Source organism: Legionella sp. W10-070 (assembly GCF_900640175.1).
Taxonomy (GTDB): Bacteria; Pseudomonadota; Gammaproteobacteria; order Legionellales; family Legionellaceae; genus Tatlockia.
Window position 1 is genome coordinate 1 of sequence record NZ_CAAAJC010000004.1, and the last position, 57,671, is coordinate 57,671.

Sequence of the window (57,671 nt, forward strand, 5' to 3'; positions counted from 1 at the left end):
CTCATCCCGAAAAAACGTTTCTGTTGTTCCTGTACCAAGCACTTCTTACTCCATTAAAATAAAAAAGCTCTTAAACAGCATTATAAGAGCTTTGTCAATAAAAACTTAGGGCCAATTGGAAGAACAAGTCGCGGCACGTAGACCGTGGGAGTGAATTATAAGCACACCTTATTATTCACAAAAATTAAATAATTTTTCATAGCCCATTGTTTCAATAAATTTCTTTGCTATAATGGCCGCCTATGCCGGGGTGGCGGAATTGGTAGACGCGCCGGATTCAAAATCCGGTGGTGGTGACACCGTGTGGGTTCGAGTCCCACCCTCGGTACCATTGAGAGATTTTATATCAGTTCTCAATGGTTCGGATAAGCATGCAACGCTTTGATTATCAGGGTATTTTTTTACAAACCTCAAAATTTGTCATCAGTTGCTGGTAACCAATTCAACGCTTTTCAGAATTCTAGACACTTAGAGTGGAATCAAAAAGAGGGTTATGGCTAACTGTAGTCTTTAACTTTCGATTAAAAAAGGAGAAGATATTATAGGATTTAACAGCAGATTTTGAGGAGCTTTCTTCGTAAAGTGGATTATTATGGACACTGGTAACGCTCTTCTCGGGAAATATTAAAGAAGAATATTGAGCCTTTAACCGCCTACTATCCCTTTCCTTTTTTGCACTGGCAAGAATTTCTTGCATATGGCAACCTTTATAAGATAAATATAAATTGTTTGAATTGCCTTGCATACTTTCGCGTTTTTTCATAGCAACATCGTATTCATTTAACCATTTCTCCCTAAATTCAGGTAAGTTTTCCAATAGTTTCTCATTTTGATCAGCTGTTTGGTAATCATTATTTTCTTTTGCAATAGGAATAGAATTTTTTAAAATAGAGGTCAACGTTTTTATTTTAAAAGTAATATTCTTATATTGAACAACCTCCTCATCCTTGGTGCTTTCTATCATCAATTTGAGAATATTGTTATAAAGCGTTGATTGAGAGTAACGTAAAACCTGTGGTGATGGAAAAAAAAGATGGTTCATTTGAATCTGCGGCTCATCTCTAAAGAATAGATAGTACTTACAAAAGAAAACTTGTTTAACTGCTCTGCTTCTTTTTTGAATAGCTCTTTAAAATATAATATCCCTAACACCCCACATGAGTCAGGGTCAACCTGTGGTTGGATTCTTTTTATTGGATCCTCAGCACCCCCAAGACATTGAGTAAACTCAAAGCTAATGAACGATGATAAATCTGTAGTAAACATACGATCAAGATCATTAGCCTCAAAAATGTTGCTTTCGTTTAAAAACCAATGAACTGGTTTTATAATTTGATCGCGGTATATAAGCAATACTTCAAAGTGTGCGGAACTTTTACTTCTGTTATTGGTGAAAAAATAAACGACTCTTTCATTTCCATGCAAGTTATTCTGAATAGACTTTATTTCAGTTAAAGCCTGCTGTTTACTTAAACATAACTTATTCCTACGCTCAGACAATTCTTCAATTTTTTCCTTCCGGTATTTTTCCAGTTTCTTACGACACTTTAATTGCTTAATTACAGAGTTTAATTTAGATACATCATCTTTGCTCAGTTCTTTTAGCTGATTATTTTCATCTAGAAAGTCACTCTTAATTGCAGCATATAATTTGGGATAATGTTTCTGAAAGTCAGAATTTTTTGTGTTTTTTTGATTTAATTGAAATCTTCCCGGCAGCGAGACACCAGGGGGAGCCCAATTAAGTATAACTTGCTTGGCATAAACAAAATTTTCATCGTTATATTCAGAGATTTCTTTTTCCAAAAGTAACTTGTTTTTAGCTATTATTGCACGCCCTACTTCAGTTGAGCCGTTAATTACACAGGTAGTGTCTATGTTGTATTTTTTTGCAAAATAAGACAGAGCATCGTGATAATCTTCTACGTTCAAACGGTAAGGGATATGTTTTTTACGCTTAATGTAGTTTTTCTTTGTTAATACCATGGACTTACAAATCTTATATATTTTAGTCTCGCTTAAAGAAAGACATTGTAAAATCCCTTTGACAGAACACCTTGACGAAAAGCAGAACAACAATAATGGATAATAATTACACTTTAATTACATAAAAAATTCAAAATAACTGTTCGATTCCAGTTCTTAAGGCAACCGTTTTTAGTACGATTACCGCCTGCATATAGACTTAATATTAAGAAATTATTAGTATGGCCTTCAGATAAGTAATATTTCACAGGGAGATTGTGTTTTGTATCTAATTAATGATTTTCAACTGCAAACGATTAATTCCGCCTCTTATATCTTCAATGACAGTAAAGCCGCTAAAATTCCAAATGATACACTTTATCAAATACTTGAAACCCTGAAACAGCAAAAACAACTTGAAATCAATGAAACAAGCCTGGAAGCGATAGCAACCAGGCATCGTGTTCCATTAGAGCAATTAAAACATGTATTGATTACCCAACTGGATATTTTACGCCCACTGGCTTTCAGAAAATTTCACAACCTATACCTAAACGTTGATGATCCTCAAATATGCGGGCTTTTGTCTGAAACATTTCAGGCACAATACACTATCCATGTTGTCAAACAGGAATTTAGGGATTATAAACCCTCCTCGCTTGTCATCTACTATCGAAATAATTACTCCAATCCCGATTTCAAGCGGATTTATCATGACCTGCCAAATGACGTTTATTTAATTACAGCAGGGCTTCTTCATAAAATCTTAGTCATCGATAACCTCTATTTTAACGATAGTGGTTTACCCACACACCTCTCTAACCTTCACCAGCTTATGGCCTTTCTAAATAGCGATATGCCTGCAACGAAAGATAACTGGTTACTGTTTTACCGGAGTATGGTAAAAAATAATGTTGACGTGTTTCCGGAGCCGGTTGTCAATGCATGCCAAAAAGGATTTATTGCTTATTCGCTGTTCCAGTTTGCCAGTCAGTACACCCAGTTCTGGAAAGCACCAATGCCTTTAGATAAAATCAACTGGTTCTGGCATGTAGACTTAACCAGTTTCAGCGTTCATCAAGAAGTTGCCATTCACTCAGCATTTTCTGAATACGACATGAAACTTGACGTAAATCATCTGACTCAAACGGAACCAGCCTGATCATGGAAGAACAAACCTCAAAAACTTTTATTAACTCAATATTAGATAGCCATATCGATAGTGATGTCCATCAGGATATTTTAAAAAATCATGCGAAAGAGAGCATCACTCTACTTAATTTTGGCAATATCAATATTAGTAACGTCAACTCTAAAATTATTCAACAGGTTGAATTCAGTGAAACTGAAATTTCACCTTTCCATAAAAACGACATTGATTGTACAGCAGCCGTTGATTCTGTTTGCAGAAAGCCATCCACATATACCTTTAACCAGCAAAAAATATCATTTCCAGATCTGCAAGCCTTGCTTATTAGAAGCTTTTCCCCAGGAGAAAATGGCCGACGCCATTACCCTTCAGCTGGCGGCCTTTACCCGGTTGAGCCATTGGTATTTTTATTTCCCGAACGTATTGAAGGTTTTTCTCACAAGCCAGGTTGCTATCATTTTCGACCACTTAAAAAAAAATTACAGTTGCTAAAAACAATGTCCGGTTCTTTTTTCTTTGACAATATACTTCACGGCCTTATAGACAAAAAGCATCATCCTTGCTTCAGTATTTTGTATTTAGCCAATGTCGGCAAAGCCATCTTTAAATATCGCTACCGCGGCTATCGTCATGCGCTAATGGAGGCTGGTTCAATGTATCAGCAAGCCACAAGAATATCCGATGAGGCAGGATTAAGGACTACGGTTTGGTCAAGCTTTAGTGACCAGCAGCTAAATCATGCTCTTGAACTCGACCATAGTACTTACTTGCCATTAACACTGCAATTTTTTGGATACGGGGATTAAAATGATTGTGAAACCCAGACTATTAAACACCTCTGTTGCCAAAATTAAACATGCCTCACTACAACATGCCCAATCTTTTCGCATCTGCCGAGATGGCCTGTTATCAGCACCTCGCTCCCTTATGCTTGATGGTATTATCAGCTACGGCGGCGGCACGGGAAAAAGCATAGAATTGGTACGCAAAGGCTTTGGTGAGTATTATGAACGTAATCATTTTTTTACAGCAGTCCCCTTAACCTCTAAAAAGAAATTAAGCGATATTAATCCTGTTAGCCACCAAAAAAAATTGGCAAGCCTATGCCAAAATATTGAGCAACAACATTCAAATCATCATTTCGCCTTAACTCAGGTTCATAACCTGTATACCCAAGAGCCTTATGATTATTTCTATAATGCCATTAGCTTACGCACAATGAAAAATGATAATCCTTTTTTGAGTGTCAGTGACAGTTGCGCCTGCGCCTCCCATACCCATAAAGACAAAGCCTTATACCATTCATTGATAGAGTTTCTCGAACGGCAAGCTTTACTCGGCAGCTGGATGTCTAAAACCATCCGTTACAGTATAAATCCCCAAGTGCTCCATCAGATATCACCTTACACCCATCTTGTAGAGACATTGCTCGACAATGGTGACATTTATATTTTTGAAAATGGTAACCAATTACCTGGCTACAATGTCATTATGTTTTATTTTGCCCAGAGTCCTGAGGATGCAGTACAATATTCTGTTGGCTGCAAAACCGCAGGCTCCTTGTCGGATGCAATCTGTTCAGCATTTGAAGAGTTGTATCAATGCTATACCTTTTTATATGGCTCTGTTTTTAAAGAAACCAATCTTGAGAATAAGGCAGGTACAGGGTACCACATGGCATTTGTTCAATATAATCATCAGGAAACAAAATCCAGAATCCCATATTTTAATAAAGCCAGTACCCATCTTATCCATACCAAAGAAGATATTGACTGCCTGCCTCAATTTTCTTACAACAGGATGCTGGAAGAATTAAAGCACATTTCTACAGATATTTATTACTATCATTATTTTGAGCAGGGGTTGGGATTACATTTCACTAAAATCCTCAGCCCGGATTTTTTTGCTCACATGTCGTTAAATAAGCCATTAAATTTACAATGCCGGTATGCCAGGGTATTAAATATAGATCCAGGCCAGGCATATCTTGAAATGCTCCCTTTTCCATAAATAGCCGGATTCAATTTAAGATTGCATCTGTTGTTGATGCCATGTTGATACAATTAAGGATAACCAGAGAATGAAAATTATTAGCAACCTCAGTGAAATAGCACTTTCGCCATTCCAGATAATCGTTGATATTTGCTCCCACTTTAAAACCAGTTACGCCAATGAAATAAAAGAAATAGAATCGCACCTTTTCAAACCTGTTTATCCTTTGGATACGCCTACTGATTGGGTAAATCTTGATGATTCACTCGGTGATTTAGCAGCGATACGTGCTTTTGAACTGAATAATTTACTGACATCAATTTTAAAAAAAGAGGCCATCAGCCAACTTGAACTGCATATCCTGCTTGGTAATCAGGAATTAACAGAAGACAATATTTATAGTTTAATTTTTCTTTCTGATACCTGCTCTTATTTAGTGATTAATTGCTATACCCAAACAGAACATAACCACAGCAAACTACGTTTTGTTGAAGAGATAGATAATGCGATCATTTATTATCACCAAACTTCCCATTTTTACCAGCAACCTATAAAAGACAGCTCGCTACATCAGTTAAATCAGAATCGTCAGGATATCTTAAACAACAATGGGTTTGTATTTCATCAACAAAGCGAGTTTCCTCCCTTAATTAAGACACCTAATCCAGGTTCTGTTATTGATTACGCCTGGAAAAGTTTAAAAGCAGGGGCTTATCGCTTGTCTTGTCGAGCATTGGAAGCAGCATCCAACCAAACCAATCTGACCGTGGGCTTGAAAGAATCGCTTTTCCATCAACTGCAAGTCATTCGATTTCTCTCGCATCAACACCATTTAGTCGCAGAAACGTCATTTCCTGAGCTTTTTGAAACGATAGATGAACCAACTACAGCGTACTTGTATTTTATCAAGGCATTTTCATCAACCATGGCAGGTAACCTGCCACTGGCGGAAACCTGCTTTGCTAAAGCAAATATAAACATGAATATGCCTATGAGCGATGAAGACTCTATTTATAAGCTCAATCTCTATGCTCTTTTCCTGGTTCTACAAAAAAATACAGACCAAGCCTTTATCGTTGAAAAGCGATTACTCAACTACCTTAATGCTTACTACCCAAACGCAGTCGTCTTAAATCATGTCATCCGCATGAACATAGCCCGCCTCCACAAAAGAAACAAGCAATTTGACTTGTCAGAAAAAGCTTATCAGGAAGCATACGGCCAATTATCCAAAAGTGGGATGACTCTGTTTGATCGTATCAATTTTGAAATGGACATGGCCATATTGTGCGAGGCCAAAGGTGAGAACATCAAAGCATTGCATGCCTGGCTAAAAGTCACTCTCTATTGGCTTGCCTGCCCAAACCCTTATGCTTTAGCAGTTCGGCCAAGACTGGTTTTATGTCAGGAAAAAGTGGTCGATACAACTCGTCCCCTATCTCCTGAAAAAGTCCACCATTTTTTATTAAACAAACTTGAATTACTTTCCCAGGAAACGTCCGTCGAACCAATTGATTCTGTCAGAGTTGAAAAAAATATTAGCGTTGATCCCACGGACCGGTCCAGTTCACCTGATGAAATTTTTAATTTCATTCCAGGAGCAACGTGCCATTCTGGGTCAAAAACCTGTCATTTTATAGATGACATGATCATTTATAGTTATGATGATCAGAAAAGAAACCTTTCCAAAGCCATGAGTCCCAATGAAAAAGAACTTCACAGGCTTACAACAAAACTTATTAAGAAACAAATCAATTTTCCAGCAGACAGCCATTCTGTCGCCGTCGAGACCATGCTTGATCTGCCTTTACCCAAATCAACGGAAGAAGCAATCGCTCTGGCCCAATTGACCAACTGTACCCATTGCCAATTTAAAGGCGAACTTATAAAAATTGACCCAGAGCTTACACTCACACTCTCCAGAGACATTAAAATAAGCCTGCCTCAATTGCTTTGTGGAGTTGAGCATAGCGATGATGGAACCCATTTACATTACCAGCGCCGTTTCCTAAATCAAGTCGTCACTGATCCAGAAATCATTCGATGGGTTATAAGACTTCAGAATAACGAGACTATTAAGGCGGAATCCATAAAAGGCAGCTCTGTCTCGCTACTTTTAAAAGCACTCGCAAAAAAAATAATCATCCTTGAACCTGCTAATGAAAGAACTGTCGAACCACCATTCGGTCACCAAACACAGGCTCATGAGCAATGCATAGCCATTGATTAAACGTGAGGGACTCAATGACCAGCCCAGCCAATCAAATGTTTTATCATTTTTTCTTACGCGTGCTGATGCTGGCTGCTCCAATTGGCTTTTCGAGGATTGTGTACCTGCTATCCAGCTTTATCGCCATAATGATGCTTGGTACGCTAGGAAAGCTGCAGCTTGCCGCTGCAGCCATTGCCATATCGACTTTTTCAGTTGTGCTGGTTTTTAGCAGTTCAATTTTTCAAGCTTTAAGTATTTTGATTAGAAGAACATCCAAAAATCACAGCCCACCTGCTGAAAACGCAGCACTATTTCAAGCCAGCATCAATTTAGCTCTGGGCATAGGATTCATTGCAGCATTGTTTTTATGGCATGCTGATAGATTATTAATCCTCACCAGACAAGACTCTGATATCATCCATACAGCTTGCTTGTATTTTAAATTTTCAGCATTAGCCATTATACCGAGCTTATTTATAAGTGTAATCAATCAATTTACCATTGGCCTTGGACGCGCCCGTTCTTTAATTTATATTGAACTGTTTAGCTTTTTCCCCAAAATAGTGCTCTATTATGGCTTCATTCATGGCTATTTTGGGTTATCTCCCTTGGGTCTGGCTGGTGTTGCCCTGACCGAGCTACTGATTAAGGTGCTTGTTCTCATAATCCTCATTTTTCGGATAACGCAAGGGATTTTTTATAAGCCATATCTACCCTACCTGAATATAAAATTCTGGCAGCTCAACCAAAAATTAATGAAATCGCTACTAAGCATTGGCCTGCCTATCGCCTTACAATCCAGTGGAGAAATTACAGCCATGTCGGCTGCCGGATATCTAATGGGATACTTTGGGCCAACAGCCTTAGCTGCCCTTTCTATCACTAATCAATACATGATCCCAGTCATGATGCTCGCCTACGGACTTTCACAATCTCTAACATTATTAATGAGCGAAACAAATAAATGGGATTATCCACATTCGATTTCTACCAATTACCTTATCTCAGCCCTATGTATCATGGCAATCTATACGACTCCGTTTGTAATATTATTCTTAAAATACCCATTAATATTAAGCGCCCTCATTATTCCCGCCAACTTACAAGACCCTCTTTTGCAAACCTTATGTACCTACTTTTTTAGTATTTGTGCTCTATTTATCGTGATAGATGGAATACGCAACCTTATAATCGGTGCTTTATGGGCCATTTCCGACTCCCATAAACCGGTTATGGCAAGTTTAAGCATGATTTGGTTTATTGCATTACCATTAAGCTATATTTTTGGCTTTACCCTTAATGGAGGAGCAGTTGGACTGCGTCTTGGTTTTTTGGCAGGAATCCTATTAAGCTTACTACTGTTAGGCTATAAATTATTCCATTTATTACCCATGCCGGTAAACAGAGCCTAAGAGCATTGTTAATACAGTTTTATAATCAAGAAGGGAAGTTATTAATTTGGACAGTCATTTTGCGTGTAAAAAACTAAAATAAGCTACATCTATTATGTTTAACAAGCTGCTCTATCTAAGCTGCTAAAAAATGAGCTCCTAAAAGTGGAAAGAAGCTCAATCAAGTTTTTATATCTCAATAACAATATTTAAGCCAATATCAGTTACTGCAGCAGCAACAGCAAGAGGCCAACGAAACATCAGACGGTAAATCTTCATCAAAAAGTAATTCTACCTGCATTAAATCCTGCTCTAAATTCTTCATAAATTTCTCCTTTTAGTTTGAAATAATAACGTCCTATTTTTTATTTATGCAATCAACAACATAGCGATGAGACAAATCAACAGTTTGCTTATGCTTACACCGCTATATCAGATAATTACAATGGAACCGCGTAGTTAATACCCAGATTTACACCAAGATGCCCATTTGTATAGAAGGAATGAGCTGGAATTTGGTAGCTAACATTTCCTCTCAAATTAAGGTTATCAGTTAGCCTATACATTGCTAACGCTTCAACTAACGGATCCAGCCTGACTCTACCAGGGAAAGACACGCCAATTTGAGTACGGGGAGGAACCGGATTCCAGGTGAAAAGTTCTGCTTTGTTGTGTGTTGACAAAACCGCACCGGCACCAACACCTAATCGCAGATCACCGTTTGCATAAAACAGCTTATCCAGAGTAAATGCCAACTTAGTCGGAGCCAGTGTAGCATCTACACGTTGATCTGCGTTGCGGAATGTCTTTCCTTTGCTGCCGAAAAGCTCATACCGTGTATTCCATAAATAGGTATCATATAAAAAGGATACCCCCATATAACCTCCAAAAAAGTTATTAGGATATATTCTGGATGGATTATAAGTGCGCCCAATTGGATCGATTGTGCTAAATGAATTAGCACCTCTTACGCTATCTTTATAAAAAACATGCATGTAGGAAAGGCCGCCTTCAATAAGCAAGTATTTATCGGGAGCAACATATGTGGGCCCCATAGCACCGGCATTTGCAGTAATGGAAGCGAAAGGAATTGAACATGCCGCAATGGCTAAAAATATATTCTTCTTAGATAACACTGAAACTCCTCCTTAAGTCTAAATCAATCAATTAGTAAATTTAGCAGATCACCAGGCTAAGGTATTCATACTAAAGTAAATCTAGATTGTCATCAATCGCATTAAGAGTCAATATCCATGTTTAGCGGAGAGCCTCAACAGGATATCTCTCTCCAGGATCCATGCTTCCCTCAGTAACTTTCGTTTGCTCTTTTATCAGGATTAAAAATGGAATAAAGCCCAAGGCCAGGATAAAAGACAACTGATAAAGGCCAACCCACCCCAACCCCATTTGCAGCATTGCTGCTAATGGACCGGAAAAAATACGCGGTAAAGTTGAGATTGCGACCAATAATGAGAATTGGGTTCCTGTATAGGATTTATTAACCAGACGCATGAATAAAGCCACTAAGGCAGTAGACCCCATACCAGCGGCAAAATTATCACACACGACAGCAATAGCAAATAAAGTTAAATTTTTTCCCGTAATGGCAAGAAGAACGAATAACAGATTAGTTGCTGCCTGTAATAAACCAAAGGCAAGCAATGCATTAAATAATGAGCAGTGCATTAAAATTAAACCTGCACTTAAACCACCCAAAAGAATGGAACTGATGCCTATCATTTTATTTACATAGCCAATTGTATCCAGAGAAAAGCCCACCCCCTGAATGAGAAAAGGGATCACAATACCACTTGTTGTAGCAGTAAATGCCTCTCCCAGCTTATAAAAAACAATAAAAACCAGCAGGGGAAGTATTCCACGGCGAGCGAATAACTCTTTAACAGGAGCAATAAATGACTCGACAAAGCTGCCCTTAGTCTGTAAGGGCGCCTCAGGCTCATTGCTCCATAAAGTAGCAATAACACCTATCAGCATTAAAGTACCCATCAAACGATAGGTAAATACCCATCCCATATGTTTGGCAATAATCAGCGCCAAACCACCTGCAACCAACAATGCCAACCGATAACCAAAAACAGCAAGAGATGCCCCTAAACCGTATTCAGTAGCAGGCAGGTACTCTACCCGGTAGGCGTCAATTGCTACATCTTGCGTTGCTGAAAAACAAGCGAGGAAAAAAGCAATAAGAGCCATTATTTCAGGCGCTGTTTGCGGCGAAAACCAGGCCAGGGCGTTAAACCCTATTAACAATGCCAATTGCATGACCACAATCCAACTTCGCCGTCTTCCTATCGGCAAAAGGGAGTAGCAATCAAGCAAAGGCCCCCAGATGATACGGTAAACATAAGGCAAACTGATAAGGCTTAGCATTCCGGTTGCCAATATTGACATACCGACATCTGCAAACCAGGCTTGTAAAGTACTACTGATTAACGCTAAGGGAAGGCCTGAGGAAAAACCAAGAAGAAAGACAATCAGCAGGCGTTTACTCATGAGATACAGACCCTATCTATGGAAGAAAGAAGAAATGCTCCCGAGGAATCATGGGAGCATTTAACTCGATTAGGCGTCAGATTTATTAACAGAAATTAAATGAATCTTAAAAATCAAAGTTTCATTAGGACCAATAGGACCACCTACACTACGTGGGCCATAAGCCAAATTAGCAGGGACATAGACTTCCCAGGTAGAACCTGTGGGCATTAATTGTAGCGCTTCAGTCCAACCAGGAATAACTTGTGATACTTTAAAAGTCGCTGGTTTTCCAGTTCTCTCAGTGCTATCAAAGATTTGGCCATCGATTAACTTCCCAGTGTACTCTACTGTTACTGTGTCGTCTTTTGAAGGTTTTGCGCCAGAACCCTGTTCAATAATTTTATACTGCAGACCGCTAGGCAGACTGACAACCCCTTCTTTTGCTTTATTCTGATTCAGGAAAGCATCACCTTTTGCCTTGTTTTCCTCAGCTTTTTTAGTGAACTCAGCGTTCCGCTTGGTCATCAAATCACGTTGAAATTTGTTCAAGACATCTTTCATTTGCTGTTCTGTGAGTAATAGCTGGCCACCACCCATGCCATCCTGCAAGCCTTTAGCCATAGCTGAAGGATTGATTTCGATGCCTTGTTTTTTAAAATTCTTACCTAAATCGGCGCCAATACTATAAGACAGTTTATCCATGTCGCTCGGTAATGATGTAGCAGATGCTGCAGGTGCAGGTGTATCAGTCGTTGATGCATCGGTTGCAGCGATTACCGTTGACATTGCCAACCCCATAACAGCTGCAGCGACCAGTCTCATCTTCATAAACAATCCCCTTTTGTCTTTTTTCTTTGGTCTGAATAGATCTTGCAAAAATGCCCAACCATTCTGCCTAAATTTCAAGTAAATTACCAGTCACGCTTTGTGGAAAATAGATTTTTAGCTAATCTTTTAGTATAAGAGATTTTTTTATATTGTTTGTATAAAGATTTCCTTCTACACTTGGCATTATTTAAACCAGTGGGTTTTTAACATGAGTATCAGCTTGTTTGATTTGTTTTCCATAGGCATTGGCCCTTCAAGTTCCCATACAGTAGGCCCTATGCTCGCAGCCAACGCTTTTCTGGATTTATTAATCAAACAAGAGCATTTAAATCCAACAGAACGTGTCAAAATTGAGCTTTATGGATCACTCGCATTAACCGGTAAAGGCCATGGCACGGATAAGGCAATTTTAAATGGCCTGGAAGGAAAATCACCGGAAACAGTAATTCCTGAAAGCATGGTGCCACGTATGGAAGAAATTATTTCCACTAATACGCTTCACCTGGCAGAACAAAAAAACATTCCTTTTAATGAAAACTCTGACTTTTTGTTTTTACAAAAAGAACTTTTGCCCAAACATAGCAATGGTATGCGCCTCACTGCCTATGATAAAGATAATAAGTTATTAGTTACACAGGTTTATTACTCGATAGGCGGTGGATTTATCACTACAGAAGAAGATTTTGATAAACCTTCCGCAACAATCCAGCCCTCTCCCTACCCCTTTGCTACAGCCCGTCAGCTTTTAAAAGCCTGTCGGGAAAACAATATGACTATTGCTGAACTGATGATGGCTAATGAACTTACCTGGCGTAGCAAGGAAACCATTGATGAAGGTATCTTGTCTATTGCCAAAGTAATGGAAGATTGCATTGAAAACGGCTGCAAACATCCTGGAAATTTACCGGGTGGCTTAAATCTTAAACGTCGCGCACCGGATCTTTATAAAAAACTTGTCGAACAAAAAGGGATTCCCAGCATTTTTGAACAATCAGACATTATGAACAAACTCAATCTCTATGCAATGGCTGTCAATGAGGAAAATGCTGCCGGCGGGCGAATTGTAACAGCCCCAACCAATGGAGCAGCAGGAATTATCCCTGCTGTGCTTAGATATTGCCAGGAAGCTCATGACCGCTGGAGTAAGGAAGATATTTATACCTACTTCCTGACTGCCGCCGCCATCGGCATTCTCTATAAAGAAGGTGCCTCTATTTCAGGAGCCGAAGTAGGATGCCAGGGTGAGGTAGGCGTTGCCTCTTCTATGGCCGCAGCAGGACTCACGGCTGTTTTAGGCGGCACTATTGAACAAATTGAAAATGCCGCAGAAATCGCTATGGAACACCATCTTGGGATGACTTGTGATCCAGTAATGGGATTAGTGCAGATACCTTGTATTGAGCGTAATGCAATGGGGGCGGTCAAGGCTGTGAATGCTTCACGTATGGCTTTAATAGGTGATGGCCAACACCAGATTTCACTGGACAAGGTTATCAGAACCATGAAAGATACCGGTAAAGACATGCAAAGTATTTATAAGGAAACCTCCATGGGAGGACTGGCTGTCAATCATCCAGAGTGCTAAATCTACTGCTTACTCCATTAATACTGGTTTTCCAATGAGAACGCCTCTACCTGAATTGGGATATCCCAAAATAGCAACTTTAATAAATTTTCATCAATTTAACCATCGTCTATTCTGCACCACGCAGTGTTTTTGGATGAGATTCCTTTTTCAAAATATGAGTCCATTTTAACATCTCCCAAATCTTATGCAGACACACAGCAATTAGGTTCTGATATGCGAAGAGATGGAGTAGAAGTTTTTCGATACATTTCTGCAAGGGATAAGAATAAGGGTAAAAATATTGCCTTATTTACACCAAACGCTTTTTATAAAAGCAAACCCTCCGAATTAACCACTTGGTTATGTCAAACCAGTATAGAAGAGGTTGGTTTTTTTTCTAAAGAAGATAATATGCGTGTAATGTTTCAACAAAAAGACTTCTGGGTGGATGATTATTTCCCTGCTCCAGCCGTTTAATTATGAATTTTTCACGATAATCATTATCCCAATTGTCCTGTCTCAATGAAAAACGTTACCGAGGAGTAGCAAAAGCAGGAAGTCGTTGCCTCAAAATAGCTATTACTTCAGGTTTATTTATTAAAGAAAAAAAATGTACTTTTCCTATATAAGTTTTCTTAAGGAAACCATAAGATTAATTACCTATACTTAAGCGATACTGTATGTCGTGAGACTTGTTGTGCCAAAGCCATTCACTTTAAAATCCACTAGGAAACCCTACCTCCCTGGTAAGATCGATCCCTCCCATTTGGACCAATACGGATTTCTGGTTCCAACCGAGCAAACTCAAAAGATAAGATCACTGGTTTCTGAAGGAGAAAAGATTAAAGCGGCGCCTGAAATTTTTGCAGCGATGAAACAAGCATTAAGTCAAAGCGAACGGATTGTAGATAACTTAAATGATGAGCTTAATTTAAAACAGACTCACTTAAATGAAATTGACAGCACTGTTACATCAATAGAAAACCTTGAAGAAGATATAAACCAACTCTCTGATGAAAATGATGAGGAAGAACGACAAGAGTTAATCAACACTATCCAAAAACAGGAAAATTACATCATTCTTCTTGAGAAAAAAATTCAATCTCAAGATTATGATATAGAAAATGACGAAACAGAGGAATTAGTAAAAACAGAATTGGCCTCCACTCAAAAAAGGCTTAATAAATTTAAAAATCAACTCAGCCAACTCGCTGATAAACCTCAAAAGTACCTTGAAGAAAAAGAACGGCTCATCAATAGTTACCGTAATAGCCAGATAAGCTTAAAAGAAAAATTAGTAACAATCATCCTCTCAAATGACGAGAATACCAAGGAAAAAACAGCATTATTAGAAAAACCGACTGAAGAAATCGGTGCATTAGCCAAACAGAAACTGGAAGAAAAATTTGCAATCCTTGAAACCAGAATTAGCAAGGAACAACAGACGATAAAAAATCTTAAGGATCAACTGGCACCTACGAATCCAAAATTACGTAAACGATACTTACAATCAAAGGATATTGACAGCCAATTTGACACCCTGGTCGTTGAGCATCAAGGCGAATTTAAGCTGTTGACCGTTTATTTGGGTGAAAAAAAGGGTAAAAGCTTAGGTGCAGGCGCCTTTGGCAAAGTGAAAATCGCCCAGGATGAAGAAGGAAACTTCTGGGCTATTAAATATTTAGCAAAGAATCAACATCCCGGTCTTCAAAAGAAAGAATACCACATGCTTGAGAAATTGCATGAAGCCGGGGGACAATTACAATTCACATCGGAAAAGAACCTGAGGAAATACGGTGCCGGTGTGAATGTGATGATTATGAAACTAGCCTCAGGAATCCCGCTGTCAAAACCACCCCAAGCGACTACCTCTGATTTGGGTACTGTAGAAAAACTGGGGGCCATTAGCGATGCCATTCTCAACTTACACAAAAAAAATATTATTCACTTCGATCTGAAGCCTGAGAATATCCTCTACGATGCTGCCAATAAGAGAGCAACTATTATAGACTATGGCACTGCGGCCATTATTCCAGCGGGGAAAAAAGGCCTGCGCCCCAGCAGCGGAAGCGAAGCAGATTCTGAAGACATTATAAGTTTGCGCGGTTCCCCACTCTATGCCCCTCTAGAGATGAGAAAAGATTTGTATGCGGCAATGTATCATCATGAAAGTGATTATGTAAAAGCTGCCGACTTTATCCATACACCGGCCTTCGACGTCTACACGGCTGGAATCCTCATGGCAGATCACTTGGGTTTAACTGAATCAAAATACCAGCGGGAAGCAGAGAAAATAGAAGAATATTTGCAGATTGTGGATGTCAATAGCGAGCAATTTACCAATAATCAGGCAATTAAAAATCCAACACTTCGTAAAGAAGTACTGACCATGCTTAAAAAAATGACTTCCGATAACCCTGAGGAAAGACCGAGCATGGATGTTGTCAAGCAATTCTTTTCTAATAAGAGAAAAGCTTTCACAGTAAAAGAATCGCTTATTAACACGGCTGTCGTTAATCTCGACGACTATAAGAAATTATCACCCTTAGATAAGAGCACTACCAGAGAAGCGCTGAAACAGTATGAAGAGGTTATCTTAATTTCCCCTCATGAAGCTATAACAATTGATTTAAACGACTCAATCTATATTAAGAAAGAATTTGAGGATCAGGGTATTCTTGTCAGGGAAGAGTTATTTTACGGTTCCAATTCGGTTCCTGATATTGTCTCAGCACTCCCTGCTCGCGACAGTCAGCAATCAGGCCATCCACTCAACAGTTACAGCTTTGTGTCTGTCACTAATCATCAAGTAAAAGAAACCCCCATTAATCTCAACTCATTGACTCAGGAAGTCATTTATCATTTAAAAAATTACCGTAATCAAATGGGTGTTTCACTGGATCATAAGAAAAGCTTGAATCAAGCCATTGGCAAACTCGAAAAAGAAAAATTGAACCTATCTCAAATAAGGGAAACACTTGATGATTTGCAAAAGAAAACTGGCTCAAAATTATCTACGAATTTTAAAAGTCAGTTTTTTATGCCAGAACCATCCGAGCGTCACAATCAAACCAGGAGTTCCTTCAAGCCTAAACCTTAAAATATGAAGCTTTTCCTGTTTCCGATAATTCAGAAATCCATGAAAAGTAAGAAAAGTGAAGCATATAGAATGCTTTTCTGACGCTGACAACGACATTTTGACTGAATGTGCGTATAAAATATTACCAAATTTTACTAAAAAACGTAATGCGACAGCCCTGTTGCCAAATTTACATTATTGGGCATATTAAAATTAAATTGTGTTATAATTAACCCTGTTTTGCAAAAATTGAGACCCTGCTTGCACTTTTAGGGGTCAGGAGTCTAGATTGCCGAACAGTTTGTTCTTTTAAATAACCCTGTAGCAATTGTCACAATTTTTGCTCTAGTTGATATGGATAAAACACCTATGCAAGAATCAATCAGTCTCCTGGATTTACCATTTGCAGTCTTTATTCATCTGGCAAGTCGTTACCTTGATTATCAAACCACAATTAACTTGTTTGAGGTTTTGATTTTGGAAGAGTTCAAAGCCTATAATGCCGAAAATCACGAAGGAACGCCAAACGCCCAAAACCATACCAGATCATATTATGCAGAATGTCGACATTCACTTTATCGTCAATTTTTCCCAGCACAAATTATCGCCACAGAGCAGTCCAGTTTTTACTTCTCTCCACGCTATGGCTGGTATATCTGGGGGACAAACCCCGCTCATCTAGATGAAAAGGACAATTTGATACTAAATCCCAAGCGATTAAGCAGCTGCTCCCAATACAATTTAATAAGTAAACCACAAATCAGAATGATTGCAAGCAGCCCATCAAGAACGTTATTTTTAACAAAGACAGGCCTTTACATAAACGGAGCCAGTTTTAAAAAAGAGGAGACAACTCAAACAACCTGGGAACCGATAAAGGAACTGGCGGGCAAGAAAATCCTTAAAATCACCCTTGGCAAAAACCATGCGCTTGTCCTGATTGAAGGTGGGATTGTTTATAGTTGGGGGGGAAATACTGAGGGGCAGTTAGGTTTGGGTGATTCCATTGACTCTTGTGAATCACCACAAGTCATTGAAGCGCTCAAAGAGGTGGAAATCAAGAATATTTTCGCTGCTGGAAACCACTCCTTTTGCCTTACGCAAGATGGCAACGTTTATGCTTTTGGCGCAAATCAGGCTGGTCAATTAGGCATGGGAAAAACAGAGAAAATATATACACCAGAGTTAATGACCTGTTTTAAAGAACCAATTACCAGCATTAGCTGCGGCGCTAGTCACACATTATTCCTCAATGAGGCAGGTAAGGTTTATAGCTGTGGATCTAATTCCAAAGGGCAATTAGGTTTTTCTAACTATCAAAGACTTAGCCTCCCCACTCCAATTGAAGGACTACAAAAGATAAAAAAAATAGCAACTGGAGAAAGCCACTCGTTATGCCTAACTACTGATGGACAACTCTATGGTTTCGGTTCGAATAGATTGAAGCAATTAGACCTGAATGAAGCGTCTGAATTCGAGGCAACGCCAACACTTATCAAAATATCCGAAGATAAAATCATTGATATTTCAGCAGGCGGCAATCACTCATTATGTTTAGACCAACAGGGTATTTTATACAGCTTTGGCTCGAATCTTGGAGGTGTTTTAGGCCGGGAAGCTGAATCCACCTCGAAAATGGTTAACCTCCAAAGTCAGTGCAAAAAAACTATAGGAAGCGATGCCAAAGCTATGGCAAGATAATTTTCGAAAATACTCACTTCCTGCGCTTTATGCGTAAACCACACGAAACTAAACTATCCTCTTGACAAGGTTTGAGATTAGATTCCGCGCATGAAGCGCGGAACGTAGGCTCTGGTTCCACTTGTCAACAAACCCTAATTGGAATAATAAAAATAAATCGCTATTAATTGAGCATTTGAAAATAATTTGACTATATTACTAAATAGATTCGAGGAATTTTTGGGAGAAATTGTTATGGCTAACCGACAACTCTCTGAGCGCCTTAATAAAGAACTTGATGTTATTGGAGTCCCGTCTCCAAGCGCTGAACGGGTTAAAATCGTTGCAAAGCTGTTTAAATTACCGAAATTCAAGGCTGAAGCCTTGTTAAACGGTTTGCTAACTGATTCAAAAATTGTAGACGACATCGCTGAAGAGTTGGAAATAAATCCACAATGGCTTATTGGCAACAGTCAGCATCGGCAAAAACTTCACTAATGAGGGGGATTTTCCAAATCGATCCCACATTAGCAATAAGGGAGACGAGTCCATGCTTACAAATGAGACTCGTCTGTTAATCCTTTCAAACCCCTTTCTGTTCAAATAACTTCAATCTAACTCTCTTTTACTCTATTAACCGATGAGTTGAAGGAAACCAGATAGTGAACTAACAGTAAAAGAACAACAAAAACCCACATGTCTGTCAGTATCTTCACATAAGCTTCCAATGCATTTCCATTCAGATAACCCATAAAAATAACTGCCAGAGTAGCACTGGACATGTTGATAAAACTCATCATTGCTGAGCCACTGGCTTTATCTGCGATAGCATTTGAAGCGATTAGGGAGCCACCAGCAAACAATAAACCACCAAATAAATAAAAAGCCAGGGTGCTATAAAAAAACCAGGCAGCCGAGGAGAAGCCTTGGTAGCACATGATTGCAAGACTAAGTATTCCCAGAGCACTGCCAAGTAAACCAATTATTATCACTTGTATTGCCCTTATATGATTAAGCAGTACTTTTGCCCATAAACCACCCACTAACATGCCAATCATATTAAGCAGATTCCAATAGCCATAATCTGCAGCTGATAAATGCAGCAATTCATTTGCTATTTGAGGCCCTGCAGCAGAAAAGCAATACCCCATAGCCGAACAGAAACCGACAACCAAAGCAAAAGCAATCAACGTTGCGGATGAAAGCGCTCGCTGATAGCCCCTGGCAATAGTTAACAGGCTAATTGGTTGCGGTTGGATCAATGTCTCCGTAAATACCCGCGTTCCCATAAGCATTATGATCCCATGAATTAACAAGACCAGAAAGCAGCCAGACCACTGCCAATACTCCGTGATGACTCCTCCGAGTGTTACAGCGATGCCAATACCGAAAGTAAATGACAAGATACTATAGGCCATTGCTGTTTTTCGTTGATATTCATGCAACCATTCATTAATTAACATATAAGTGCATGCTAAACCGCTCGCAGCCCCCAGAGCGCTTATTAAACGACCAACAACAAGCAGCCAAAAATTCACCTCAGACAAAGCCCAAAAGCAAATCAGGATCCCTGCCAGGTTCATCGATAAACCCGTACGTAGAGCAAATACTCTCCCCCAGCGATTCGCCAAGGGACCATAGATCAATTGGCCAATTACATAGCCTATTAGAAAAGCCGACACCAACCACTCTGACTCACCACTGGATAAACCAAATTGCAGTTTAATTTCGGGCAATCCTGGAGTAATTATGGCAGCGGAAAATGAAGCAATTGAAATATAGCTAAGCAGCCAGGCAATTTTTAAATTTCCAACCATCTTACCTCTCCTCTATTCTTCTATTGGGTGCGATTAAAACTATGGTTTTTCCTTGAAAGTTGCTCGGATGGAGCGCCAGCGGAATCCGGGGGTATGAGCTTGTTATCAAGCTCCGACCCTGGATCGCTGGCGCTCCACCTGCCGCAGTTTTAATTGCACCCGCCTTTATTGAATAAATTGATTATTTACCATGAATTTTAATTGTTAATTTTATTTTGATAAACAGAGGTAATCGTTAACTAATGTTAACTAGAAGTTAACATTCAAGATTGAGATGATAGAGATTCTCACCCGTCGATTGATAAAACAAATCAGAAATGGCATAACCAACGATGCAGGCTAATTGGTTATTGATGTAAACTAAAGGAATCCTATCGCGTAACCAGGGCGGAATCTGCCATTCCTGAAATAATTTCTTTAGCTGCTTGGTTTGACCATGCCAATAAAACGCCTCCCCCCCACGACGGAAACTTACTTCAATAGAGGCATTGTCAGGAACCGCCAATCCTTCATTACTGGTTTTCACCTGCAAAATACCCAGGTTTTTTATTATTAATGTATCAGGAAACATTGACCACTTAATTAGCGATGCAAGCGGTGCTGGCTTTTCTTTCAGCAGGAATAGAGTCTTTTGATAACGCCTCACACAGACACCATCCCAGCTCACTTGTGGGCTAGTATCTTCCTTAGCCTGGATCATTTCACTAATAAGGCGATAGAAAGTGGCTGTATCCGGCATCCGAACCTGGTTAGATTTAAGCCAGAATCGCAAGACATTCGTAATTCGTGCTTCACTTAATTGAATTAAGTGAGCAATAGGAAGCTGTAAGGATTTTTTTTTAAGATAGGGGCAATCCATCAGGGCTAAGTCATTTAAATTAGCCTGTGCTTGCTGACAATGCAGGCTCGTGCGGGCTAACTTATTTTCCAGCTCAGGCCAACGCGCGCTCAACAACGGCATCACCTGGTGCCTGATATAGTTCCTGGAAAAACCAATGTCCTGATTACTCTCATCATCAATCCACTGCAACTGATGTAAATGAGCGTAGGCCTCCAGCTGAGTACGGGAGATCTGCAAAAGTGGCCTTAACAATTTCCCTTGAGCAAATGCTTTGACTGGAGTCATTGCAGCCAGGCCATCAACCCCGGTACCTCGACAAAGGTGTAAGAGTAACGTTTCAGCCTGATCATTAAGATGATGAGCCAAAACAAGACCGTCATTCTTTTCTATTAATTGAGCGAAAACCTCATACCTGGCCTTTCTCGCTGCTTCTTCGATATTGGCTTCTCGCTTAAAGTCAATTTTTTTTACAATTAAAGGGGTTTTTAGTTGACTGCAGAACAAACGGCAATGGTTCTGCCAGTCATAAGCATTGGGGCTGAGGCCATGATTAATATGGACCGCAATGAGTTTGCTCGCATATTCCGGTATTAATGCAATTGCATGCAGCAAAACAGTAGAGTCCAGGCCGCCGCTGTAACCAACCAACAGGCGTTGGCATCCTTGCAGTTGCTTTAAGTTATCAGCTGTTAAGAGTGACTTAGTCACAAGCCCCCATTGCCATGAATTTCTCATAACGTTGTTGCAAAAGTTCACTAATAGGAACCGTTTTTAGTATACGCAACTCCTCAATCAATGTTTCCTTTAATCGTGAAGTCATCTCTGTGACATTACGATGAGCACCGCCTAAAGGCTCAGGGATAACAGCATCAATCAAACCTGATTCAATAATTCTATCGGCTGTAATTCCCATAGCCCGTGCTGCTTCACTGGCTTTCCCGGCATCCTTCCAAAGGATTGATGCACAACCTTCGGGAGAAATAACAGAATAAATGCCATATTGCAGCATAAGCACCCTGTCCCCTACGCCAATTGCAAGCGCACCTCCAGAACCCGCTTCCCCTGTCACGGTACAAATCACCGGCGTTTTAAGCTTTGCCATTTCCAGTAAATTCCTGGCTATCGCTTCTGATTGATTTCGTTCTTCTGCACCAATCCCCGGGTAAGCACCAGCGGTGTCAATAAAGGTAAACACCGGCAGTTTAAATTTCTCGGCTAACTTCATCAATCGCAGCGCTTTACGGTATTCTTCAGGACGGGCCATGCCGAAATTTCGATAAACTTTCTCTTTAGTTCGCTTACCCTTCTGATGTCCCAACACTACCACTGGTTCCCCTTCCAGGCGAGCCAGCCCGCCAATAATGGCAGGAGCAGAAGAATAATGCCTGTCACCATGCAACTCCTGAAAATCGGTAAAAATATGCTCTATATAATCTGTGGTCTGCGGCCGTAAAGGGTGCCGTGACATTTGCGCTATTTGCCAAGGCTCCAGATTAGAGAAAATATTTTCAGTTAATTCTTCGCACTTCGCTTCAAGGCGTGCAATTTCCTCACTTAGATTGACTTCATTGTCATTGCCTACCATGCGCAGGGCTTGAATTTTTTGATTCAGTTCTTCAATAGGTTGTTCAAAATCCAAAAATTGTCGGCTCATTGGTTACTCATTTGGCGAATTTTATTTCATACGTTATGATACCTTTAACTGCTTTATGACGCTACCATTCCTGTATACTTGGCTGCGATTAAAACGGCGGTTGGTGGAAATTAATGGTAGCGCTCCATCCGCGCTACAAGAAAATCACAGTTTAATCGCACCCCGTATATTTAGAGCAGGCAATTTCTAAACTCATATTGTTTTCAGCAGAGAAATTTGGCATGTCATTTCAATACCTATCACCTGATAACTGTCAGCTACAGCCTAACCGTATTGATATTTGGGAATTTTCTCTTGAAATTTTGCCTTCTGGAGCTAAGTTACTGCTGAGCGAAGATGAACTCAATCGTGCCAGGCGTTTCTATTTTCCTCACCATCAGCGGCGGTTTATTGTTGCCCGGGCAATGCTGCGCGTCATTTTAGCCCGTTATCTTCAACTTGATGCAGCTTCATTAGCATTTACTTACAGCAAGCATGGCAAACCTCGGATTGAAAACCCCGTTGGCCTGGAATTTAATTTGAGTCACTCAGGGGATATAGCATTACTGGCCATTGGTCAGGAGTCTCCACTTGGGGTAGATATTGAATTTTTTTCCTCCAGACCCTATGCAGGTATTGCCAGCCACTCTTTTTCCTCGAATGAAACAGACACCTTTTCAAATTTACCAAAGTATTTAAAACCCCTGGCTTTTTTTCATGTTTGGGCACAGAAAGAAGCGCTCATAAAAGCCTGTGGACTTGGGCTTTCCTACCCTACCCGGCAATTTGACGTGCCCGTGGTACCGCCAACTCATGATCTCGTTGACGATACGCTCCATCGCAAACAATGGCGAATTACATCATTTATGCCCCGAGTTGCCTGCAGTGCAGCCCTTTGCCATACCGATGCCATTCAAAAAATATACTATGTTCCTGTTGATCCCGTGATCTTAATTAAGTAAAACTTCACGAGAGATTTGACGACATAGTGACAAAATTTAACACTACTTTTAATAGATAGTTATGCTACAATTCGTTCTGCTTTGAAACAGCGCTTCTATTTCTTCACAAGTTGTTGTTTAAATTGTTTTTAATTCTATGGTGATTAATGCGCAGTCTTAATGAACTTCTATTAAAACAAATCAAAACGAGTAAAAAGATCAAAAAGGAAAAAGAAACCTTTGGTTATTACCCTGACGTTTTCATTTTCCTTCATGACCAAACACAATATTCTGAAGAATTAAAGCGCCTTAGCAGGGCCAAATACCTTTATACTGATGGTTATGACCTGAAACCTGTGGGTTTTTTAAGCTATGCTTTCCAATCCTTTAAAGGCTGGCTGGGATTTAATAATCATTGCCAGCGACAAAAAGTAGCATTGGGGCTGTATAAATTTGCCTATTATGGCTACCTGAATAATTATCAACGAGATGAACTAGGCAACTTACAACATCATGGATTGACAGAAGAAGATATAACTCTGTTTCAGGGGCCAAAAAATGATAAAACTACCGAAAAAATTCAAGAAAAGCTGATTGGTTTTTATGTAGAACATTCAAAACAGTTTTCAGTGAGTTTAAATCAGGTACAAGTTACCAAGTTCTACATTTTTGGCTCTGCCTGGGAAAGAATAGGGTTTTGGGAAGAAATCCCAAAGCTGGATCCACAAAGGCAACAACTTATTAACGATACAGTAAATCACCTGGAGACTGGTGAAGAGAAAAAACACTATGTTCATTTTGCTGATAGCCAATATGCTCGTGCTGCAGCAGCAAAAATAGTGGATGAAGTAATTAAAGAGGAAGATTCAATCGGTTCACAGGTAAAAAACAAGTGGAATAGAGCGTTGTTAACCAAGAAATCACCGGGATTGCTTGAAAGGGCGATTTCTTTCGCCCCCAGTATTAGTTCAAAAAAACCGGAGCTATTTATCCGCTACTATTTTCAACAGAAAAAATTTAAGCAAGCATGGCCATTAATTGAGTCATTAGTAGATACTAATGTAGATACTAATAAAGAAGCCGCATTGGGTTATTTAACTGATATTCCTAGAGAACACATTGAACAGCTGATAACGAAAGACTCCGAGTTAGCCACTGTCCTGGCATCCCACTATTTCAAAACAAAACCTGATGATATAGAGACAATTCGCTTTGTATCTCAATTTACTACCCTTAATGATCAATTTCCAAGGCAGGCTTTTCGACTATTAGTCGATAAGAAGGACTTTGACAACGCTTATAAGTTGCTTGAACAACAACTCGAGAAGGCCCATAGCAATAGAAAACAGCTTCTCCAATTCAATACAAAGGATCTTGGGCTCTTGGCAAACCATTTTGAACGGCTAGGGAATAGTCACGCTGACGCCGCTGTACGAGAAAAACGCCAAGGCAACTGGGAGCATGCGATTTCCTTTGCTCTGAAGAGCGTGGAAGCAAAAAATAAAGCAATGCAAATAGACCCTAATAGAAAAGAACAGTTCTACACTCAGAAACGCTTCTATGCTGAATTACTAATCGACTCTGATATTAGCCAAAACCCTGATGCACCTAACTGCCAAATTGATATTATTACAAAGGCAATTACATTGCTTGAGCAATGCTCTCCCCTAGCATCACAGGAAAAAAAGAAGCATCAACTTGCCCTGGCGAAAGCCAGAGTGAGGCGGGTAGATTACCTGGCTTATCAGATTTCACCTACTGATATCGTTCACAGATTTCCTCAAGATTTTAGTAAACATAAGAAAGATAATATTAAAAATCTTGCCTCAATTATGGCCTACCTTCAACAAATTGTGGAGCAACTTAACGGGACCTCTGAACCAGAATTGAAACAAATACTAGGTAAAGCCTATTTCTTGTTAGACGACATAGCGATGTTTTTTGGTTTGAACCACAACTATGGCTCTAATTTTAAAAAAGCGATGGAGACTGTTCCTGAAAACCCCTTTTATATTCTTCGTTGCAGTGAATGTTTTGAAAAGGAAAAAGACAAATTACAACATCAAGCTCTACCGAAATTAAATGCATTAGGATTTGACGCTCTTAATTACTATCATTGGGATAAACAAAGATGGTTAAGAGATAAAATTGAAGCTGCGACTCCCATCAAAGATATTCATAATCTCCACAATCCTCAACCAAAGAGCACTTCTTTAGTAAACCGTCTCGCCAGCGTTGTTGGCTTTAACACATAGCCGGGATTTAAGTAAAGCATTATCCAATGGCAGATAAATCAACTAGCACTATTTCCATTTAGTTTTGACAGGTTGTCTTGTGCAAATTGTTCTGTTTCTTGTCATCCCCGCGAAGGCGGGGATCCATGCAGGATATAGCACGGAGCGCCTTAAAAATGGATTCCCGCCTTTGCGGGAATGACAAACAACCTGTCAAAACTAAATGGAAACGGTACTAGATACCCATAGTACAAGTTTGATGATTTTTGCTATGATTGATGGGGGACTAACTAAATAAGGATATTTTATGTCAAACGCCAGAACCCTGGAAACCCAGCCACAGGAATTACGACGTAGCTGGGGTTGGTTACTCGCTCTGGGGATTTTATTTGTTATTCTTGGCAGCATTGGTTTGGGGATGGTGGTTGGTCTGACCCTGGTAAGCATGCTTTTTCTTGGCGTCCTGTTAATTATTGCCGGCGTCTCACAAATTGTCGATGTGGTAAAAAGCAGACACTGGAAAGCGGTGGCCTGGCACGCCTTTACGGCGATGCTCTATATCGTCGGTGGTGTCCTTATCATTTACGATCCTTTTATGGCCTCAATGCTGATTACCGCCATGCTGGCTACGGTATTGATCATCATCGGGATTAGCCGATTATTCATGGCTTTTATAATGAGAAAGTCATCAGGCTGGGTCTGGTTGTTTTTAGCCGGACTTGTCGCTATCGCCCTGGGCACCATGATTCTGATGAAATGGCCTTTGAGCGGCTTATGGGTGATCGGCTTATTTGTCGCAATTGAAATCATAGTCGATGGCTGGAGTTATATTTTCCTTGCCCTGACACTTCGGCGCGCGAAAAAGACACAGTAAATAATCAACATGCCTAAAACCAAGTATTAAATCGTAGCCCGGATGGAGCGCCAGCGAAATCCGGGAGCATGAATTTATTATCAAGCTCCGATCCCGGATTTCGCTGGCGCTCCATCCAGGCTACATTTTTCAAGGAAAAACCGCATTTTGAAGTACATTGGGTATATTCACAATAACTGTTAAAATTACGGTTTCCAATACCCTGCAGTTTCGAATTGTTTTATTACTTATGAATCAACTTAGCCCTTTTCAATTAGCGTTACTTCATCAACTTGCTGATGGACAATGTCACAGCGGCAGTTCCATTGGTGAGTCCCTGGGTGTTTCCCGTACAGCCGTATGGAAGCATGTGAAACAACTCACTGAATTAGGAGTTGTCATTCAACGTATACCTCATCAAGGTTATCAGCTGGAAGCTCCTGTAGTAATGCTTGATGAAATAGCAATTCGCCAACATTTGGCTAACAAACAGTTTAAAAAGGCATTAAATTTTAATTTATTTACTACAATTGACTCCACAAACCGCTATCTTAAAGAATTACCTCATAGTGAATCTTTAGAGATTTGCTGCGCAGAAATGCAAACCCATGGTCGCGGCCGCCTTGGGCGCAGCTGGGTTTCCCCTTTCGGCGAAAATATTTATTTTTCTGGCCGCTGGGAATTAAACTGCTGTCTCTCTAACTTATCCGGTTTAAGTCTGGTAACCGGTTTAGCCATTCTGGCAAGTTTGAAAGAAAGCGGTATCCAACAACAGATAAAATTAAAGTGGCCTAATGATTTGTTATGGGGTGATAAAAAATTATGCGGCATCCTCATTGACGTGCTCGCGGAAACCAATGGCTGTGCTCAAATTATCATCGGTATCGGCTTGAACGTTAATACCAATACCCTGAAGCATCCGTTACCGGATAAACCCTGGTGTTCTTTATATGAAGTCACTGGCAAGCATCATGACCGCAATCAGTTAATAGCCAATTTAATTTATCAATTAGATCAATACCTGGATCGGTTTTTACAGAGCGGCTTTAGCGTATTTATGCCTGAGTGGCGGGAAGTTGATTATTTATATGACAAATTTATTACTGCATCACAACTGACAGGTACTATTAGTGGGAAGGCTTGTGGCATAAACGAATCAGGTCAATTAGCACTTAAAGACAACCGGGGAACAATAACCTTTTTATCTTCAGGGGATACATCATTAATGAGATAAAAAAACAATAGTTTGTCCCGGGATTATCACTCCGTTGACCCGGGACTGGAAGACTGCAATGAATTCTGTTACACAGCTTCTTCAGTATCTGTTGATTCCTTTTCTTGCTGAATACGCAAATAAATTTCTTCACGATGAACAGAAACATCTTTGGGCGCATTAATACCTAAACGCACTTGATTTCCTTTTACGCCTAAGACAGTGATATTGACATCATCGCCAATGATCAATGTTTCACCAATTCGCCGAGTCAAAATTAACATGACTAATTCTCCCTTATAGATGGCAGCCACCATCTATTCCATAGAAGCTTCCATGGTGCTCTCGGTGACTACAATATGATTAAATAATAAACATTTTTATGTGTTCGATTGTAAGTTTACACAAGGTTTCTTAACAAAATATTAAGAATACGCCAATTTGATAAAAGGTTTAAATTTTTTTTCATCTTAACGCCTGTATTTTGCAATCAATTTGGTAAAAAATACTCAACTTTGGCTCTTAAGGTTGATATAAGCTTGCTCAAGGTAAAATATACCCATCCCGCTTGAAGACGCGAACCATGCAAATTACAGACGTTGAAAATTGTCATTAATTCGACACTTAATGACGTCCAAAAAAACATCAAAATTATTGAAGAACCCCAGTCTGGCTTCTGTGAAATCAGAAAATTTTGGGTAATTGCGGTTATAGGTGACATTTTTATGCATAATTTTCCGTAAACGCTCTATTGGATATCTTTTACATAAAGAAAAGTTAGCTGGCGAAGGTGCGCTTTAAGTTCTACTGATTCATGAGCCGTTAAGTAACTTTGACTACCGTCATGTTCTGTTTAACTGTGTTTTTGGAAAAGTAAATCTTGATATGCCGCCGAATCGTTTCATCATCCAGTAAAAAGAATTCGTGCCGTGTAACCGTCATCGTATGCCAATACCGCATTTATACGATCTCGAATACGCCCATCGTGCTCTTTTTTTATGGCGCTTTTGTAAGTCTGCACGCTCTTGTGCTGTCAAGAGTCTTATATGGACTCATCTTTCTTATCGTCAAGTCGAGTGGCCAGAAAAGCTCTGATTATGCGATTAAAACTGTGTTTGGTGGTAATTGTGCCTGGGTGAAGCGCCAGAAAAATCCGGGGCATGAGTTTATTATCAAGCCCAGATCCTGGAATTCGCTGGCGCTCTACCCAAGCTTTCAAGGAAAAACCGCAGTTTTAATCGCACCCATAAAGTAAAATTTAGTTTATTGAAAAGCGTATTAATGGTATTTTATGGAAAAACCAATCATTAATCAGCATGAAGCAACTTACCGAATACAATTCCTGGATTGAATTAGAAAAACATGGACAGTCCCTGCGTTTGGCTACCATTAATGAATTAAGAAGCTCAGAGTCGAGAAATAAATTATTCAACGTTGGGACTCAAGGTATCCACATTGATTTTAGCCATCAGCGGGTCAATGGAACCACCCTGGAGTTGCTTCTGGCATTGGCCGCTGAATGTGGGCTTCAAGAGAAAATTAAAGCCTTGATGCAGGGTGAAATAGTCAATTCCAGCGAAGCAAGACCTGCCCTGCATACCGCCCTGCGAACACTGGACAATAAGCCACTCGTTGTAAATAAACAGGATATAATTCCTGACATTCTGGCCGCCAGAGAAAAAATCAGAGTCATCTCCGAACAAGTGAGAGCCAGCCAATGGCTGGGGTTTTCAGGTGAGCCAATCAAGGATATCGTAAATATAGGTATCGGTGGCTCCGATCTGGGTCCCCGCTTCTGCATCAATGCCTTATCCTCCTCGTCAGCCGATTATCTCAGCTACCATTTCGTTTCAGATGTTGACCCTAATGCCTTCTCAAATGCTGTACATAATCTCAGGCCGGAAACCACACTTTTTATCGTTTCATCAAAATCATTTACTACCAAAGAAACCCTATATAATGCCAAAAAAGCGCTCGATTGGCTTGGCAAGCCTCAACACATTGACAAACATTTCATTGCGATTACTGCAAATGTAAACAAAGCCAAAGAATCCGGCTTCACCAATGTTCTGCCTATATGGGATTGGGTAGGAGGCCGCTACTCTCTTTGCTCGGCAATCAGCTTAATTACCGCAATTGCCATAGGCTTTGAGCAGTTTTCCCAAATACTGGCTGGTGCCAACAGTATGGACAAGCATTTCCAGGAAGCCAGCTTTGAAAGTAATCTGCCAGTGCTGTCAGCACTGATGGGGATTTGGAATAATAATTTCCTCCATATCCATAATTTACTTATTCTTGTATACCTGCAGCAACTCGAGTACTTTGTACCCTACATCCAGCAGCTTGACATGGAAAGCAATGGAAAATCTATCGATAAGAAAGGGCGGGCAGTTAATTATGCGACCGGACCAATAGTCTGGGGAGGCTTAGGAAATCAGGCACAACACAGTTATTATCAACTGCTCTGCCAAGGCACGCATAAGGTTGCCTCCGATTTCATTACCGTAAAATCCTTCAAAAATGAACTAATTCACGAAATGTTTGAAGGAAAAAAACGCATACTAACAGGTGGGGTCAATGAGCTCACAAATCCCAATGGTTACATTCCAGGGAACAACCCTCTAAGTCATATCAGCTTAACTGACTGTTCTCCATTTACCCTTGGTCAATTGATCGCACTTTACGAGCATAAGGTTTATACCCAAAGTGTTATTTGGGATATTAATACCTTTGACCAACCCGGGGTTGAAAGTGCAAAACGCCAGCAAGCCCCTGTATTGGCTAGAAGTTGAACTCCTGGTAACACGATGACAAACGCATTATACCCAAGATACTAAGTTTTAGACGATTCAATTTTTTAATGATGGACAGAAAAAGGGATAATATAAAAATAGCATTTTGAAGATCTTGGGTATAAGAGTAATCATCCGTTTGCTCTGCTTAAGCTTCATGATTAATCATAATTATTTGAACTGGCCGCTATACTCTTTTAATCCATTTTTTAAGCCTACCGAGGGAATAAATCCAAGCAATTCTTTGGCCTTATCTGTAGAATAAACAGTCCTTGACGTCAGAGCATCAATTCTAGGCTCAGTTATTGGAAATGAAGGGATTATCTTCATTGCTTTTGCTATCAATCTTAAGGGTTTCTCCGGCAGGGTACGAACAGATCTGGCGTTTTTCCCCAATGATCCCCTTATCACCTCCACAAACTCGGGAAGAGAAACCTGATCGGAAATAATAAAATCCTGATTGTACGCTACTTCATTATCGATACAACGTACAACCAAATCGGCTACATCATTTACATGAACATAATTCATGGAGATATCAGTTACCTTTCTTCCTACGTAGAAAAAAAGATTCCGCTTGATAATGCTAATCAATTGGGCTAGGGATTGATTTGGCATCCCCATACCAAACACAATCGAGGGGCGGATAATAGTGTAGTGAATATTATTTGCCAGGCAAAATTCTTTAACCAGCAATTCACCTTCCGCTTTGGTCACCTCATACTCCCCTACGGGAGCAAATCCGGTGGTTTCTGAAACCCTCCCATTCTGTCGCTTCCCATAAACACCGACGCTACTTAATTGCAGCCAATGCCTGCCTGCCAATGATTTAAATTTGGAGAGAAGCCCCAGGGTTGCATCCACGTGCAATGTACGCATCAACGTTTCATCCTGAATTTCGCCAGCACAGTTAATCACTGTGCTATAGGGGGAAAGATCCAAATTCTCCCAATCCAGCAAATCCCCTACAATAAACGGAATTTTATCGGTAGTTAATTTTTCAGGATGACGTGTTAGTACTTCAAAGCATCTATGTTTGGATACAAGACTATTTACCACCGCCCGACCTACAAAACCCGTTCCCCCAAGTACAAGAATAGTCATTATCTACCTCTTATATCCATTAGCCTTATTTTTTTCTTGAAAGCCTAATTTTTCCAATAGTTTTTCATACTCATTAACAATCAAGATATCAAATTTCTTACTATCAAACTCTCTAACAACTCTTTCTCTGGCATTTTTTGCCATTTTAAGACGCAACTCATTATCGAGGATTATTGCTTTGAGAGCCTCTGTTAACTGCAATACATCCTTCGGTTCGACCAAAAGGCCTGTTTCACCATCTACAATTGCATCAGTTAGCCCATAAATTCTTGTTCCCACTGTTGGTAACTCCATTGCAGCAGCCTCAATAACAACTGTGCCAAATCCCTCGCGATAACTAGGTAAACATAAAATATCAGCAATCGCCATATAATTTTCAGGTTGAGAAGAAAACCCGGCGAAAACAATCTTTTCATCTCCCAGATGCTTGGCATACGCCCTGATCTCCTGTTCAATACCTTGCTCAAAAGGCCCCACAATTAAAAGTACTATATTATGTTTTTCTTTAAGCAATTGACTGAATGATTCGATAAGTTCAAAAATGCCTTTGTCTTTTGTGATTCTACCTAAAAAAAGTAAAACTAATTCATCATCCTTAATTCCCAGGGAAATCCGAGTATTTTTATTCTCAAGTATGGAAAAATTAGATTTATCAAATCTTGCCAAATCAACTCCTGCAATTGATCCACTCCCAAGAACTGAAATTTTTCTTCGGTCAATGATTTTATGCTGAATAAGAAAATCACTTTGGCTTGGGCTATCCGCATAACAATATGTATTAAGTAAAGCAATCAACTTATCACAAAATTTGACTACCAACCTTTTCATGCCACTCATAGTCACCCAAGGTTGACCGGTAAAGCTATGAAGCCTGATAGGAACACCAGTTAGCTTGGCAGCAATTGCACAAAGTAGCCCAGCCTTGGGTGTATTTGAGTGTACTATATCAAATTGCTCCTTACGAAAGAGCTTAATTAACTTAACTAAAGAGATTAGATCAGAAAAAGGCCTAATCTCACGATCAATATTTAAGGTGAGAAATCGACAATCTTCGATTGACTCCATCGATTCTTGCAGGTCATCAGGGCTTGTAATAATCGTCACATCAGCCCCAGCATCTACTATTGCTTCTACTTGAGTACGAAGTAAAGTAAATATAAAGAGTGGTACCGTAGATACTCTGGCAATACGCGCTTTTTTAATTTTTTTAGCCATGATTAACCTCTTTAAATTGGCTACCAAACCACACTTTTAATCGCACCCCAGCCTTAAATTAACCCTTGCACTTTAATCCCAAAGTACATTGTAGAACACAGAAAGATGAGAAAATCCCATCCAACGGGAACTCTGTATTTACCTATCAACAATCCTGAAAATACAGCAGCTAAAACAGAAAGGTATAACCATCCAGCTAAAAGATAACGATCAGAATAAGCGGCAAACCCAAAAAAGAAAAAGGGCAAAACCAATACCCAATAAATTTTTAATAACTCTTTAAACGTAGTTCTATCTTCTATAGCTAAAAAATATCTTGATAGAAATTTAAACCCAAGTCCCATGAAAATGGTAAATAATGCAAAATCATAACGTACTCCAGTATGATAAATCCCTGAGTTCGCATAATCGGTGATCTTAAGATATAAATTGATACCCGTTAGTTGAGATACCCAGTAAATCAAACGCGTTGTCAATCCAGTAATATATAACAAGGCAGAAATTAGAGTTGTGATAAACACCACCCTGTAATTGCAAAGGATTAACGGCGAAAAAATAATAGTGATAAGGGAAGTTTTATGGAATCCAAGAGCAAGAAAACTTAGAGGAACCAACGCAAATAACGGTTTGCGCGCCGCTAAAACAATACAAAAAACAAATAAGGCTAAAGTCGCGGTACCCTGCCTTATAACATTAACCATAATCGCAAAGAAGAAAGGAGATATTAAAAATAAGATGCTCAATATGAAAAATAACCTATAGGAATCGATTTTTTTATTTACAAAACTTGATAACTTTAACGCTAAAAGAATTACCATTGTCAGATTAACAAAGGCAAGGAACCAAAAAACTATCGCGGGTGGTGCTGAAAAAGTAGAAAAAAATAATAATATTCCCTGGAAAAGATACTCAAACGACGAAAGAATTAAAAAATCTTGACAGATAGAATTATAAAAATAGATATAATTTCTGGTATCAGTACCGACACTCTCGGGCCTAAAAGCAATAACAAAGGCCAAAAAGCACATAATTGGCAATAAAAAGCCGCCTATCTGTATCGCACTGTACTTTATTCTCACAGTCTAACCCTAACCATAATTTTATACTTCTTAAGAGAGATATTTTTTAGCAACACCATATAAACACTTTATCGCAAGAGGAGAAAATCTTAAATGGTAAATAATTTTCTGATAACCAGTAAACTCAGCACTCAGCTCTGTACTTAATTGAATGTATTTTTTAAACTCTTTCTTAAAATTTAACATTAAAGAGCAAAGAGCCAAGCTGAAATAAGCTTTTGATTTTATATGATTAAATTCCTCTTGATAAGCGTTATCCAACTCTTGGGAAAATACATCTAAAGAACGAATATATTTTTCTAAAAAAAATCTTTTTTTCTGAAAATTTATCATACTTGCTGACCAGGAATTTGTTGCATTTCTACGATAAACAGCCATGGGTTCTGGTAAGAACAAACATCCCCCTTTCCGCGCGCCATGCACCTGAATAAAATAATCACCAATAGGTGCTGTTACAAACCACTCAGGAAGATACGAAATAACAGATTTCCTAATCATAATGGAAGGTGTAGCGATAAAATCTCCACCATTTTTAATGACTTCATTAACAGAAATTACTTTCGTTTCGCTACCATGATTGCCTAGTGTTTTATTTTGTTTAATCTGCACACCTTCTTTTATCATGGCAGGATGACAACACATATCAATTTCCTTATGGGATTCAAGCACATCGAATTGCTTTTGAAGCTTGTGATTGTCAATCCAGTAATCATCGCCTTCACATAAAGCAAGATAATTTCCTGCAGCAGCTTGAAAAACTTCAATGATATTACTGTTCATCCCCAAATTCTGAGAACCATCCAGTAGCTTTATCAATGTTGGATATTTTTGCTTGAATTTCAATATTACATCAGCAGTACCATCCGTACTATTATCATCACGGATTACTATTTCAAACTTGAAATCTGTCTGCTGATTAACCAGGCTTTCAAGGCACTCGTTAATATATTGTACCTGCTGGTAAGTGATAACACACACGGAGACTTGCACATTTTCCTGTAATTCATGGGTATTGTTAATTTGCATTTAATAATTCACCCCTACCCAATTTCTTTTTTAATGAGGTTAATACAGAAGGAATAGTTAGGCTTGATAAGCCTAAGGCAACTAAACCAAATGATAAGACGGAGCCTAAACTTAATATTCGAGACGATATAGGTGCTCGGATTAACCAATAAACAAAGCTAATAACAGCCAATATAACCACAGCCCCCAAAATATCAGTAAAGAGCCATTTATTATGGAGACCTGGTTCAAATCTTTTATGAATAAGAGCCACCCAAACAATAAAATAAGCACTGTTAATTAATAGCCAGGCATACCCTGCTCCTATTGCACCATAGTTAGCAGTCAAACAGATGATTAAGGGGATAAAAAATAACAATAGCAATAAATGCCCTAGAAAATGCAGGCGCAAATCCCCTTTTGCATATTGTAGGTAATAGGGGAAAGCAGCTAAAGTAAATATACCATTTCCAATAGCGTATAAAGTTAATATGGGGGCAGCTTTCTCGACAAGCTGACTATCTCCAGTCCATGCCCACAGTAATGGCCGCGCACATAAAGCCAAGGTAACAGCAACAGAGCCTGCTAAAATTGCAACCAGCCTGCTGGTTTGCCTGTAAATATGAATAACACCCCGATAATCCCCCTCGGCTTCAAGTTTAGCTAAACGAGGCATAAGAATTGTACCAACAGGAGCCGTAAGTAAAATAATGCTGCTCGCTACCAATACGCCTAAAGTAAAGTAACCATAATCATTTAATAAGAGAATTTTTGATAGAACCAATTTATCAATTTGGGTAGTGAAAATCCAAACGGCCGAGGTGAACGCCAGGGTCAAAGAAAATTTTAATACATTCTTTACCGGCTTCACCGACCAACCAATCGCCGGAGTATGAACACCAGGCAACAAACTGCGCGTTTTCAACCCAAAAATTAAAAATTCTAAACAAGCAACAAACGTTTGATAAGTGAAAAAGATACCTGGCGTCGCTCCAAAATACCACATCACAGGCAGTACCATAACAAAGCGCAATGTAGTAATGACGATAGTAAAAGTACTCAACCAAACCAGTTGCTCAAAACCTGTGATTACCCCACGATACAAGCCACTCATCCAACGCAAGGCAGCACAAATTGCCATATTTTGAACGGCAAACTGAACTTCCTTAAGTGATAAAGATTGCACCTTCAACCAATTGCTTGCAATATGCTCAGAGATTAAAAAAAGTATTGCTCCGCCTAAAAAGGCAACCAGAAAAAATAGATTACTTAACGCTCTGAACAAGCGACGATAATTTAAAGCATCAATGGCTTGCCCGCGAAATCGTGCTGTCTCCCGACTAACAGTTGGGGTTAATCCCAAGTCAAGCAAGTTAAACCAAACTTGCAGCATGGCAAAAAAACCGACTAAACCGTAAGCCTCTGCTCCCATATAATTGATATAAAAAGGGAGAATAGCTACACCGACAAGAGAAACATAGATTTGGCTGGCAAGAGAAGCAACCAGGTTTGTTTTTAGAGTCAGATCTTTCACTTAGATTAAACTCTCAGATTTTTCACGTAAAAAACTCTCTTCGAGTTTGAGAAGATCCTGGCGTCTTTCTTTAAGAAATCTTGCAGGATTTCCTACATAAATTCCAAACGGCTTGCAAGAGTGCCTCACCAAGCTAAGCGCACCAACAGCAGTCCCTAAACCCACGGCCACTCCTGGCAAAAGCACACTTCCACTTCCAATAACCACATGTTTATCCAAAAAAACATCTGCATGGTGTACATTAGTATACTCAGAAGAAATAGTAGGTCCGGTTAAAAATGCGCCGCTGTAATCATCATTACTTGAATAAATAGCAACCTTTGAGGAAATACCGCAAAAATCTGAAATGGTTATCTTTCCTGCTCCAATTAATGAAGCATACACAGCGATATGGACATGATTTCCAATTTCAATGCCGCCTTCGCCTGCCGAGATTACGCAAAAATCATCTATACGAATATTATTCCCAAGCTTTATTTTCGGGCAATTATAAAAAGAAGCTTTATCAGAGACTAAAACATTCTTTCCAATAGAAGAAAAACCCATTTCCTCAAGTTGTCGAGATGTTAACCACATACTTAAATGCCCCCCTTGAGAATAATATCAATAACACGCTCTTGATCCATAACACTTAAATCAGCATATATTGGTAGGCATAATATCGTGCTGGACACTTCATTTGCCACAATCAGCTTTTCTTTACGAGCAGAAGGCAAATTACTATACATGGAAAAATTGGAGATCAAGGGATAGAAATATCGTCTTGCAAAGATACCATTTTGTCTTAGTTGTTCATATAACTCATCTCGAGATAAAGAGTAATTCTTGTTCACAAGAATGGGAAAGTAAGAATAATTAGCAACCTTCTCCCGAGAATTGTCCATTAAGCGAATACCTTTAATACCATTTAAACGCTTACGGTAATAATCATCTACCTGCCTGCGACGAGTCAGGCTTGTCTGGATATGATTTAACTGCAACAAGCCCATAGCCGCATTAATCTCACTCATTTTACCGTTAATTCCAACTTCGGTAATTGTTGTTTCATCGACAATACCAAAATTTTTCAGGCGATTAATTTTGTTTTTCATGGTTTCATCGTGGCAAACAATCGCTCCGCCTTCAAATGTATTAAACACTTTGGTAGCATGAAAACTTAAAACAGATAAATCACCATGGTTTAAGATGCTTCCTTCCTCATCTTCCACAGCAAAGGCATGCGCTGCATCATAAATAATCTTTAATCCATATCTGTTTGCTATTGCCCGTATTTGTTTCACATCACAGGCATAGCCATAGCAATGAACCGGTAAAATTGCTGTTGTTCTTTCAGTAATAGCTGCTTCAATATTATCTGGATTAAGATTTAAAGTTTCAGGATCAATATCTACAAATACAGGCGTTAAATTGTTCCATAATAATGAGTGAGCAGTAGCGATAAAAGAGTAAGGTGTAGTAATAACTTCACCTGTGATATTCAGCGCCTTTAAGGCGGTAATAAGCGCAATAGTTCCATTATTAAATAAGGAGATATGGTTAACGCCCAGGTAATCTCTTAGCGCAGACTCCAACTTTTTATGCAGTCCTCCCCCATTTGTTAATATTTTACTATTCCAGATTTCCTGCAGATAAGGGGTAAACTCATCCAACGACGGTAAAGTAGGTTGAGTGACATAAACTGGCTTGTTACTCATTGGTTATACATGCCTTAATATTGATAATAGATAATGGCTATAGTTGTTTTTATTTAACTCACCAGCAATTTGTTCCAGCCTCTGTGGCGAGAGCCAACCGGAGTGGTATGCTATTTCTTCCAGGCAGGCAATCTTTAACCCTTGGCGGTGCTCAACTGTTTGTACAAACATACTGGCTTCCAGGAGACTTTCATGGGTTCCTGTATCCAACCAGGCAAAACCACGCCCCAATAATTCCACCTTTAATTGACCCGTTTCCAGATAGATCTGGTTAAGGCATGTAATTTCCAGCTCCCCTCGATAAGAAGGCTTAATTTGTTTTGCGAAATCAACCACTTGATTATCATAAAAATAGAGACCTGTGACTGCATAGTTTGATTTTGGATTCTGTGGTTTCTCTGTAATAGACACAGCTCGCATGTGTTGATCAAATTCAATTACCCCAAATCGGGACGGATCTTTCACCTGATAACCAAAAACCGTAGCCCCCAAGGACCTTGCTACTGCTTCTCTTAATTTTAACGTCAAGCCCTGACCATAAAAAATATTATCACCCAGCACTAAACAAACTGAATCAGAGCCGATAAACGTTTCACCAATAATAAACGCTTGTGCCAAACCATCCGGACTAGGTTGTACTTCATAGCTTAAGTTAATCCCGAATTGTTCACCACTCCCAAGCAAGCGTTGAAACGAAGACTTATCCTCAGGGGTAGTAATGATTAAAATATCCCGAATACCTGCCAACATCAGTACTGATAAAGGATAATAGATCATAGGCTTGTCATAAACCGGGAGTAATTGCTTAGATACTCCTTTAGTTATTGGGTGAAGCCTGGTACCAGCACCACCTGCGAGTACAATACCTTTCATAACATTCCTCTTGTATTTAATTTATTTTTGCAGGAATCATTTCCGAGAATTGGCAATTCAATCATGCCGGGTAACTTCCATGTTATTTACTCATGTCACGCGGCGATTAAAGCAGCGGTTTTTCCTTGAAAATTGTAGCCTGGATGGAGCGTGCGTAACATAAGTTATTTATTACCGTGTAATGATATAGTTTAAATTTTTTACACTCAAACATTTCATTTGGAAATTAACAGTGACTTAAAATTCCATACTGTAATTAAGATACATCCAATAAGAAATCCCACCAAAATTGAAAGAGCAACAAACACCTTGCTTTTTTGACGCATGTATGTTTCTGAAACCACCATCCTGTCATCAACTCTTGCAAAAATAACATTAGTAAAATCCGGTTGGTAATTTTTAAGCTTTAAGCTTTTCTCTTCCAATTCACGCAATTGAGGGACAAAAATGTCATCAGCACGATTTTGGATATTATCAATCTCAGCAGAAAGCTCGCTAATTCGTTGTTGAATATAAAGATCAGAATCATTCTTATTTTTAATATAAAGTGCTTTGGCAAGCCTTAATTTCTCATCCGCTAATGCAATCTGGGCTTCCTTTTCCCTTTTAGCCAACGCATGTTTAAAATTGATATCACCCTGTAATTTATTATTAAGAACTGTTAGCTCCCTCTTGAAAGTTTCATTCAGTTTGACTTGTACTTCATCATGAACAAACCTGAGAAAACGTTTCGCAGCTCCTTTAGCCGCTACCGGACTATAAGCATTGACATGAAGATTATAACGATTCAGGACATCCCGATTAACGACAACAGAAATTGGTGCATTATTCTTATCTTGTTCCTTTTCTTTATTAAGGAAGTTGCTTCTGGTGGATTCAGCAAAAAGCACCCCCAAAAAAATGTGAAAAACATCATCTGTACGAATTGCAAGTTCTTTAACGGAGTTAATACTTAAGAGATCATTTTTTATCGGTTTGATTAACGCCACCTTTGCCTGATAAACAGGCTTGCTTTTATGAGCGTAAAAAATAGCAAGTAAAGCCATAAAAGCCATCACACCGAAAATAAACCATTTTCCACGCCAAAGAACTCGAAATAATTGAGTTAATTCAATTTCACTACGATTAACAGTACCTGATTGTTCTTCCATATGTACCCCTGAGTCATCCGCACGATGGTATTGAAGCAAAAGCTGAAACATAACACCTACTCTTTATTTCCTTCAAATTTCTCAACAGTTACGCTCCCTTCACTAGTAATGTCTTTACGCAGAATAACTTTCTTAATGGTCAAAAATATTATTTTGATATCTAACCATAAAGACTGGTTATCCACATACCAAACATCTAGCTTAAATTTATCATCCCAGGCTAAGGCATTACGTCCACTGACCTGCGCCAAACCAGTAATACCGGGCTTTACATCATGACGCCTTTTCTGCTCCGGACTGTAAAAAGAAAGGTACTCAACTAATAAGGGTCTGGGACCAACCACACTCATTTGACCTTTAAGAACATTCCATAATTGGGGCAATTCATCCAAACTTGTAGCACGCAAAAATTTGCCTAACCGCGTCATCCGTTGCTCATCAGGCAATAACCTGCCCTGAGCATCTCGACTATCTCGCAACGTTCTAAATTTAATTATGCTGAAAATTTTGCCATGCAACCCAGGCCGCTTCTGACAAAAAAATATTGGCGTTCCCAGATTATAACGCACAAACAGTACGATAGTTACGATGAGGGGGGACATCAATATTAAGAATGTACATGAAAATAAAACATCAAAGATACGTTTAATCAAAATGCCTCTCTTTCTCAACTTTAATCAGAAAAGTTCATACAGCCAGAGGCCATTAAGCAATTAAGTTGTCCTAAAGATTGATTAAAAAAACCACATCTCCTTATTATTGCTATGAGCACTCCCATAAATTGACTCTGGCAAAATTGTTATTATAACGCCTGGAGATATTTTATTAAATAATATTCTGATTAGAATAAGTGCTACAAAGTTACCTAAAAACCAAATAAATCACCTAATTAATTGAATAAGATAAATATTTTTATCTTTTAATTATGCATTTCAAAGTACTCAGGAATACCATTTTTAAGGTTAGCAGGTACTGCAATGTTCATTTTTTGGGGTTTGGGTAGGTTTAAGCCATTCATTATAGCAATATATTCTTCACATGATTTAACCTGTAATCTTGGATTGAACCTTTTTTCTTCACCAATAGTACTTACAGTCATTCCATTATAATCATGCCCCGGATAAACATAGGTATCTTCAGGAAGCTTAAGCAAACGATTAAACAAGCTGTCGTATTGTGATTTAGCACATCCATTTTGAAAATCAGTTCGTCCTGTTCCACGAATTAATAATGTATCACCAGTAAATAGTTTGTTATCTAGTAGGAAACAATATGAATCATCAGTGTGGCCTGGTGTATAAATCGCTTTCAGCCTGAAATCATTAAAATTGATTATCTCATTATCTGAAAATTTAAGTGACACGAACTCTGCTTTGGTTTGCAATCCCATCATAATTTGGCAATTTGTTAACTGATACAATTCGCCTGTACCAGTAATATGATCAGCATGAAGATGTGTATCTATCGTCACAACCAGTTTAAGTCCCAGTTGGTTAATCAACTCTATATAGCAGCTAACATTTTCTTTAACTGGATCAATGATGACTGCTTCTTTACTCTCTGCGGAAGCTAACAAATAAGTATAAGTGCACGATTGACGGTCAAATAATTGACGAAATATCATAAAATCACCCTGCTTTAATTTGCCATAATGGGTATTTATTACACAAAAACGCTCATCACAATTAGCTTCCTGTCCATGTACAGAAGAAAATACTCTATGAGTGCATTTTTGATAGTTTTATCCTTCTATTTCCATCAGACGCTATTAAACCATGAATCAGCTGATGTAGCCTCTCAAAATTTTTTCCGTCCAAAATCCCCCACTTGCTGCCATGCTTGAATTGTAACTTAGCTACTTGTTGATAATATTCCAGGGTATTAACAAGACGATGGACTTGAATCTTGAATTCATCCTGTCGGCAAACAGTTAATACCCCCTCTATATCATTATAATCAGTGGTATTGAATTGATAGAAATTATAATTTACGACTGGTTTTGCAACAACTGTTGCCCACCTTAAAGTACTTGAATTACAGCATATAAAAATATCATGTTTGGGTAATTCGTTTATTATATATTCGTCCGTAACTCGTATTTTTTTATTAGTCAGAAAATTTCCAATATCTTCACGTAAAGCCGGATGCAAACTTATAGTTATTTGTGTATTTTCCAGTGAAGCAAGGAATTCCAACACTCCTCTGGTTAGGCTTTCATAAGTTTCAAATTCACAAAGGTAACCACGTTCCTTGTGATAATTTGCTGGCCAAGATATAAGAATAGATGTCTTGCCTGGATTTATTTTACTTTTTTGATTATAGGCTGCAATATATTTGGGATGTGAATGTAACGAATCAAAAAGCAGGTCACAATAGATTGAACCAGTTAATACCAATTTCTCAGGATCGACATATTCCCTTTGATAATGTGCCATCATTCTTTCACTCTCAACAGCTAACTTAGTAGCCAAGCCACCATGCACAGTCCAGGGATTTACAATACTGAGGTTAAGCGCTTCACGAGCCAATATAAACTCAGGAATCAAGAGAGTTTTTCCGGCAAACCTACCCTTTTTAACCCAGTTAGAATAATATTTTGAAACAACCTTGCTAAGAGGTGATTTATTATCTATTAATTCATTTGCCCTTTCTTTTTGTTCCAAACTATCTTCATAATCATAGATACTTCCAAAACCATAAGGTATATCAAGAACTGCTATCTTTCTATTCGTTGCCTGAGAAATCAGGCAGAAATTACCACCTAGCCCATCTTCTGGCACTATAACTAACTTAGGGGAGTACTTAGTAATTAGAGAATTAACCTTGATAATTTGCTGTTTTAACTGGTCAAAAATAATATCAAAATAATGTTGATCAAATTCATCTCCATCAAGATACTCTTTAATTTTGTCAATGAATGCATTTTTTATCAGATGATATTTCTTTTCTGCATTTTTATTTTTGGTTGGGTAAATTCTTTCCAGATGAACACAATACCTGCCAATCTTATTGGAATAAACATATTTGCTAATCGTATTAACGATATCTTGTTTTTCCGACTCGATAATAAATAATATTTTTTCGCCACGATTCAATAATTCTTGACCGATTATAGCCAGAATAGGAGCATTTGCCTGGGATGTAACGTTAATAAATATGGGTTTATCAATTGATGTGGTAACCTTTTTGAGAGTGTGAATAAGCGCTCTTAACATTTTAAACTTAATCCCAATCCTAAATTATGTTCGCAGCTAGTATAGATAGAAATGAATGTCACCTCAAGACACCGTATGTAGATCCAATTCTATGAATATGCTATTATTTTTTTCATTAATGTCACATGCCAACCAAAAACAGGGTTATTTTTAAATAGTTGATTTTTAAAAGATGTTACCTTCCTTTCTCGTAACAGCTTCAGCAAAATCAGTAAAGCTTGAATCAGTAAGTATATAAAGGAATTATAGATGTCTGCACAATATAAAAACTACCAACATTACTTAATTGATGGGTGGACTCAACAACCCAAGGAAATGTTTAAATTTCTTGCGAGTCAAATGGAGAGCCTGATATTTCCAGAAAATGCAAACCTTTTAGATATAGGCTGTGCCACAGGAGAACTTATCCATTTTTTATCAACTCAGTTCAAGGAAATTAATTACACAGGGACTGATGTTTTTGATGATTTGATTGTTGAATGTAAAAGACATCAGCCAGATAAAACTTTTTTAAATGCTTCTGTAATGAATTTACCCGAAAGTTTTGAAAAAAAATTCGACATTATCACAGTTGTCAGTGTCATATCGATTTTCGATGAAAATGAACTAGCTACTTTCTGGGATAATTTGTTCAGAGTTGTCAAAGATAACGGCGTGATTTTTCTCCTATCACCCTTCAATGAATTTGGAGTGGACTGCGAAATTCGACACAGAAAAAGGATTGATAACATAACAGGTGACTGGGAAAAAGGCTGGAATATTTTTTCCCAGGAAACTATTATTGAGCATATTAAGAATCGATGTAAATCATGGCAATTTACTCCTTTTAAATTTGATTTAGAGTTAAGCCCACGAAAAGATCCTGTGAGAACCTGGACAATGAAAACAGAAAAAAATGAGAAGCAATTAGTTAATGGATTAAAATTGATGATTGACCATTATTTATTGCAAATAAATGTCTAGGTTCTGTTGACAATTGGAACCAGAGCCTAGGTTCCGTGCTTTATGCGCGCGGAATCTATTCTCAAACTTTGTCAAAAAGATGGTTAATTTTGTGTGGCTTGCATGTATTTCCATGCATAAAGCGCGGGAAGTGAGCAGCTTAAGTTGAAATGTCAACAGACTCTAATTAATGGTGATATTATGTTTCAACCGTTTCATCTCGGTCCTTTTTTAATAGATAAGACCCAACCTCCTGTTTTTTTAGCTGAAATTGGTACGTTTTTTAATAAAGATATTGAATTAGCTAAAGATTTATTGCAAACAATTATAAAAGCCAGGGACTTGGTTGCACATCAACCCTTAATATGCAAAACAGAAATATTAAACAATCCAGATATCTGCTTACATGGTGATTATGAAGAAATCTATTCCAGTAAAACGGGGGAAATAAAAAAGGAAAATTATCGCACCCTGATTGAGCGCAAAATTTTGTCTCTAAAAGAATATGAACTCCTATTCTCATTATTACGGGAAGTAAACTTACCGTTTATAGTCTCTGTTTATGAATTTGAAACAGCCGATTTTGCTGTTCAGCAAGGAGCGTGTGCTCTTAAAACGTCTTCCTCTAATCTTGTTCACATTCCATTGATTCGATATCTTGCAAAAACAGGCTTACCACTAATTATTGACACAGGGCGTTCAAATTTGGCAGAAATTTTTAATGCTGTTGACACTGCCAGACGGGAAGGATGTGAAAAAATAATAATTGAACACAGTCCAGATGGGCATCCCGCTTTACCTGAAGCCCATAATTTAAAAACTTTACAAACATTAAAACAATGCTTTAATTTACCTGTAGGCCTATCTGATCACCATAATGGAATTGAAATGTTATTCCTTTCAATCGGCTTGGGAGCCTCTGTTCTGGAAAAAGGTGTTCATTTTTTTCCTGAATCACTTGATCAGGATTTATCGCATACAATGGATATAGATCAATTACCTAAAGTTCTACAATCAGTTCATAATTGCTGGCTGGCATTAGGAAACAATTTTCGGGATCTTAGAGAGCCAATTCGTGGAGTGATTGGCAGTTCACAAAGGAATTGCCTCATTGCAAGACATGACCTTGCAGTCGGCGAAACAATCTCTCTGGAAAATATTAAATTTGCATTCCCCTGTAGGGGCGTGGCAGCTCAACATTGGGATCTCGTGCAGGGTTGGCAGGTTAGGAGAAATATCAAAGCTGGCAGACCTATACAATGGACAGACATTAATAAAATATAATGATAGTTAAAAACCCCTCTTGGCAATCTCTTTTTCCAACGCTACCTGAGTTTGTTCCTTTTGAAGGAAAAGAACTCTTGCCTTTACAAGAAATTTTAAATATTGATGGCACATCTTATTTAGTTAAATTTGATAAAAAATCAACTTTAGCCTTCATGTTCGCAAGTGCTAAAGATAACAAACGGTATTTTGTAAAAAAAATTCCTGACAGAGAGAGAGAACACTATGAAGAATCTGAGCAATTAACCAAGTGGCTCAATCCTGTAGAATTCCAAGTGAATGCATCCCTCTATAATTATATTGACGCAAACGATGGTTCTATTTTTTACGTTTATCCCTATGTTGACGGTACTCGGCTTCTCCCTAATCCAGAGCAATTAATTTTACTAGGAACAGCCCTGGCAAAACTGCATAAAATGATCAAAGATTATCCAGAAAAACCAACCGTAATTCATAGAACTCATAAAAGAATAAATCAATTAGAATATCTACAAAAAGAAATTGCTTTAGGAAAGCATCCAGTTGGTCCTATTCCTGACTATGTTAAACAATTTGCATTAAAACATCACTTTAATTTAATCAATTCGGATAACTCGCAAATATTACATGGTGATCTTAATCCAGGAAATTTATTAATTACTGAGGATAAAACCATTTGTTTTTTTGATTTTGAGGATGCACTGCATAGTTATTCACCTGTTCTGTTTGATCTTACGTTTATCATTGAAAGAATTATCTTTAATCATACGGACTCGAAATCAGATGCTTTAATACTAAGCAATATTTTCATGAAAGCCTATCGGGAATCTGGGGGTATTTATGAATATCAACAATCTGATGAATATTCCTTGTCTATATTGGCCTTAAAAGCTTTCTGTCTATTAACTTTCAGTGAAATCTCAGGGAATCTTACGCTTAATTCTGAATGGCATAAATTCTTTAAATTAAGCAGACAAGCAGACAGAAATATAAATTTATTAAAAACCATCTTACAAGGATCATTATGAAATTGCTTGTTACTGCTCGGGATGTAGGAGCTACAGTAAACATTATCGAAATTGTTAAAGAGGCTCTGCTAGATAAGGAAATTGAATTATATATTTATGCACAGAATCCTGCGCCTGAATATTTTTATAATGCTGGCATTAATATGGTTAATGAAATTAAGTTTCTACCCGTAACAGATAGTAAACAGAAGGAAGCCAACGACCTGTTATCGTTTAGTAAACATTTAATTGATGAATTAAAACCAGACGCAGTCCTGTCCGGTTTATCATCCCCGAGAGATGCTGGTATTGATGAAGCAATTATTGCTGTTTGTAGCAATAAAATTAAAACCTTTGTAATGCAAGACTTCTGGGGAGAGGTAAATACTTTTTTTGGTAAACTTGCTGATTATTATTTATGCTTGGACACTGAAGCAGCAAGACTAACCAAAGAAAATTATAACACAGGTACAGTGATCATTGGCTCTCCTCGGCACGCTCCTTATAGTGATTTATCACTTCCTCTTCTGAAAGAGCAATTAAGAAATAAAATAAAGGTCACAGCCGAGCAAAAAATAGTTGGTTTATTTGGACAATCACTTCATTTTCTTCCCGGCTACTATGATACTATCAAAGACATGTTAAGCTCTATTAGGAAGAATGCTTCTGACACCATTATACTTTATCGTAAACACCCTAGAGAAACAAAAGAAGAAGCAAAGAAAATTATTGATCTTATCATGAATGCAGGGTTAGATTTGCGCATTCTTGATGAAAATAGAGTCGAGTATTCATTATTAATTTGTGATTTGGTTTGCAGCATTTTTTCCAATTGCATTTATGACTCATGCTATTTAAATTACTTTTCAGATAGTCCTCTAATCGTACCTGCACTCCTATCTTATAATTCGGATATTATTGAGTATGCTAAAAAATTTAATGTCTATAATTCTTCCCCCTACCAAAAGCAAAAACTGGCATTTATTTGTGAATCAAAAAATTCAATGGATCAAAATTTAAATTATCTCTTATCTTCAAAATGTAGAGAAGAGTATTGGCACCGGATAAAACTGGCGTTGGAAAATCCCTGTCATTCAGCAAAAAAAGCCGTTTCAGCTATTAAAGAAATTACCTTAAAAGATATGAAATGCTAAAACCGACATATCCAAATTTCACATTATGGCATATGGCGGTGCTGTCATATTTGATCTACTTTTACAGCTCAGTTAGAATGTCTCCCTAAACAAATTCCTAAGTAAAACAATAACAATGAATAAAATAGCAATAATCGGGGCGGGGCAGTTAGGGAGCAGGCATCTGCAAGCGCTTAATCTGATTAATAAAAAGCTAAATATTACCGTTATTGATCCAAATCCAGAGTCTCTTGAGCTAGCCTGCTCGCGCTTTGATTCATGTAAGGGTGATTCTTCTCACGAAATTGCTTACCAACAGTCTATTGATATCAACAACCCTCTTGATATTGTTATTGTTGCAAGTACTGCTCAGAGCCGACGCGCTATCGTTGAAAAATTACTGTCGAACGCTGATGTAAACCATTTGATACTTGAAAAATTACTTTTTACTCAATATCAGGACTACATAGACATTGCAGAAATACTTGCAGTTAAAAAAACAAAGACCTGGGTTAATTGCCCCATGCGCATGATGCCGTTTTACAAAACCTTAAACCAGTTGTTTTTAAATCAAGCTATTCACTATCGTGTGACAGGAAGTCAGTATGGGTTGGTAACCAACGCTATACATTATTTAGATCACATTACTTATATCACAGGGAATACTGAATTTGAACTGGATACCTCTTATCTGGATAAGGAAATTATTGCGAGTAAACGCCCAGGGTATTATGAGTTGACCGGCACGTTAATCGCGAGGTTTAGAAATGGCAGTATTGCTTTTTTACATTGTGATAAGCACGGCATGTCTCCCACCCAAATAGAAATATACAGTAATGACAATCGCATTATTTCCCGAGAATGGGAACAGAAAGCCTGGGCAACAAGTATTAGCAATGATTGGCAATGGCAAGAACAAGCAGCGCCAGTTCCCTTTCAAAGCTCACTAACAGCTGAGTTGGTATCCTCATTGCTCGAAGACAATAACTGTCAACTGACTGACTATCAAACGTCAATGAAAATACATTTACAATTACTCACTCCCTTGCAATTATTTTTAAATGAATGTGGGGTAAAGGGTAATGTAGATTATCCTTTTACCTAGTAATATTTGGAGTATGTATTTGTGCACGTATTAATTGTTGGCGCAGGACCAATGTCTTGCGAATATGCCAAAATTTTAAAATCCATGCAAATCCCTTTTACAGTTGTGGGTCGAGGCGAAGCCTCTGCTAAAAATTTTTATGAAACTACCGGGGTTACTGCTTTAATTGGTGGGTACGAAAACTATCTTAAAAACGCTACCACTTTGCCCTCACATGCGATCATTTCTGTGGGCGAGAAACGATTAGGTGAAGCAACACGAGCGATAATGCATGCGGGCATTAAGCACGTGCTCGTTGAGAAACCGGGTGGTATTGACCCTGATGATATCCGACAAGTCGCGGATACAGCTTGCAGGTTAAATGCAAACGTTTATGTGGGTTATAATCGACGATTCTACGCTTCTGTGCAAAAAGCTCAATCGATTATCAATGAAGACGGTGGATTACTATCCTTCAATTTTGAATTTACTGAATGGGGACATGTGATAGCCGAGCTGCAAAAGGAGGATGGGGTTAAGGAAAATTGGTTTTTAGCCAATTCCTCGCATGTTATTGATCTTGCTTTTTATCTGGGGGGAAATCCAAAGCAATTATCCTCTTATACTTCTGGTTCCCTTTCCTGGCATCCCAATGCAGCTATCTATGCAGGTTCAGGAGTGACTGAATCAGGCGCCTTATTTTCTTATCAAGCCAATTGGCAGGCTCCTGGGCGCTGGGGATTAGAGTTTTTAACCAGTCGACATCGCCTATACTTACGACCCATTGAAAAACTTCAAATTCAGAAAATTGGTTCTATTGCCGTTGAAGAGGTTAGTCTCGATGATTCACTAGATCATGATTTTAAAGCCGGTCTTTATAAACAAGTAGATTCATTTATTAATAATGCTTCTCTTTTGCCAACAATAGATGAGCAAATTAACAAGCTAAAATGGTATGAAAAAATCCATGTTTTTAACAAATAATGAAAAATTGCTCACTAATTAGTATTGACCATATTAACCAGCTTATCCCGGCCATAACTGCTCTGAGACACCTTAAAAAGGGCCAGAGCAATTCAACAAGTCCGGTGCTGGTTTTTACAAAGCCCCATATTGATTTTTCCCCATTAGCGATCAAGCATCTCAGACAGTTGCTTGAAACTGTTGATTCCTATATTTTAATCCAAGGGAATAAACTTTTCAGCAGGCCGGGGCTAATTACTAAAATCCCTGTTCGTTTGCGTGCCAAGTTAATTCCACGAAAGCTCGGCAAGGTTTCTGTTAGCGAAATATTGTATGCCCATGATATTAGCAGTGATTTTTGGAATCAGACTCTAATGCAGGCATTCCCTTATGCAAAACGCATCTGCTATGGGGATGCGTTGGGTTTAGTTTATAGCCAAAATTATTTTACGTCATTAATGTTTGGACTAAGAAAAAATCAACGATTTTCATTCAATTCTTCCTTGGTGCAATTAAAAAGAAAATTTTTGTTTCCAACTAAAAAGAAACAATTATTAGCCCAACAGGCCATATTGGCCATTCCCTGCGATCCAGGACAAGATTTTCTGAAGCAATGTCAATTGTTAATACCTGGCAAAAATGAGGTTAAGCAATGTGTTCTTGATTTAGCAAGTGCCCTACCCGAATTTAAAACGTATGGAAACGAACTGATAGAGAAAGCCAATAAGTCCTGTTATCTTTTCATACTCAGTAACTTAACTGATTCAAAATTGACCACGATTGAAAATGAAATCGCTTTATATAAAGAAATATTAGCATCTCAGGTAAATCACGACGCAACGATTATTATAAAACCCCATCCTGCTCATAATTCAGTAATATTCCAAAAAATAATACGGTGTTTACAAGAAGAATATGACATCCGTGTTATTAAAAATGATTTTAATAATCTTCCTATTGAATTAGCAATTCATTTAATTGAAAGCTGTACCATACTTTCCATCTCCTATTCATCAATTTCAATCCCCTATCTCTATGGAAAAAATGTTCGACACGTGTTATCAAACCAAATGATTAAAAAATATTTTGTAGAAGAAAAAAAAGATTGGTTTATCGAAAGTAATAACCTGTTTTTAAATATTATTGCGAAGCTTCCAAACTGGGATCAACAGAGTGAATTATCGATATAGGAATAAAAGTGCTGACTGAAATCAATATTGGGGTTGTAATTGTTAACTATAATTCTGCCAAATATCTCTTAAGAGCCCTGTCATCGTTAGCCCAGCAAACCTATCGACCTGTTGAAGTAATTATTCTTGATAATGCAAGTAGTGAAGAATTACCCCGTAATATTTTTGAAACGAAACTCAATTTAAAACTGATAAAATCCACTGCCAACCTTGGTTTTGCTGCAGGAAATAATCGCGCAATTCAAAATTTGGATAAATCAGTTAACTGGATCGCCCTTCTTAATCCTGATGCTTATCCAGAGCCAAATTGGCTGGCGGAAATGGTTAAAATAATTCGCTCTCATCCACACTATACCTTTCTTGGTTCAAAGCTATTATGTGATACAGATCCCCATTTTTTGGATGGAACAGGCGATGCTTATCATATCAGTGGAAAAGCATGGCGTATGTTTCATAAGAAACCAATATATCAGGCATCCTCCGAATTGAAAGAAATCTTTTCTCCCTGTGCAGCCGCCGCCTTATACCGACGCGATATCTTTGAAGAAGCAGAAGGCTTTGATGAAAGTTTTTTTTGTTACTATGAAGATATTGATCTGGCATTCCGTTTGAGGCTTTTAGGCTATAAATGTTGTTACGTTCCCACTGCTATAGCGGCACATACAGGTTCAGCAACAACTACACGCCATAGCGATTTTTATACCTACCATGGACATAGAAACCTGGTTTGGGCTTATTTTAAGAATATGCCTGGCCTTTTGCTCTTCCTGTCTCTTCCGCTGCATATTATGCTGAATATGGTATCCATCTTAATCATCAGTTCTCGCGGGCAAACAAACACCATTTTAAAATCAAAATTTGATGCACTAAGGGGGTTCAAAGCAATTTTTAAACAACGAATCAAATGGCAAAAAAAGCGAGTAGTTACCTATAAAGAACTACTTAAAATACTGCATAAGGGCTTTCCATGGTAGCTAATTTAGTAACGGTTATAATAGTCAATTATAACTCTGGACCAATGCTGACAAAATGTATCGATAAGATTCTATCAAACTCAATTCCCGTTAACATATTAATATCTGATAATGCCTCCTCAGATAACAGCATAAGTTTATTAGAGCAGCAGTACCCTAATTATCCATCAATTTTTATTCAAAAAAATAAGACTAACCTCGGTTTCTCAGCAGCAAACAATATCGTCTACTCTAAAGTAGATACACCCTTTGTTTTATACTTAAATCCTGATTGCTTTATAGAAACGGACACCATTGAACATTTCATAAATTTAATGCACTCAATGCCGGAAGCTGGCATTGCGGGCTGCCTGGTTAAAAATACCGATGGCAGTGAACAGGCTGGTTGTCGAGGCTTAACACCAACACCTTGGCGCATAATAAGTCAATTTCTTAATTTATCTAAATTATTCCCTGAAAGCAGCTTTTTTTCCAGCTATTTGCTATCAGGAAAAAAACTTCCCAAGGACCCAATCTTTGTAGAGTTAATCTCAGGCTCTTGTATGTTTGTAAGAAAAGAAGCAATTGAAGACGTTGGTTTATTAGATGATACCTATTTTCTTTACTGTGAAGACTATGACTGGTTTCATCGCTTTATTTTAAAAAAATGGAAAATTATTTTTACACCCCATACCTCAGTCACTCACATTAAAGGGCATAGTGCTAAAAGTATTCCACTAAGAGTATTATGGTACAAAGCAAAAGGCATGTGGCATTATCACGATAAATTTTTTAAACAGGATTCCAATATTATTATTTATCTTTTTATTAAAGCGGGGATTATTCTACGTCTGTTTTCCCTGGGAGGACTTGAGTTATTGAAAAAATGCATAAAAAATAATAAGGTTAGAGATTGCTGATTGGCTAACATGGAGGTGATATCAGTCAGTTTAATTAGGATATAGATTTATACATTAATTACTAATAAAAGGGATATTTATGGTATTAAGGATAATCACAATTTTTTTCTTACTCATCACCAACCTTAGAGCGCAAAACAGTTGCACTCCCATAGTCTCACTTCCGACAATAATAACAAAAGCAGGAATATATTGCCTGACCAATAATTTAGTCAATAACGCCAATCAAAATGCAATAACCATTCTAACCTCAGGCGTAACAGTTGACTTGCAGGGATATGCTATCGATTCATCAAACTTGGATAGTAATAGCCAACTATATGGAGTCTACTCATTGGACGTACAGGATATTACCATCAAAAATGGCATCATAAGAGGATTTATGTATGGTATATATCTTTCTAACTCAAGCGGCTCGGATACAAACATGGGCAGCTTATCAGGAGGTTATATTTTAGAAAACCTGGTAATAAAAAACAGTTTCTTCCGTGGAATAAGAATAGAGGGTGCTAATAATGTTGTTAGGAACTGCACAGTAACCAGTACTGGCGGAACAACAGTATTTAATAATTCTTTTGCTATTGGCATTGAATCTATTGGGCCTGGAACAATTATTGAGAAAAATATTGTTACAGAAACCTATTCCTGTGGCACAGGAGAAAGTGTTGCCATTTCCTTTAGTAATAATGCCAGCGGTTCAAGCGCCCATCTAAACAGGATAACAAATAAGAAAAAAAATTCGGGGTGTCCTTCGCCAGTTCTGCCACAAGGTCACAGTTTTGGAGTCTGGGTAGGCGGAAATCCAATACTCAAAACCAATGTATATCTACGGAATAATAATATAAGTAACTTGGATTATGGAATTGCTTTCTCATCCCCTACAACAGGATGGTATGGCAATAATCAAATTAGCAAAGTAGGATGTAATTACATAATAAGCAGTGATACCGTTTCAACTTTTGACTATCGCGGAGTGGTAAGTTGCGCTCCAGGCTCTTTATCTCTTGATGAGCTTGATTTTATAAATAATGCAATGAGCCACCATCCAATTAGATAAAGCCAATCATGAAAGGTAACACATGCTTTGCTTTCTATCTTGGCTAAGGATTAAGCTTAGCATGTTTCCTTTATTAGCTTCATGGGATATGACTTTTCAATATAAAAATATAAAGTGTAAAGAACAATAAATTCGCTTATCACAATTAGCGAGGTGTAGTTCTTATGAAAATGAATCAATATAACTAAAATACCAATTACTGTATTGACTAATATCTGTCCCGAAAGGATCATTTTTGTATCGATTCCTAATTGCTTAAGTCTCTGATAGGCATGCTTCTTGTGGGGAGCATACCATGCTTCCCTGTTAATTATCCGACGAATTAATGTAATTGTGGCATCAAAAAGAAAAAGACCATTTAGCATAAACCAGTAAAGAATAGGGACATTATAATATTTCTGCGCGATTAAACTCATAAAGAAAGTAGTTAGACCTAAAGTGGCGCTTCCTACATCCCCCATAAACACTTTGGCGGGGGGGAAATTAAAAACGAGAAAGGCTAGTACATTTGCTGTGAGCATTAAACAAATGTATTCATAAAAAACATCACCGTTACTCCCAAAAATCAAACTGTAGGTGCCAAGCAGGAAAATAGCCTGAATTGCAGAAAATCCATCCAGTCCATCCATAAAGTTAAAGTGATTAATTGCCCAAATAAGACTAGCAAATATAAATAAAAGAACAATGACCTGATTTGACAGTGTGAAGCTAACAAAATTTAAGGAAAAAGGTAATAAATAGATAGTAATAGCCAAACTCAGTAAACACTGAGTTAGCAAGCGTAATTTTACAGACAGATTAATGAGATCATCTACAAAACTCACTGCTCCAAGTATTATCACACTCATTAATAGAACAATTTGCTGAGATAAGGCAACATGGGTTAATACACCAATAACTGGCACAGTCAGTAGCCAAAGTCCGACAAAAACAACGCCTGCGCCACGCACTGTAGGCTTGGCATGCAAAGTTCTTTCATTAGGTTTATCAAGCAATCTAGCGTTGTTTGCTACGAATAAACAAAATAACTTAATAAGTGTTGCTGATAGCAGCAGCATACTCATACTAGCAATTATTTTCATCTTGATACCATTGAACAGTGTGTCTTATCCCTTCATGAGCCTTGACTGGAGGCTCCCAACCTAACTCAAACTTGATTTTATTATTACTTACTAATAAAGAACTAAAGAGACGGGTATTCATTTCTTTTAACCCCAGCAGAGTGAGTGTCCCTGCTAATGCTTTGACAGGAACAGGAAATAAACGTGATTTTACCTTCATCTCAGCTGATATTGTATTCATAAGTTCTGTAAATGACCAACTTTCATTATCCGCAACTAAAAATAATTTATTAGCAGCTTGAGGATTAATAAGTACAGCACAAATTGCTGAAATTAAATTATCTATGTAAAGAAAACTTCGTTGATTATTAACCTTTGCAAAAGGCAAAGGCCATCCCTTTGCAGCAAGCTTCATCATCCGCAGAAAATTAGCCTTTACTCCTGGACCATAAACCAAGGGTGGCCGCAGGATGACTACTTCCATGTTTGTTGATTGACTGATCGCTTCTAAATATTTCTCAGCCAGCAATTTACTCTTGGCATAAGGATCTACAGGATTTTCCTCATCGCTTTCAGTAAAACATAAATTTTTAGAGGTGCATTCACCATTTACTTTGATAGTACTTAAGAAAATGAAGCGTTTTACCTTACAGCGTGCAGCCTGCTCAGCAAATTCCTTGGTTGCAAGACTATTAACCTGACAAAACTTATCCATTGACGAAGCATCTTTTTCATCAAAAACATGAACTTTAGCAGCCAAATGAATAACAATTTCAATATTATGAAGCGCTACGCTCCAGTCGTTTTGTGATTCGATTTTATTAATTTTTATCTGCTCGGCCTTAAGCCATTCAACTTCTCTCCAAACAGCACAACGAACCTCGTGACCCAATGATTGTAATTGTGGTACTAAATTCATCCCTATAAAACCAGTAGCCCCTGTCACCAAAATTTTTGCCAAACTTATCTCCCTTTTAACTGGCCTCTAAATGTCAACATTACATCACTCTCTGAATCCGATACTCCCTATGGTATTTATTTTATAAATTTTTATTTAAGTAAAATTCGATAGTATCAGCTAAATGATCTAAAAATTCACCCTTGGGTACCCAACCTAGCTCCTGATTAATTTTGCTGTTATTTATTGCATATCGCTTATCATGCCCTTCTCTATCTTTAACAAATGAAATAAGTTTTTCATGAGGAGATTTTTGGGGTAGCAAATCATCCATCATCTGACAAATATGCTTAATGAGTGATAAGTTATCTAATTCGTTGTTACCGCCGATGTTATACACTTCTCCTATTTGTCCCTTATAAAGAATCAGATCAATAGCATCACAATGATCTTTGACATACAGCCAATCACGAATATTTGATCCATCACCATACACTGGGATAGGTTGTTGTCTGATGCAAGAATTAATCACTGTGGGAATTAATTTTTCTTCATGCTGGTGAGGTCCATAATTATTTGAGCAATTAGAGGTTGTCACAGGCAAATGATAAGTATGATGATATGCTCTGACCAAATGATCAGAACTTGCCTTTGATGCTGAGTAAGGAGAATTTGGCTGATAGGGGTTTCTCTCAGTAAAAGCTGGCTCATGCTCATGTAACGATCCATATACTTCATCAGTAGACACATGATGAAATCGACAGGAAGAAGCATCCCATTTTTTTTCATCCAACCAATAACGTCTTGCAGCTTCAAGTAAAGTAAAAGTACCGAGAATATTTGTTTCTAAAAATACTGAAGGATTTTTAATTGAATTATCAACATGGGATTCGGCAGCAAAATGAACAATCGTATCAATATCGTATTTCTTTAAAAGGAAGCTCACAAGCTCCTTATCACTAATATCACCTTGAACAAAAAAATGATTTTTTGCATTTTCTACTGCTGTCAAGTTGGCTTTATTTCCAGCATAAGTTAACTTATCCAAACTAATAACCTGTATTTGAGCATAACGTTCAATCATCATCTGTACAAAATTACTGCCAATAAACCCTGCAGCGCCTGTCACTAAAAGTTTTCTAATCTGATAACTCATGGCTCTTTTCTTGCTCCTGGTGCATGAATTCTATGACTTCTGGTAAATAATTATTCCAAGAGTCGCGATGAATATTAAAAATTCTCTCAATTTTATTCGTAATAAGCACTGAATTTTTAGGTCTCTTTGCCTTGGCCGGGTAATCTTCTGTATTAATTTCAATAAGATGGTTTAGTGCAAGATGATAGCCCTTACTCTTTGCAAGATTAATAAACGTAGCAGCAAATTCAGACCAACTGATCGGACCTTGGCTTGCGTAGTGATAAATTCCCCAATCACTAAATTTTCCCTCATTTATTTTTTGTACCATCGCATAAATTACCCTGGCAATATCTCTTGCTGCAGTTGGACAACCCCATTGATCAGCGACAATTCTCAATTCTTTTCTCGTTGCAGCAAGCCGTAAAATGGTTTTTACAAAATTCTGGCCATATTTTCCAAATACCCAACTTATTCTTAATATAAGGTACTTATCAAGACTCGACTGAAT

Annotated in this window: 50 protein-coding genes and 1 tRNA gene (1 of these 51 running past the window's edge); 26 read left to right on the forward strand and 25 right to left on the reverse strand. The window is 38.2% G+C overall.

The annotated features are described in order from the left end of the window. The first annotated feature begins 244 nt into the window (after positions 1-244). Positions 245-331, forward strand: a tRNA-Leu gene (locus tag E1O65_RS02405). A gap of 129 nt (positions 332-460) precedes the next feature. On the opposite strand, the gene E1O65_RS02410 is transcribed toward E1O65_RS02405, so the two are convergent. Beyond that, a complete protein-coding gene (locus E1O65_RS02410) occupies positions 461-1,042 on the reverse strand; it encodes a hypothetical protein (RefSeq protein ID WP_133132005.1) in 582 nt (193 codons plus the stop codon). After that, positions 1,039-1,986, reverse strand: coding sequence for a hypothetical protein (locus E1O65_RS02415; RefSeq protein WP_133132006.1), 948 nt, complete (start codon positions 1,984-1,986; stop codon positions 1,039-1,041). Before E1O65_RS02415 ends, E1O65_RS02410 begins: the two co-directional genes overlap by 4 nt. 262 nt (positions 1,987-2,248) lie before the next feature. Here E1O65_RS02415 and E1O65_RS02420 point away from each other — a divergent pair, with 262 nt between their 5' ends. The 5 genes from E1O65_RS02420 to E1O65_RS02440 all read left to right on the forward strand — a co-directional run bounded on the left by E1O65_RS02420 (position 2,249) and on the right by E1O65_RS02440 (position 8,731). Next, on the forward strand, positions 2,249-3,127 hold the full coding sequence (locus E1O65_RS02420; protein WP_133132007.1) for a hypothetical protein: 879 nt from the start codon (positions 2,249-2,251) through the stop codon (positions 3,125-3,127). Between the two features lie 2 nt (positions 3,128-3,129). Further along, entirely contained in the window at positions 3,130-3,921 is a 792-nt protein-coding gene (locus E1O65_RS02425) for a SagB/ThcOx family dehydrogenase (protein WP_133132008.1), read from the forward strand. Position 3,922: 1 nt separating this feature from the next. Continuing rightward, the gene (locus tag E1O65_RS02430) at positions 3,923-5,125 is read left to right on the forward strand and encodes a YcaO-like family protein (protein WP_133132009.1); all 1,203 of its coding nucleotides are present in this window, start codon (positions 3,923-3,925) and stop codon (positions 5,123-5,125) included. Positions 5,126-5,195: 70 nt separating this feature from the next. Further along, positions 5,196-7,337 carry a hypothetical protein gene (locus tag E1O65_RS02435; RefSeq protein ID WP_133132010.1) on the forward strand — a complete coding sequence of 714 codons (2,142 nt, stop codon included), beginning with the start codon at positions 5,196-5,198 and terminating at the stop codon, positions 7,335-7,337. 14 nt (positions 7,338-7,351) lie between these two features. Beyond that, entirely contained in the window at positions 7,352-8,731 is a 1,380-nt protein-coding gene (locus E1O65_RS02440) for an MATE family efflux transporter (protein ID WP_133132011.1), read from the forward strand. 419 nt (positions 8,732-9,150) lie between these two features. Here the strand turns inward: E1O65_RS02440 and E1O65_RS02445 are convergent, their stop codons facing one another. The 3 genes from E1O65_RS02445 to E1O65_RS02455 form a co-directional block, all read right to left on the reverse strand. Further along, positions 9,151-9,846, reverse strand: coding sequence for a hypothetical protein (locus E1O65_RS02445; protein ID WP_133132012.1), 696 nt, complete (start codon positions 9,844-9,846; stop codon positions 9,151-9,153). 121 nt (positions 9,847-9,967) lie between these two features. Next, positions 9,968-11,224: an MFS transporter gene (locus E1O65_RS02450; protein WP_133132013.1), complete on the reverse strand. Its 1,257-nt coding sequence runs from the start codon at positions 11,222-11,224 to the stop codon at positions 9,968-9,970. 69 nt (positions 11,225-11,293) lie between these two features. Beyond that, positions 11,294-12,034, reverse strand: a complete 741-nt coding sequence (locus E1O65_RS02455) for an FKBP-type peptidyl-prolyl cis-trans isomerase (protein ID WP_165474878.1) — start codon at positions 12,032-12,034, stop codon at positions 11,294-11,296. Positions 12,035-12,242: 208 nt separating this feature from the next. On the opposite strand from E1O65_RS02455, the gene E1O65_RS02460 reads away from it, so the two are divergent. The 5 genes from E1O65_RS02460 (at position 12,243) to E1O65_RS02480 (ending at position 18,858) form a co-directional block, all read left to right on the forward strand. Continuing rightward, positions 12,243-13,619 carry an L-serine ammonia-lyase gene (locus E1O65_RS02460; protein WP_133132014.1) on the forward strand — a complete coding sequence of 459 codons (1,377 nt, stop codon included), beginning with the start codon at positions 12,243-12,245 and terminating at the stop codon, positions 13,617-13,619. Between the two features lie 132 nt (positions 13,620-13,751). Continuing rightward, entirely contained in the window at positions 13,752-14,078 is a 327-nt protein-coding gene (locus E1O65_RS02465; RefSeq protein WP_165474879.1) for an RES domain-containing protein, read from the forward strand. A 220-nt stretch (positions 14,079-14,298) separates the two neighbouring features. Then, on the forward strand, positions 14,299-16,701 hold the full coding sequence (locus E1O65_RS02470; protein ID WP_133132016.1) for a serine/threonine-protein kinase: 2,403 nt from the start codon (positions 14,299-14,301) through the stop codon (positions 16,699-16,701). A 348-nt stretch (positions 16,702-17,049) separates the two neighbouring features. After that, entirely contained in the window at positions 17,050-18,381 is a 1,332-nt protein-coding gene (locus tag E1O65_RS02475; protein ID WP_165474880.1) for a hypothetical protein, read from the forward strand. Between the two features lie 234 nt (positions 18,382-18,615). Then, positions 18,616-18,858 carry a hypothetical protein gene (locus E1O65_RS02480; protein WP_133132018.1) on the forward strand — a complete coding sequence of 81 codons (243 nt, stop codon included), beginning with the start codon at positions 18,616-18,618 and terminating at the stop codon, positions 18,856-18,858. A gap of 116 nt (positions 18,859-18,974) precedes the next feature. Here the strand turns inward: E1O65_RS02480 and E1O65_RS02485 are convergent, their stop codons facing one another. From E1O65_RS02485 to E1O65_RS02495, 3 genes are all read right to left on the reverse strand, one after another. After that, complete coding sequence (locus E1O65_RS02485) at positions 18,975-20,177, reverse strand: MFS transporter (RefSeq protein ID WP_133132019.1); 1,203 nt, start codon at positions 20,175-20,177, stop codon at positions 18,975-18,977. 256 nt (positions 20,178-20,433) lie between these two features. Further along, complete coding sequence (tilS, locus tag E1O65_RS02490) at positions 20,434-21,726, reverse strand: tRNA lysidine(34) synthetase TilS (RefSeq protein WP_207384217.1); 1,293 nt, start codon at positions 21,724-21,726, stop codon at positions 20,434-20,436. Next, on the reverse strand, positions 21,719-22,672 hold the full coding sequence (locus E1O65_RS02495; protein WP_133132021.1) for an acetyl-CoA carboxylase carboxyltransferase subunit alpha: 954 nt from the start codon (positions 22,670-22,672) through the stop codon (positions 21,719-21,721). Before E1O65_RS02495 ends, tilS begins: the two co-directional genes overlap by 8 nt. 221 nt (positions 22,673-22,893) lie before the next feature. On the opposite strand from E1O65_RS02495, the gene E1O65_RS02500 reads away from it, so the two are divergent. The 4 genes from E1O65_RS02500 to E1O65_RS02515 all read left to right on the forward strand — a co-directional run bounded on the left by E1O65_RS02500 (position 22,894) and on the right by E1O65_RS02515 (position 27,913). Next, complete coding sequence (locus tag E1O65_RS02500) at positions 22,894-23,613, forward strand: 4'-phosphopantetheinyl transferase superfamily protein (protein ID WP_133132022.1); 720 nt, start codon at positions 22,894-22,896, stop codon at positions 23,611-23,613. Positions 23,614-23,759: 146 nt separating this feature from the next. Next, complete coding sequence (locus E1O65_RS02505) at positions 23,760-25,847, forward strand: hypothetical protein (protein WP_133132023.1); 2,088 nt, start codon at positions 23,760-23,762, stop codon at positions 25,845-25,847. 286 nt (positions 25,848-26,133) lie between these two features. Beyond that, positions 26,134-26,700 carry an HdeD family acid-resistance protein gene (locus E1O65_RS02510; RefSeq protein ID WP_133132024.1) on the forward strand — a complete coding sequence of 189 codons (567 nt, stop codon included), beginning with the start codon at positions 26,134-26,136 and terminating at the stop codon, positions 26,698-26,700. Between the two features lie 229 nt (positions 26,701-26,929). Further along, on the forward strand, positions 26,930-27,913 hold the full coding sequence (locus tag E1O65_RS02515; RefSeq protein ID WP_133132025.1) for a biotin--[acetyl-CoA-carboxylase] ligase: 984 nt from the start codon (positions 26,930-26,932) through the stop codon (positions 27,911-27,913). Positions 27,914-27,981: 68 nt separating this feature from the next. Here E1O65_RS02515 and csrA read toward each other — a convergent pair whose 3' ends face one another. Then, positions 27,982-28,176, reverse strand: a complete 195-nt coding sequence (csrA, locus tag E1O65_RS02520; RefSeq protein ID WP_058469756.1) for a carbon storage regulator CsrA — start codon at positions 28,174-28,176, stop codon at positions 27,982-27,984. Positions 28,177-29,208: 1,032 nt separating this feature from the next. Here csrA and pgi point away from each other — a divergent pair. Further along, positions 29,209-30,684 (forward strand): glucose-6-phosphate isomerase, encoded by a 1,476-nt coding sequence (gene pgi / locus E1O65_RS02525; RefSeq protein ID WP_133132026.1) that lies wholly within the window; start codon positions 29,209-29,211, stop codon positions 30,682-30,684. Positions 30,685-30,855: 171 nt separating this feature from the next. On the opposite strand, the gene E1O65_RS02530 is transcribed toward pgi, so the two are convergent. The 12 genes from E1O65_RS02530 to E1O65_RS02585 all read right to left on the reverse strand — a co-directional run bounded on the left by E1O65_RS02530 (position 30,856) and on the right by E1O65_RS02585 (position 43,554). Beyond that, entirely contained in the window at positions 30,856-31,788 is a 933-nt protein-coding gene (locus E1O65_RS02530; protein ID WP_133132027.1) for an NAD-dependent epimerase/dehydratase family protein, read from the reverse strand. Positions 31,789-31,791: 3 nt separating this feature from the next. Continuing rightward, a complete protein-coding gene (locus E1O65_RS02535; RefSeq protein ID WP_133132028.1) occupies positions 31,792-33,003 on the reverse strand; it encodes a glycosyltransferase family 4 protein in 1,212 nt (403 codons plus the stop codon). A 53-nt stretch (positions 33,004-33,056) separates the two neighbouring features. Further along, a complete protein-coding gene (locus E1O65_RS02540; protein ID WP_165474881.1) occupies positions 33,057-34,022 on the reverse strand; it encodes an EpsG family protein in 966 nt (321 codons plus the stop codon). Positions 34,023-34,112: 90 nt separating this feature from the next. After that, a complete protein-coding gene (locus tag E1O65_RS02545) occupies positions 34,113-35,108 on the reverse strand; it encodes a glycosyltransferase (RefSeq protein WP_133132030.1) in 996 nt (331 codons plus the stop codon). Further along, the gene (locus E1O65_RS02550; protein ID WP_133132031.1) at positions 35,098-36,621 is read right to left on the reverse strand and encodes an oligosaccharide flippase family protein; all 1,524 of its coding nucleotides are present in this window, start codon (positions 36,619-36,621) and stop codon (positions 35,098-35,100) included. The genes E1O65_RS02545 and E1O65_RS02550 overlap by 11 nt, the downstream gene beginning before the upstream one ends. After that, complete coding sequence (locus E1O65_RS02555; RefSeq protein WP_133132032.1) at positions 36,622-37,197, reverse strand: acyltransferase; 576 nt, start codon at positions 37,195-37,197, stop codon at positions 36,622-36,624. Positions 37,198-37,199: 2 nt separating this feature from the next. Then, positions 37,200-38,315 carry a DegT/DnrJ/EryC1/StrS family aminotransferase gene (locus E1O65_RS02560; protein WP_133132033.1) on the reverse strand — a complete coding sequence of 372 codons (1,116 nt, stop codon included), beginning with the start codon at positions 38,313-38,315 and terminating at the stop codon, positions 37,200-37,202. Between the two features lie 3 nt (positions 38,316-38,318). Continuing rightward, positions 38,319-39,188 carry a glucose-1-phosphate thymidylyltransferase RfbA gene (rfbA, locus tag E1O65_RS02565; protein ID WP_133132034.1) on the reverse strand — a complete coding sequence of 290 codons (870 nt, stop codon included), beginning with the start codon at positions 39,186-39,188 and terminating at the stop codon, positions 38,319-38,321. Positions 39,189-39,403: 215 nt separating this feature from the next. Beyond that, positions 39,404-40,390, reverse strand: coding sequence for a Wzz/FepE/Etk N-terminal domain-containing protein (locus E1O65_RS02570; protein ID WP_133132035.1), 987 nt, complete (start codon positions 40,388-40,390; stop codon positions 39,404-39,406). Positions 40,391-40,395: 5 nt separating this feature from the next. After that, on the reverse strand, positions 40,396-40,992 hold the full coding sequence (locus E1O65_RS02575) for a sugar transferase (RefSeq protein ID WP_278043639.1): 597 nt from the start codon (positions 40,990-40,992) through the stop codon (positions 40,396-40,398). 266 nt (positions 40,993-41,258) lie between these two features. After that, positions 41,259-41,963 carry an MBL fold metallo-hydrolase gene (locus E1O65_RS02580; protein WP_133132036.1) on the reverse strand — a complete coding sequence of 235 codons (705 nt, stop codon included), beginning with the start codon at positions 41,961-41,963 and terminating at the stop codon, positions 41,259-41,261. A 94-nt stretch (positions 41,964-42,057) separates the two neighbouring features. Continuing rightward, positions 42,058-43,554, reverse strand: coding sequence for a hypothetical protein (locus E1O65_RS02585; protein WP_133132037.1), 1,497 nt, complete (start codon positions 43,552-43,554; stop codon positions 42,058-42,060). Between the two features lie 249 nt (positions 43,555-43,803). Between E1O65_RS02585 and E1O65_RS02590 the strand changes: the two genes are divergently transcribed. From E1O65_RS02590 to E1O65_RS02635, 10 genes are all read left to right on the forward strand, one after another. Beyond that, positions 43,804-44,517, forward strand: a complete 714-nt coding sequence (locus tag E1O65_RS02590) for a class I SAM-dependent methyltransferase (protein WP_133132038.1) — start codon at positions 43,804-43,806, stop codon at positions 44,515-44,517. Positions 44,518-44,697: 180 nt separating this feature from the next. Beyond that, positions 44,698-45,780, forward strand: a complete 1,083-nt coding sequence (locus E1O65_RS02595) for an N-acetylneuraminate synthase family protein (protein WP_133132039.1) — start codon at positions 44,698-44,700, stop codon at positions 45,778-45,780. Continuing rightward, positions 45,780-46,787, forward strand: a complete 1,008-nt coding sequence (locus tag E1O65_RS02600; protein ID WP_133132040.1) for an aminoglycoside phosphotransferase family protein — start codon at positions 45,780-45,782, stop codon at positions 46,785-46,787. Before E1O65_RS02595 ends, E1O65_RS02600 begins: the two co-directional genes overlap by 1 nt. Beyond that, entirely contained in the window at positions 46,784-47,920 is a 1,137-nt protein-coding gene (locus tag E1O65_RS02605) for a hypothetical protein (protein WP_207384218.1), read from the forward strand. The genes E1O65_RS02600 and E1O65_RS02605 overlap by 4 nt, the downstream gene beginning before the upstream one ends. A gap of 115 nt (positions 47,921-48,035) precedes the next feature. Next, entirely contained in the window at positions 48,036-49,004 is a 969-nt protein-coding gene (locus E1O65_RS02610) for a Gfo/Idh/MocA family oxidoreductase (protein WP_133132041.1), read from the forward strand. 21 nt (positions 49,005-49,025) lie between these two features. Further along, positions 49,026-49,967, forward strand: a complete 942-nt coding sequence (locus E1O65_RS02615; RefSeq protein WP_133132042.1) for a Gfo/Idh/MocA family oxidoreductase — start codon at positions 49,026-49,028, stop codon at positions 49,965-49,967. Between the two features lie 104 nt (positions 49,968-50,071). Continuing rightward, positions 50,072-51,136, forward strand: a complete 1,065-nt coding sequence (locus E1O65_RS02620) for an alpha-2,8-polysialyltransferase family protein (RefSeq protein ID WP_242601519.1) — start codon at positions 50,072-50,074, stop codon at positions 51,134-51,136. A gap of 8 nt (positions 51,137-51,144) precedes the next feature. Continuing rightward, positions 51,145-52,110, forward strand: coding sequence for a glycosyltransferase family 2 protein (locus tag E1O65_RS02625; protein ID WP_242601520.1), 966 nt, complete (start codon positions 51,145-51,147; stop codon positions 52,108-52,110). After that, positions 52,104-53,009, forward strand: a complete 906-nt coding sequence (locus tag E1O65_RS02630; RefSeq protein ID WP_133132045.1) for a glycosyltransferase family 2 protein — start codon at positions 52,104-52,106, stop codon at positions 53,007-53,009. The genes E1O65_RS02625 and E1O65_RS02630 overlap by 7 nt, the downstream gene beginning before the upstream one ends. Positions 53,010-53,088: 79 nt before the next feature. After that, entirely contained in the window at positions 53,089-54,066 is a 978-nt protein-coding gene (locus tag E1O65_RS02635; protein ID WP_133132046.1) for a hypothetical protein, read from the forward strand. Positions 54,067-54,122: 56 nt separating this feature from the next. Here E1O65_RS02635 and E1O65_RS02640 read toward each other — a convergent pair whose 3' ends face one another. The 4 genes from E1O65_RS02640 to rfbD all read right to left on the reverse strand — a co-directional run. Then, a complete protein-coding gene (locus E1O65_RS02640; protein ID WP_133132047.1) occupies positions 54,123-55,148 on the reverse strand; it encodes a glycosyltransferase family 4 protein in 1,026 nt (341 codons plus the stop codon). Further along, positions 55,132-56,088, reverse strand: coding sequence for an NAD-dependent epimerase/dehydratase family protein (locus E1O65_RS02645; RefSeq protein ID WP_133132048.1), 957 nt, complete (start codon positions 56,086-56,088; stop codon positions 55,132-55,134). Before E1O65_RS02645 ends, E1O65_RS02640 begins: the two co-directional genes overlap by 17 nt. Positions 56,089-56,167: 79 nt before the next feature. Next, on the reverse strand, positions 56,168-57,181 hold the full coding sequence (rfbB, locus tag E1O65_RS02650; protein WP_133132049.1) for a dTDP-glucose 4,6-dehydratase: 1,014 nt from the start codon (positions 57,179-57,181) through the stop codon (positions 56,168-56,170). Then, on the reverse strand, positions 57,165-57,671 hold the 3' portion of the coding sequence (rfbD, locus tag E1O65_RS02655) for a dTDP-4-dehydrorhamnose reductase (RefSeq protein ID WP_133132050.1). 405 nt of this gene lie beyond the right edge of the window; the window shows 507 of its 912 coding nt (coding positions 406-912); its start codon lies off the right edge, out of view — the gene reads right to left on this strand; the stop codon is at positions 57,165-57,167. The genes rfbB and rfbD overlap by 17 nt, the downstream gene beginning before the upstream one ends.

Coding starts and splice junctions, on each gene's coding strand:
- E1O65_RS02410 (WP_133132005.1), bottom strand. CDS start 1,042: ATGAACCATCTTTTTTTTCCATCACCACAGGTTTTACGTTACTCTCAA.
- E1O65_RS02415 (WP_133132006.1), bottom strand. CDS start 1,986: ATGGTATTAACAAAGAAAAACTACATTAAGCGTAAAAAACATATCCCT.
- E1O65_RS02425 (WP_133132008.1), top strand. CDS start 3,130: ATGGAAGAACAAACCTCAAAAACTTTTATTAACTCAATATTAGATAGC.
- E1O65_RS02430 (WP_133132009.1), top strand. CDS start 3,923: ATGATTGTGAAACCCAGACTATTAAACACCTCTGTTGCCAAAATTAAA.
- E1O65_RS02435 (WP_133132010.1), top strand. CDS start 5,196: ATGAAAATTATTAGCAACCTCAGTGAAATAGCACTTTCGCCATTCCAG.
- E1O65_RS02440 (WP_133132011.1), top strand. CDS start 7,352: ATGACCAGCCCAGCCAATCAAATGTTTTATCATTTTTTCTTACGCGTG.
- E1O65_RS02450 (WP_133132013.1), bottom strand. CDS start 11,224: ATGAGTAAACGCCTGCTGATTGTCTTTCTTCTTGGTTTTTCCTCAGGC.
- E1O65_RS02455 (WP_165474878.1), bottom strand. CDS start 12,034: ATGAAGATGAGACTGGTCGCTGCAGCTGTTATGGGGTTGGCAATGTCA.
- E1O65_RS02460 (WP_133132014.1), top strand. CDS start 12,243: ATGAGTATCAGCTTGTTTGATTTGTTTTCCATAGGCATTGGCCCTTCA.
- E1O65_RS02475 (WP_165474880.1), top strand. CDS start 17,050: ATGCAAGAATCAATCAGTCTCCTGGATTTACCATTTGCAGTCTTTATT.
- E1O65_RS02480 (WP_133132018.1), top strand. CDS start 18,616: ATGGCTAACCGACAACTCTCTGAGCGCCTTAATAAAGAACTTGATGTT.
- E1O65_RS02485 (WP_133132019.1), bottom strand. CDS start 20,177: ATGGTTGGAAATTTAAAAATTGCCTGGCTGCTTAGCTATATTTCAATT.
- E1O65_RS02495 (WP_133132021.1), bottom strand. CDS start 22,672: ATGAGCCGACAATTTTTGGATTTTGAACAACCTATTGAAGAACTGAAT.
- E1O65_RS02500 (WP_133132022.1), top strand. CDS start 22,894: ATGTCATTTCAATACCTATCACCTGATAACTGTCAGCTACAGCCTAAC.
- E1O65_RS02505 (WP_133132023.1), top strand. CDS start 23,760: ATGCGCAGTCTTAATGAACTTCTATTAAAACAAATCAAAACGAGTAAA.
- E1O65_RS02510 (WP_133132024.1), top strand. CDS start 26,134: ATGTCAAACGCCAGAACCCTGGAAACCCAGCCACAGGAATTACGACGT.
- E1O65_RS02515 (WP_133132025.1), top strand. CDS start 26,930: ATGAATCAACTTAGCCCTTTTCAATTAGCGTTACTTCATCAACTTGCT.
- csrA (WP_058469756.1), bottom strand. CDS start 28,176: ATGTTAATTTTGACTCGGCGAATTGGTGAAACATTGATCATTGGCGAT.
- pgi (WP_133132026.1), top strand. CDS start 29,209: ATGAAGCAACTTACCGAATACAATTCCTGGATTGAATTAGAAAAACAT.
- E1O65_RS02530 (WP_133132027.1), bottom strand. CDS start 31,788: ATGACTATTCTTGTACTTGGGGGAACGGGTTTTGTAGGTCGGGCGGTG.
- E1O65_RS02535 (WP_133132028.1), bottom strand. CDS start 33,003: ATGGCTAAAAAAATTAAAAAAGCGCGTATTGCCAGAGTATCTACGGTA.
- E1O65_RS02545 (WP_133132030.1), bottom strand. CDS start 35,108: ATGCAAATTAACAATACCCATGAATTACAGGAAAATGTGCAAGTCTCC.
- E1O65_RS02555 (WP_133132032.1), bottom strand. CDS start 37,197: ATGTGGTTAACATCTCGACAACTTGAGGAAATGGGTTTTTCTTCTATT.
- E1O65_RS02560 (WP_133132033.1), bottom strand. CDS start 38,315: ATGAGTAACAAGCCAGTTTATGTCACTCAACCTACTTTACCGTCGTTG.
- rfbA (WP_133132034.1), bottom strand. CDS start 39,188: ATGAAAGGTATTGTACTCGCAGGTGGTGCTGGTACCAGGCTTCACCCA.
- E1O65_RS02570 (WP_133132035.1), bottom strand. CDS start 40,390: ATGTTTCAGCTTTTGCTTCAATACCATCGTGCGGATGACTCAGGGGTA.
- E1O65_RS02580 (WP_133132036.1), bottom strand. CDS start 41,963: ATGATATTTCGTCAATTATTTGACCGTCAATCGTGCACTTATACTTAT.
- E1O65_RS02585 (WP_133132037.1), bottom strand. CDS start 43,554: ATGTTAAGAGCGCTTATTCACACTCTCAAAAAGGTTACCACATCAATT.
- E1O65_RS02590 (WP_133132038.1), top strand. CDS start 43,804: ATGTCTGCACAATATAAAAACTACCAACATTACTTAATTGATGGGTGG.
- E1O65_RS02595 (WP_133132039.1), top strand. CDS start 44,698: ATGTTTCAACCGTTTCATCTCGGTCCTTTTTTAATAGATAAGACCCAA.
- E1O65_RS02600 (WP_133132040.1), top strand. CDS start 45,780: ATGATAGTTAAAAACCCCTCTTGGCAATCTCTTTTTCCAACGCTACCT.
- E1O65_RS02605 (WP_207384218.1), top strand. CDS start 46,784: ATGAAATTGCTTGTTACTGCTCGGGATGTAGGAGCTACAGTAAACATT.
- E1O65_RS02610 (WP_133132041.1), top strand. CDS start 48,036: ATGAATAAAATAGCAATAATCGGGGCGGGGCAGTTAGGGAGCAGGCAT.
- E1O65_RS02630 (WP_133132045.1), top strand. CDS start 52,104: ATGGTAGCTAATTTAGTAACGGTTATAATAGTCAATTATAACTCTGGA.
- E1O65_RS02635 (WP_133132046.1), top strand. CDS start 53,089: ATGGTATTAAGGATAATCACAATTTTTTTCTTACTCATCACCAACCTT.
- E1O65_RS02640 (WP_133132047.1), bottom strand. CDS start 55,148: ATGAAAATAATTGCTAGTATGAGTATGCTGCTGCTATCAGCAACACTT.
- rfbB (WP_133132049.1), bottom strand. CDS start 57,181: ATGAGTTATCAGATTAGAAAACTTTTAGTGACAGGCGCTGCAGGGTTT.